Consider the following 51,625-nt stretch of genomic DNA (forward strand, 5'->3'; position numbering starts at 1 on the left):
ATTTCTTTTTCTATTATCCATAGTATATCTCCTTATTATAAATTATTGGGGTCTTAGGGTTCTCCCTAACAAGGTAAAATTGATAAAAAAAGAAGCAGTCCATAAAGGTTCTGCTTCATCAATTTTTCGTAAGTGGGTACTCACTTACTGTGCTTGCTATTAAAGTTATAAGCGTCAAGCGTGTATTAAGTTTTATTAATTATACCGCATTTAAAGAAATTAATAAAGAAGTATAAAGGGCGTTCAAGCAAATATCTTAAATAAGATTACTAAATTTTAAAATACTTCATGTATTGAAATTAATTATCAAATGAGTTACAATAAAACTGACGGTAGCGTCGGAATTATTTATTGACAGGAGATAAAGTTTTGAATGATAAAAAATTGAAAGTAGGAGAAAAAAGGAAGTTAGAAATTCTGGAAGCGGCAAAGACATGTTTTTTAGAAAAGGGTTTCCAAAATACAACTATGGAAGATGTTATAGAAAAAGTAAGTTTAAGTAAAGGTGGTGTTTACTATCATTATGGATCAACCTACGAAATGATTTATGATTTTATGAAATTAGGTATCAAATATAGAGGAGAAAAAAGCAAAACTATCGGCACATCTAAGTTAACGAGTTTAGACGCAATTACTGAGATGATGATGGAAAGAATTTATGATGAAAATGAATTTAAAAGCATCTATGCAATTTTTTTGAAACTACAAAATGAAGATAAAAGATTGTGTGAAATGTTTAAAAATTTAAAAGAAACAAACACAGAAATTTTATCGTCTGCATTTCCTCCAAACGATAAGCTCTCATCTATTTTTGAAGATGAGTTTTTAGTGACCTTTGTAAATACTTTGATTTTAGGATATGAAAGTTTAAATCAAAAAGAAATTTTTATTGAAAATAAAGAAACAATCAAAAAGATGTTAGAAGAATATTTGAAAAATAAATTTCCTGAATTATTAGGCTGATCTTAAATTGTGGTATAAAAATGAATACAAAAAAGACATTTTTAAAAAAATTTTATGAGCTAATAATGACATTATTAATTGTTAGTATTTTATCATTTGTTTTAATGAAATTATCTCCCGTAGATCCAGCCACTGCATATGCTAAAAGACATATAGGAAGTCCATCACCTGAGCAAATTGAAGAAGTAAGAATAAGATTTGGTTTTGACAAACCTGTATATAAGCAATATTTTAACTGGATTAAAAATCTTTTTTCTCTAGACTTAGGACAGTCTTTAAGTAATGGTAAACCAGTCTGGGATAATATAATGTTGGCTTTGCCAAAAACTTTATCTGTTGTTTTCTTTTCCGCAATATTGCAGGTAATTTTAGTATTGTCTTTGGGATGTATTACTTTCTTATGGAAGAACAAGATAATCAATAAGCTTATAAATCTTTTATGCCTTATTGGTGTTTCAATTCCTAGCTTTTATATTGCTATTATCTTACTTGATATATTTGCAGTAAAGTGGGATTTGCTATCAGTAGCAGGTAATATTGGCATTACAAACTATCTACTTCCTGCAATAACTTTAGGGATATTTGGGGCTTCTTTTTATTATCCACTATTTAAAGATGCTTTAGACAAAGAGAATGGTGAATATTATATTATGTTTTTTAGAGCAAATGGTCTAAAGGAATTTACTTTGTTCGTGAAACATATATTGCCAAACTCGATAGTAAAGTTAATTCCAAATTTCTTTCAGAGTATTGGACTTATGATTGCAAACGTGGCAATAGTTGAGGGAGTTTTTTCTATTCCAGGATTTGGATATTTGATTGTAAATTCTGTAATAAATCGTGATGCAACGATGATTCATGGGTTGGTTTTCTTTTTAGCATTATTTATTGCACTTGCTAATATAATATCAGATTTGATAAACGATCTTTTGATAAAGGAAAGGGGAGATTAATGAAAATAAACAAAAGGATATTATTTCCTTTCCTAGTGATTTTATTTATATTTTTTGGAAGTTTTTTTGCCCCTAATGATCCCTTAGAAGTTAATCTTCCCCTTAGATTTGCAAATCCAAGTTCTAAGTATCTTTTGGGAAATGATAGCATGGGCAGGTGCGTTTTATCGAGAATACTGTACGGGGGAAAAACTACATTATTTATGGTTATGACGGCATCAATTATTGTTTTTACTTTAGGTTTGCTTTTAGGAACACTAACGTCAAAAGTTACCATGAAAAAGAATGTAATAGTAGATTCGATTATTAATGCTGTAACGGCTATACCACCAATTGCTTATTTAATCATATTTATAGCATCTTGGGGAAATGGAATAAAAACTACATTAATCGCTTTGGTTGTTTCATATATATTGAGATTTTTAAGACTTGTTAGAACTCAAATAAATATTGAATATGATAAAGCTTATTGCACTTGTATGATTTCACTTGGTGCTTCAAAGACTAGGTTGGTTCTAGTTCATATACTACCAAATATATTATTAGATTTAGTTCATTATATTTGTTTGTCCTGTGCGGATATGATTTTAGCAATTACTGGTTTTTCATTTATAGGAATTGGACTTGGAGAAAATGTTGTGGAGTGGGGTTCTATGATTTTAGAAGCGAGAGATTCAATATTTATTAAGCCAGAACTCATAATTTACCCTATTTTTGCAGTTTTTATTACTACAATGTCTTTTAATATTATTGCAAAAGAAGCGAATAGTAAGGTGAAGATATGATTTTGGTTAATCAATTACAAGTTAAAGATAAAAAAGGAAACAATCTTTTAAATAATATTTCTCTTAGAATCCCTATGGGAAAAATTATTGGTCTCACTGGACCCAGTGGTGCTGGGAAGACTACATTAGTAAACACAATACTTGGGATTTTATCAGAGGATTTAAAAGTAAGTTCTGGAACTATTACTATAGATGATTTCGATATATTGGAAAAAGATAATATCAATAACAACAATAGAAACATCGCTTTTATTCCTCAACTTCCCATGATTTCTTTTGACAAAAGAAAAAAGATAAAAAGTCAAATGGTTGAAACATATATTGCTAATCTTAATATAAATAAATCAGAAGCATTAAGTATAGCAAAAGATAAGCTCAAAAGCGTCAATCTTGAATATGAAAGAGTTTTAGATTCATATCCAACTGAACTCTCTGGTGGCATGATTCAGCGTGTGATTTTAGCGATATCTATGGGACTAAATACTGATTATATAATTGCTGATGAACCAACATCAGCCTTAGACAATTATAACTCATCATTATTTTTTGAATTGATTAAAGCAAATTTCAAAGGCAAAGGAATTTTGTTAATAACACACGAGGCTGATATTCTTAAAAAATATAGCGATTGCATCTATGTGATAGAAAATGGATGCCTTATAGAAAAGGGGAGTAGTGAAGATATATTTGAAAGCCCTAAAGAAGAATGGACAAGAAAATTTGTTATCTGTAGTCAGAAAATATTAGATTCTGGAGGTGAATGGAAATGGACGAAATAGCTATGAGTAATGTTAGCCTTTCTTTTGAAACAGTAAAAGGGACATTTAAAGCTCTAGATCAAATTTCCTTTTCACTAAAAAGGGGAGATAACTTAAGTTTAATTGGTGAAAGTGGATCTGGTAAAAGCACCATTGCAAAAGCATTAATAGGATTAGAAAGAATAGATGAAGGATCTATACTCTATGATTCTGTAGATATCTCAAAATTAAAATTAAAAAAAATAAGGAAATATAGAAAAAATATCCAGTCTGTTTTCCAGGATACATCTGGTACTTTAAATCCTGGTATAAGCACTTTTAAAAATTTGGAAGAAGGGCTTATTAATTTAACAAACTTGTCGAAAAAGGAAAGAAAGGAAAAGGTATTATTATTTTGCGAGGATTTACATTTAAAAAAGGAAATATTAGATGTGCCCGTTCACCAACTATCTGGAGGTGAGCAAAGAAGATTGTCGCTAATAAGAGCCCTTATGGTTAATCCTGATTTTTTAATACTAGATGAGGTTACAGCTGGGCTTGACTTACTGACGATTGAAAAAGTATTAAACTTACTTTTTTATTATCAATCTAAGCATAGTATTTCTTATATTTTTATCACTCATGATATAAATCAAGCAAAACAGATTTCAGATTATATCATAGAGATAAAGAAAGGAAAAATATTGAGAGAAGGAAAATTGCAAAGGAGATAGAAATGATCAAACTTAGAAAAAATATGATGGTTTTATTGGCACTTGTATTTAGTTTTTCAATTTTACTAGGAGGTTGCCAAAAGAATCAAGAAAAAGCACAAGAAAATTCAAATGTAGCAAGTGAAAACACAAAAGATGAAAGCAAGAAGGTTTTAACCTTATGTACTGCTAAAGAACTGACAAACCTTACGACTTTAACAATGAATAAGGAAAATAATATGGCTTGTGGTTTAATTTACGAAACCCTAGTAGCTTATGAAAATGGTGAAATTGTACCAAAACTTGCTGAAAGCTTTGAATATAAAGATGATGGCAAAACTTTAGTCTTTAAATTAAAGGATGGGGTAAAGTTTTCAGATGGTGAAGATTTTAATGCTGATGCAGTAAAAAAGATATTAGATTTTGATAAGTCAAACCCTAATTTTGCAGGCATTAGAGCTGTTGCAGAGATAAAATCAACAGAAGTTATTGATGATAATACAATTGCTATTCACTATGAAAATCCGTCTAAATTTTATATAAATGGCTTTTGTTTCCAAAATGTATTGGGGATGCCATCTCCAAAATCATTTACTGAGGGAAACTTTGAGACATTTAACGAAAATATAGGAACAGGTCCTTATGTATATGAAGAATTTAAATCTGGAGAATATACAAAATTTGTTAGAAATGAAAAATATCATGGGGAAAAACCTTATTACGATGAAGTTATTGTCAAATATATTCCCGATGCTTCCTCAAGACTTCAAGCCTTAAATAAGGGGGAAATAGATTTAATTTATGGAGCAGATTTAATAAATTATGATGACTTCAAAAAAGGTTCTGAAATTAAGGATGTTACTGGAGAAGTAAATAAAAATAGGACTTTGACTAAAAATCTAATTTTAAATCCAAGTAAAAAAGAATTAGAAGATTTAAAAGTTCGTCAAGCAATTAATTATGCAATTAACAAAAAAGACATTGTCGACAGTTTAACATACTCATACGAAGATGTAGCTGAAACTTTATTCCCTAAAGATGTAGCTTATTGTGATGCAAATTATCCAACTAATTATAGTTATGCTCCTGAAAAAGCAAATAGCTTGCTAGATGAAGCGGGTTGGAAACTCAATAAAGATACAGGAATTAGAGAAAAGGACGGAAGTCCATTAAAGCTTCAATATGTTTACTGGTCAGATTTAGTACTTGCTAAGGAAACTGCACTTGCAATAAAGACGCAATTAAAAGAAGTAGGTATAGATGTTGACCTAGTTGAAAAAGATCAAATGTCATGGTGGACAGATGGTATAAAGGGAGAATTCCATTTGACAACCTGGAATACAGAGGGTTCTTATACTGAACCTCATAAGTTCTTACAAGAATCAATCACTGAAATGGATCCACATTTGATGCCGTTAAAAGCACTTTCTGATTCAAACATATATATTGATGCAATAAAGAAAGCTTCCACTTCTACAAACGAAGGGGAGATTAAAGATAATATACAAAAAGCTATAGTATATTCAAACGAAAACGCTATGGATTTGCCTCTTTCTTATTCAAAAGAAATGATTTTGTATAGAAATGACAAAATTGGTGGATATGAATTTACAAGTACACCACAATTTTTCAATATTTATAGTGTAAAAGCTAAATGAGAATAGGTTAATAAATTGAATTTAAGGCAGGTCTATCTATAAAGTAGTGAATGGATAGACCTATCTTATTATTACGAAGTTTTATTAAGGAGGGGATTTGATGGATCTAATAAAACAATATGTAAAAAAGAGAAAAGGCTCATATTTTATATCAATCTTACTGGCAATAATTGGAGTAGTGGCTGGGCTTTTTTCTTATATATACATGGCAAAAATCATTGTAAATTTGATTAATGGTGCAAATGATATGAGTTTATATACTCCACTATGCATAAATATTTTAATAACATTTGTTATTAAAGAAGTGGCAGCAGGAATATCAACAAGTATTTCCCATACCGCAACTTTTAACTCATTAGGAGAAATCAGAAATGATATTTCTAAGAAACTTTTTAAGATGCCACTGGGAGATGTTCTTTCAAGATCTTCAGGGGAATTTAAAAATATAATTGTTGAGCAAGTTGATTCTATGGAAACTTCTCTTGCCCACCTTGTGCCAGAATTTACGGCAAACTTAGTAGGACCTATTCTATTGTTTATTTACATGTTTACATTAGATTGGCGATTGACCTTGCTATCACTAATTCCATTTGTGGTGGGAATGGCTACTATGATGTCTGTTATGAATGCTCATTATAAGGAAATGTTTGGAAAGTCAGTTGCCATTGGTCAACACATGAATAATTCTATTGTTGAGTATATAAATGGGATAGAAGTAATAAAGACATTTAATCAAAGCGAATCATCTTATAAAAAATATGCTGATGCAGTTTATGACAATGCAAGCTTTTATTATAACTGGATGGGTGAATCTATGAATAGGGTTGCCATAGGTAGATTACTTTCTCCTATGGGGATTATTACAATCATACCCTTTGGGATTTTATTTTATACAAATGGAAGTATTGATTTAGGAAATTTAATTACCTTAATCGTCTTATCCTTTGCTACAGTTTCTAGCATTTTAAAAATCATGAACTATATGGATGATATGTCAAGAATATCAACTATAACTTCTGAAATAGGAAAGATTTTAGATTCAAGAGAGTTAGAAAATATTGACAAGGGAGAAAAAATAGAATCCTATAATATAGAACTTCAAGACGTAGACTTTTCTTATGATGGAAAAAATAAGGTTATAGATAATCTTTCTATGGAAATAAAAGAATCTAATGTTTCAGCACTCGTTGGTCCTTCTGGGTCAGGCAAGTCCACAATAGCAAAACTTATTGCTGGATTTTGGAATGTAGATAAGGGATCTATTAAAATTGGCGGAGTAGAAACAAAAGATGTGTCGCTCGAAAACTTGTCTTCACTTATTTCTTTTGTATCCCAAGACAATTTCCTTTTTGATATGACTATAAAGGAAAATATTAGGCTTGGAAATAAGAATGCCTCTGACGAAGAAATCATAGAGGTATGTAAAAAATCTGCCTGCCATGATTTTATTATGAATCTATCTAATGGTTATGATACAAGAGTTGGAGAAGGTGGAGGTCATCTGTCTGGCGGAGAAAGACAAAGGATATCTATTGCTCGTGCCATGCTAAAAAATGCACCAATCGTAATTTTAGATGAAGCAACTTCTTATATAGATCCCGAAAATGAAGCTCTGATACAAAATGCCTTGGCAAATCTAGTTAAGGGTAAAACTTTAATCATAATCGCTCATAGGTTAAAGACAATTGTTGATGCCGATAGGATATTTGTTATTAAAGATGGTAAATTAAACTCCTATGGAACTCATGAGGACTTATTAAAGTCATCAGAGCTTTATAAGGAAATGTATGCTGCAAATTTAAGGGGTGATGAAAATGCTTAATGTGTTTAAAAAGATATGGAATTTTTCAAAAGAAGAACAGATATATATTAAGAAATCTATTCTCGCTGGATTTTTGCATGCAGTATTTAATGCCCTTGAGTTTGGAGCAATTTACTATATGCTAGCAAATATATTTTCTAAAACTTTAGGCTATAAGGCTATCTTTGTTTGTCTTGGAATATTAGTTATATCCCTTGTTGGAAAGATAATGACACAAAAATCATCACAAATGGCACAAACACACGCTGGATATTTTATGGCAGCCCATAAGAGGATAGAAATAGGAGAAAAAATAAAAAGAGTTCCTATGGGTTTCTTTTCAAGCTTTTCACTAGGAAGATTAACTACTATTGCTACATCTTCACTTTCCCAAGCAGAAATGTGGGTGCCTATGCTTTTGGTTCTTGTACTTGGTGGGATTTTAAATACTTTAGTTTTTGTCCTTGGAACTTTAATTTTTAACGTAAAGGTAGGACTGGTTGCTGTAGCAGGTGTGGTAGTATTTTTCATCGTTACATCAATGATGGAGAAAAAATCATCAGCTAATGCAGACAAAATGACAGAAACACAAACAAGACTTACAAAAGAAGTATTAGCAAGTTTACAAGGTATGCAGGCTATAAAATCCTATAATCTTGGTGGAGAAAATAACAGAGCTTTGAGAAAGTCTATAAAAGATACATCAAATATACTTTTAGATTTAGAAATATCTGTAGCACCTTACACAGTTATCCAAAGAATTGTAATGGGAATAACAACAGTAGCTATGGTCTATGTATCATTAAAATTAAATTTATCTGGTGAACTTCCGCTTGCTGAAACAATTCTTATGATTATGGCATCCTTTATTATCTTTGAAGGATTAATCGGGGCAGGATCAAACATGGCAATCCTAAGAGCTTGCGAAAATGCCATAGATTCTGTGGGTTTTATCGACTCTATGCCTGATATGAGAGAAGGAAGTATTACAGAGCCTATAAAAAATCATGATATTGTCTTTAAAAATGTCAGCTTTTCTTATGATGACAGACCAATTTTAAAAAATGTATCAGCAGAGATAAAAGAAAATACTATGACTGCCATAGTTGGTCCATCTGGATCTGGTAAAACAACATTTTGTAATCTAATAGCGAGATTTTGGGATGTAAATTCTGGTGAAATATTAATAGGTGGAAAAAATATAAAAGACTATAAGATAGAAAACTTAATGAATTCTATTTCCATGGTATTTCAAGATGTATATCTATTTGAGGATACAATTGAAAACAATATAAAATTTGGAAAACAAAACGCAAGCCATGAAGAAGTAGTTCAAGCTGCAAAAAAAGCAAGATGTCATGAATTTATAGAAGCTTTACCAGAAGGATATGAAACTATTATTGGGGAAGGTGGAGCAAGCCTATCTGGTGGAGAAAAACAAAGAATCTCCATAGCCAGAGCCATGCTAAAAGATGCGGACATCATAATCTTTGATGAAGCCACAGCAAGTATAGATCCAGAAAATGAAGATAAACTTAAAGAAGCAATAGAATCATTAACAAAAAACAAAACAGTAATTATGATTGCCCACAGATTAAAAACCATAAGAAATGCAGATCAAATCTTAGTCTTAAAAGATGGAGAAATAGTAGAACGTGGAAATCACGAAGAACTGATTAAAAATAATGGACTTTATTCTGACCTTATAAATGCAAAAGCTAAGGCGGAATCATGGAAATTAAATAATTAATAGAAGAAATATTAAAGTTTTTGAACAGGAAAATTTAGAAAAGAGGATTTATGCCTAATAGCATAAGTCCTCATTTTTTATTTATGCTCAAATTAATCATTAAAACTCAAAAATACTATAAAAAATAAAAATTCAGGTTACCGAAGAGGGCAAATTTCACTTTATAAAGTGAGGGGTGTTTTATCATCTTTCTATAAAAATCAAAATACTTTGAAGTGTGAATATTCTTGAAATTGATTATGTGAGATTAGCATATTTCAAATTTAATCCACTTATCAAGGTAAAAAAATAATTTACATAGGAGGTAAAATGCAAGCAATAAAGATTTATAGCATGAGAGTTGCTATGTTATGTAGACTTTATGATCTTAAATTAATTAATGATAAGGAATATACAAAAATAAAAAATAGAATAGAAAATGATTATAAGAAGAGAGATAGAAAGTAGTTAATTTTGTGATATAATAACACTGTAGAAAGATACAAAATGGGAAGGAGGTAAAATGAATACTAGAGTAAAATTAATAAAAGCTTCAAATACAGGAGCAAGAAATAGAAATGCACTAGATTTAGAATTAAAACGTGTTGCAGTCTATTGTAGAGTAAGCACTGATAGTAAAGACCAACTTGAATCATATAAATCGCAAGTTGATTATTACACAAATCTAATAAAAAATAATATGAACTGGACTCTGGCTGGTATATACGCAGATGAAGCAACCACAGGAACAACTGCAACTAAAAGAGCTGATTTCATGAGACTAATAAGCGATTGTCAAAATGGAGATATAGACATGATAATTACTAAATCTATATCAAGATTTGCTAGAAATACATTAGATACCTTAAAGTATGTAAGACTATTAAAGGAAAACAATGTTGGTGTAGTATTTGAAGAAGAAAATATAGATACTTTGACAATGGATGGAGAGCTATTATTAACAATATTAAGTTCAGTAGCTCAACAAGAAGTAGAAAATACCTCAGCCCATGTGAAAAAAGGACTAAAAATGAAAATGGAAAAGGGGGAGCTTATTGGTTTTCAAGGTTGTCTTGGATACGACTATGACCCTATAACAAAAAGTATCTCTATAAATGAAGAAGAAGCCACAATTGTCAGATACATCTTTAAAAGATATTTAGAGGGCAATGGTGGCTCAGTCATTGGCAGGGAACTAGAAGAACAAGGATATCTCACCCCTAGAGGTAAAGCAAAATGGTCTGATACTACAGTGTTAGGAATAATTAAAAATGAAAAGTATATTGGAGATATACTAATGGGAAAGACCTTCACAGTTGATCCCATAACAAAAAGAAGACTAGCTAATTTTGGTGAATCTGATAAATATCACATTGAAAATCATCACGAGCCAATTATATCAAGAGAAGACTTTGAAAAGGCACAAGAGATTAGACTCAGGAGAGCACAAAACAGAAACACTATTGCTAACAAGGATAGAAAAAGAGAAAAACTATCAAGACAATACGCTTTTTCAAGTATGCTGGAATGTGGATTTTGTGGTGAAATACTTTCAAGAAGAACATGGCACACAAGTTCAATTTACAAAAAAATTAACTGGCAATGTGTAAGGTCAACAAAAAAAGGTAAAAAATATTGCCCTCATTCAAAAGGAATACAAGAAGCGGCAATAGAAAAAGCTTTTGTTGAAAGCTATAGGCAATTATGCCATGCAGATTCAACAGTAATAGATGACTTTTTAAAAATTGTAGAAGAAGAAATAAATGATAATACTTTAGTCAAAGATTTGAAAAAGTTAGAAAACCAATTAAACAGAATCATTAGTCAAGAAAGAAAGTTAGTTGATCTTCATTTAGAAGATAGTATAGACGAAGAAGTTTATGCTAAAAAGTATAAAAAACTGACAAAACAAAAAGAAGAATTACTTGATGAAAAGAAAACACTGGAACTAACAATAAAAGATGAAAATTCTATTAAAGAAAGACTAAAGCAATTTAAAAAGGTCTTAGAAAATAGAGAAATTATAGAGGAATTTAACAGAACAGTATTTGAAAGCATAGTTGATAAAGTTGTGGTGGGAAGAATTGATAAAGACGGAACGGTTCATCCATATGACCTGACATTATATTTCAAAACAGGAATTGAAGATAGTCAAAATTCTAATAATTTCAAAGATAAAAGAAAAAATGCCAAAGACAATGACAGTGATAAATTGTGCTCCCACAAGAATGACGAGGATAAAAAATTATGTTCCCAAGCAAAAGACAATGAATGTGGAGACTGTAGTATTGATGTCAAGAAAATAAGATGACAGGCTATAAAAGTGTTGAAATCAATGGCTTTTAGGATTTTAAAAGAAATTCTAAAAGCCATTTTTCTTTTTGTAAAATACCTTGTGGGAACATATCATTATCAAGAATTATAGAGGCATGTAGACAGTATAGATGTTTTTAGGGAGAGTGGACAGAATAGATGAGATATTCTAACTTACCCAGGATATTTAATTTTTAGTATCACCAAAGCTAATTTATCAAAACTAAATTTAAGATAATGGCTAGATCAATCTCACTAAGACATATCTTGCTATGCAAACTTTAATATAATACAAGAATGAGGACTATATAAGAAGGTTTACATATAGAAAATTATTAGATGTATATATACCTACAACTATTTTCTAGTAGATTGCTAAAAATAATTTTATATTGGAAAATATATGAGATAATTTTGTATACTTATTCTCATAGATTCAGAATGACAAAGATATAGAGTGCTGAATGGAAATTCTAATAATTTGTTAATAAGGGATGAATTGTCTAAATAATATCCAAGAATATCTTTAAGATATAAATACCGATATATGTTTTATGGAATTAGTGGTCTATGTCAAGCTTAATTTTACAAATAAAAAGATCTATTGCCGCAATAAGAAATAATGTAAGTGGGGAAAAAAAGGAGGTGTTTAAGAAGTACATTCATGAAGTAAATGTTATTACTGACTCATTAAAAGATAAGCAGGTGGATTAGTTTGATTGAACACTTGAATAAACCTAGCTTATCAAGTAGCTGGATGTTCTTGTTTCAATACCACTATCATCTTTTAAGTCTAATAGGTCAAAGAGGTTTAAATCCTTGATTAAAGTAAGACCAAGGATGAAAAGAATAGTTGGTCTTACTGGAACTCAATCATCAAATGGTCTAATGGATTTATGGGCTGAGTTTAGACTGCTTGATATGGGAGAGAGACTTGGAAGATTCATTGGCCAGTACAGGGAAATCTACTTCAAAACAGATAAGAGAAATGGATCAATATTTTATTCTTATAAACCACTGCCTTTTGCTGAAGATGCCATCTATGAAAAAATATCAGATATAACAGTTTCTATGAAAGCTGAAGATTATCTAAAAATGCTAAAGAATATAAATAATGAAGTCTTGTAAATCTATCAGATAAAGAAAGAGATATCTTAGAGACCTTAAAAAAGACTTGGTTGTTAGTATTAAGGAAAAAGATATAGATGCAGTTAATTCTGCAGCCCTTTCTAATAAGTTACTGCAAATGGCATCAGGCTCAGTTTATGATGAAGATAAAAATATGATCCGTATTCATGATAGAAAAATTGATGCTTTAGAAAATTTAATAGAGGGTGCAAATGGAAAACCTGTTCCGATAGCCTATTGGTATAAGTCAGACTTAAAAAGAATAAAGATAGGTTTGATGTAAGGGATCTTAAAACAAGTAAGGACTTTAAAGAATGGAATCAGTATATAGTCCCATTATCTATTATTAATCCAGCATCAGTAGGTCATAGACTTAACCTTCAAGTAGGTGTATAAATATTAATTTGGTTTTCTTTTATTTTGTCCTTAGAATTATATGAGCAAACCAATGTTAGACATTATATGCAGGGGCAGAAAGAAACAGTTGTAATTCATCACATCTTAGAAAAGGATACAATTGATGAAAACGTGAAGAAAGCATTAGAAAGAAAAAATAAAACGCAAGCTACATTAATCGATTCAGTAAAAGAAAATCTAAAATGAGTAGAAGTTATATGGATAACTTACCTCAAAACTTATGGAGGTAAGAAATGAATATAAAAGAATATTTAAAGCAAGCTTTTTATTTAGACAAGATGATAAATTCAATGTTGGAACTTGCAGAAACCTTAGATACACTATTGATAAAAGCAACGGTGGTATTTTCATATATACCAAGTAATACTAGTATAATATCTAAACATGAAGAATTGATATGTAAAATATTAGATTTAGAAAAAGACATTAATAATGATATCAATAAACTTATGTAGTTAAAATCTAATATTTACAGTTTAATAAATGATATTAATGATGAAGAGTTAAAATTGCTACTTGAGAAAAGATATCTAAACTATAATACATAAGAAAAAATTGCACAGAATATGAATTATAATGTTAGACATATATAGGCTATACAAAATCGATTTAGACAAATTAGAAAAGATATATAATTAAATATTCTTTTTGAAAACGTTGACATTAGTGATTGAATATGTTACATTTAAATAAAGATTATAACGTTATAACATTATTATATTTAGGAGGTATCTATGAATTCTCTAGGTAAAAAAATACTTGATTTAATGGGCGGAGAAAATAACATAATCAAATTAACATACTGCGCAACAAGGCTTAGGCCTACTTTTAAATCATATGATTTGGTTAAAGTTGATGAAATAAAGAAATTAGATGGTGTAGTTGGAGTCGTTGATGATAAGAATAGATTTCAAATAATAATTGGAACCAATGTAGAAAGTATATATAATCAAATTATAGACAACTCAAATATTAATTCAGAGAAGAAAGTTGATATATTGATAGAGGATGATTTGAAATTAGAGGAATCAAAACAAGGTATATTAGATAGATTCATATCGTTTGTTGTGAGTGTTTTTCGTCCTTTATTACCATTATTTGCTGGTTCTGGTTTGATAAGAGGTTTTACTATTTTAGCTATTGAATTAGGAATATTAGAAAGAGGAAGTACTACTGATATTATTTTGACATCAGCAGCAACATCAGTTTTTAGTATTTTATCAATTTTAGTAGCTATGTCAACTGCTAAACAACTTAAATGTAGTATGCCAATTGCAGCAGCAATTATGGCTGCAGTATCAATGCCAGGATTTCTGAATTTAATGAATGGCAATCCAGGTACAGTTGTTTCACTATTTGGTTTACCGGTGACAGTATTTGAATATTCTGGTCAAGTGATCCCACCAATACTATTAGTATTTGTTCAGAGTAAAATTGAGAATAAGTTGAAAAAGGTTTTACCAAGTAGTTTACATCTTGTAGCAATCCCAACTATATTAATAATCACAATGATTCCTTTATTAACAGTAGTTATAGGACCTGTTGGAAATTATATAAGTATTGGAATTGCAAAATTTGTAGAAGTAATTACATCTTGGAATAACATAATTACAGGCGCAATTGTTGGTGGTATATGGAATATTTTAATAATGTTTGGTGTACATTGGGCACCTAATACAACAGTTATAATACCACAAATTTCAACTACTGGATCTTCTTCATTGATAGCATATGGGGCTACAGCTAATTTTGGTATGGCAGGGGCAGCTTTTGCAATCTTTCTAAAAAGTAAAGACAAAAAATTAAAGAATTTCTCAGTTTCATCAATAATGTCGGTATTCTTATCTGGAATTGTAGAGCCAGCAATCTATGGATTAGGAGTACCTTTTAAAACACCATTAATTGCTGGTTGTTTAGGAGCAGCGATGGGTGGAGCTTTTATGGGAGCATTCAATGTAGTAGGATATGCCTTTGTTTTCGGAGGTTTAACTACAATACCTGCATTTGCTGGACCAACTTTGTGGGCTTATTGTGTTGGATTAGCTATAGCTTTCTTTGGTGGCATGATATTGACATTATTATTAGGTTGGAAAGAAGAAAATAAAGTTAAAGGAGAAATAGATGAGTAAAATATTAAATAGCTTAGCATATGGGGCAATAGGCGATGCGATGGGTGCTGCAACTGAAAATTTATCTTTTAATCAAATAAGAAAAAAATTTAATGGCAAAGTTCAAGAATTTTTAAAACCAGATGAAGCAAATTTTGCGCTAGGAAATGAAGCTGGACAAGTTACAGATGATTTTTCTCAAACTTATTTATTGTGCAGAAAAATCTTAGAAAATAACGGTGTTATAAATGAAAAAATTGTAAAATTAGCAATTTTGGAATGGTCAGATATGCCTCAATATTTTGATAGGTTTGCAGGCCCAACAACTAGAAGTGCAGTAAAAATGTTTAAAACAGGTGCTAAGGAATTAGAGAAAGCACCTGGAGCTGTAACTGTAGATTATGCTTCTAAAGCTACAAATGGATCAGCAATGAAAATTTCACCAGCTGGGCTTTTTAATCCGGGAAATCCAAATAAAGCTATTGAAGATGCCATAAAAATAACTAGAGTTACGCATGATAATCATTTAGCGATTTCTGGAGCGTGTGCTGTAGCGTCTGCTATTAGCACTGGGCTTAAAGAAAATTCTAACATTAATGATATAATAAAGTCAGGTATAGAAGGCTCTATAATAGGAGAAGAGAAAGGAATACTATTATCAAGAGAAGTTGGTGGCGCTAGTGTGACTGAAAGAATAAAGTTAGCAATAAAAATTGCATCACAATCTAAAGATAAAGATTCAATTATGAAGGATTTATATGATATAATAGGAAGTGGCTTGCATGTTTCAGAAGCAGTACCTATTTCCTTTGGCATATTAAAGGCTAATGAAAATAATCCTTTTGAAGCAGTTATTGATGCTGTAAATATTGGTTATGATACTGATACTGTGGCTATAATAACAGGGACTATGGCTGGTTCAATATGTTATGAAATCAATGACAAAATTGAGAATATGATTGATATTTTAGAAGAAAAAAATAAAATGAGAATTAGAGAACTAGCGAGAGAAATAGAAAAAATAAATCTATAAAAATAGGAGTATTATGTCTTTATACAATAATATTTTCAAAGATCTTCGTGAAATGATACTATCTAAAAAGTTTTACGAAGGTGACGTATTTTATTCAGAAAAAGAAATAATGGAGAATTATGGAGTTAGTAGAATAACTGCACGAAAAGCCATGGATAGACTTGAAAATGAAGGATTAATAAAAAAGTCCTCGGGAAAGCCAACAATTGTGAAATCAAATAAGGAAATACTTCAGATTAAAGTTTATGGAGGCTTTAGTAGGGATAATTTTTATCATAATGTAACCTCTAAGTTAATAGATTTAAGTATAATTATACCAAATGAAAAGATAAAATCAGAATTGAATTTAAATAATGATGATAAAGTTTATAAGTTAGTTAGACAGAGATTTATAAAGGGGGAGATTTATGGGCTAAACATAGCTTATATACCTTTAAAATTTATCAGACTAAAGAAAGATGATTTTTATGACCGATATTCCTCTTTATATAAGATTTTTGAAAAAAATGGGATTATCGTAAACAATGCAAAAGAAAGTATAGAGGCAATAAAATCAGACAAAGATACAGCTCTAATATTGAGTATTGAAGAAGATTCTCCTTTATTGTATATTGAAAGAATAACAAGGGATAGAAAAAATAATATTGTAGAATATGTTGAAATATTCTATAAATCTGACAAATATAAATACGAAGTTAATTTAAGCGAGATTAATTAACAATCTAATAGAATATATCATTGAAAGTCAGTATAAAAATGTAGTATGTTTATAGTAGAAAATAATTCCAAGCCTTGGAGATTCTATCTCCAGGGCTTTTTCTATGGAGTGATAGATTGTCAAGAAAACCTAAGAGACCATGTTCCCATAGGTTGTCCTGAATTAGTTTATAGAAGATACTGTAAAGAACATGATAAAGAATTTAACAGGAACTACGAACGATATAAAAGAAACCCAGAGACGCATAAGCGTTATGATAAAGAATTTAGAATTATACATAAAATATATATAAGCAAACATCTTATTTGTGAAAGATGTTGAAAAGAAAATAGAAGACAAAAGCTGAACACATCCATCATATTAAACCTTTTTCAGTTGGTGGAAGTCATGAGAAAATTAATTTGATGAGTGTTTGTAAGTCTTGTCACTCTAAAATTCATGCAGAGATAGAGACAGATTTTATAATGAAAAGTATTGAGGGGAGGTGGAGTCAACTTCTATATAGCAAAATTTAACACCAATGGTTCCGCCCTCTCACTCACAAAAAAACGGGTTCAAAGGGGGTATTAAAGAATATCATCAGAAAAGTAAAATATTTATTCTAACCTATTGACAATAAAACTTGTCATGATATAATATAAATACCAAGTAAACTTGTCAAAAGAATAAAGGAGAATGAATATGAAGAGAGATGAAGTTTTAGCAAGAAGCCGTCAGGAGTATAAACATCACGATGAGATGATGGTTGATATTTTTAAAAAAGCAGGTGAGGTTTCCAGCCAAATCGGATTGGCAGTTGCTGCAACCTTATTTGGAATTGAAGCTTTTTTCTTCAATTCTTTTAATTATGGAATACTAAGTATTTATTTTAGTATTGAAGCAACAAAAGAACTTGTAAAGTATGCAAAATTAAAAGAAAGAAAGCAATTGTTAATGGGGACGCTTATGGCAATTATAGGAATCGCCTTATTTGTAGCTAACCTTATAACATTGAAGTAGTGATTGATTATGGATGATAAACTAGTTTTCAAAAATCATTTAAAAGAAGTCAGAAAAGAAAAAGGTTATTCACAACAACAGTTAGCTGATGAGGTGGGTGTTTCAAGAAATACAATCAGCTCAATTGAAACTGGTCAATTTAACCCCACTGCTAAATTAGCTTTGATACTTTGCATTGCTTTAGAAAAGAAATTTGAGGATCTTTTCTATTTTTAGGCGAACATAGTTAAACTAAAATCTCCCTACAGTAAACAATATTGTTTATTGAAGGGAGATTTTATATTTAAGTATTAGGAGGTGATACTATCGATAAAGACGGAACATACAGAGGTGGAAGACGAGTAAAAGCAGGAGGGAAACCACAGCCTGCTGCTGAAAAAATAGAAAAAGGTAAAAAATTTGAAATACTAATGAATGATATTCCAACATTTACTCCAGAAGAAATAGATGCAGTTGACTTACCAGACGGAGCAGTTCTTGATGGAACAGATATGCCTACACCTAGTGATTATCTATCTGCAAAACAAAAAAATTGTATACCACTTGGTGCTGATGAAATATATAAAGAGACATGGTCCTGGTTAAAACAGAGAAACTGTGAAAACTTAGTAAATCCAAGATTATTAGAATCCTACTCCCAGGCTTTTGCAAGATACATTCAATGTGAAGAAGCAATAAGTCAATTTGGACTATTGGGAAAGCATCCTACTACTGGAGGAGTTATTGCATCACCATTTGTACAGATGTCTAGTCAGTTTCAAAAAACAGCTAATCTTCTATGGTATGAGATTTATGACATAGTCAAAGAAAACTGCACAGAAGTTTATGAAGACTATGGAGAAGATATGATGGAGAAATTACTAAGGCAAAGGAGGTAATTATATTGCACCCTTCCGATGAAACAAGACGAAATCATAGATTTCTTTGTTTCTATCGTTGGGCACGAGTGCATTTTCATTGTTTAAAGAAAGAGAGAAAGAAAATGTTTGAAAAAGTAAATCCAAATCATCCAGATAAAATAGCAGATTGCATTTCTGTGCAATTGTAGATTTAGCGTATAAAAATAAGCGGAGAATACTACAGACGCATCACTTGGAACAATATATGCAAGAAATCTAATGTATGTAGATGCTGCACCGGAGTAGATAATGGGCTTGAAGCTTGCAATGCACCTACTGTAAAGGAAACGGAACTTCAGGAGGCAAAGATTAAAGCGCTCAATCTTTTGATTAGATGCTCATTAATGAATGAGATTTTTATTGAGAACATTTCCAGAGCTCTAGCATATGACAATTCTGGAGAGTTCGAAGAAATTAATATTACACTTAATGTAAAGCAGAAGGAACTGGTGAAACTTTTTCATGCGAAAAAAGACTATAACATCCTTGCTGACGAGATAGATGAGCTGATCGAATTTGCAATGAATCAGATATGAAACTAGCCGAATACGATGAGAAGCTAGTAAGAAAATGCGTCAAGGAAATCCTAGTATATGATGATCCAGTTTAGGTAATTTTTAAAGCAGGAATTGATATTGATATTGCAAGAGAATAAATGAAATTTGGAAGCAGGGCATAAACGCTCTACTTTTTTTCCTTTAACGATGTGCAAACATTGCATGTTGCACATTGAAAATATCAACCTTTTGGTTTATAATATGATTTAACGTTATTATGTTCTCAGAGAGTAAGTTTAGATAGATAAGATGGAATTATGATTACGTCTAATTTAATTAAAAATCTATCTAAAGAAAAAGGAAAAAGTGTTGAAGATTTGGCACGTATAATCGGTTATACTACAAAGAATTTAAATAAAAATTTGAAACGATAAACAGTAAGCACAAAGGAGCTAATGTTAATTACAAATGAGATAGATGTAGTTTTTGAACAGTCACATATCCTGGGGAAATGGTAAAAGTTGGCTGTTTTGAGTGAGTTAAAAAAAAACGGATAGCAGACTTTTTAATATTAGTAAGAGAAATAAGGGGTTTGATGTGGATGGTCTAAAGTAAAAAAGAACGCTTCAAAGAGGCGATTAAAAAGTTCATAGAGGAAAATCAAGAACAGCTGGAACCACGTTCATATTATCTGATCTATGAAGGGGAGAAATTTTTGTCTATTTATATTCGAGCTATGGCTTACTCAATTGTTACCGGAGAAGAGTTTTATCTTTGCGGATTTGGCGGAGGAACATATACCATTATTTTTTTAAGAAATATTGATATACAGTTAAACAGGTAACTAATGATGACACCGAGGATAAATACAGTGTTAATGATGTGGTCTTGATTGCTGCAGCGTTATTAGCTGCAGAACAGTATACTATAAATCAGAATTCAATATGTGAAGACATGTTCCTTAAGCAGTCAGATATAGTGAAAAAAGCTCAATCGTTGATAACATGTGAAGTTGATTCTACCAGAGTTTCGCGGTGGGTTAATGCTGATAACGAAAAGCATACAAAAAATTATTTGAGAGCTGATTCGGCGGTTGATCCTACTGTAATACGACTCTCAATCATGGATGAGTTTTCTGACAAATCATATCCTATAGGATGAAGCATTTTAGATGAATTTGATATAAACGGTCTCCAGATGACAATGAAAGAATTATTCTTCTTTGTTAAGGACAATACCCAGAGGTGATAAAGAAAATGACAACTATTAATATCGATTACAAAGGAGTATTAGATTACTTGGATAATAACCAGGAAATTCCATACTCTAATCCAGAGGAAGCCGGTGTAGATCAAGTAGAAAAGGATAGACTTCTAAAGGTTAAAGAAAAGGGACAAGCAGCAGTTGCTGAAATGAAGAAGATGGCAGCGCGTTGCGAGCAATTGTTTGGCTTGGATAAATGCTTGCCTATTTCATGGCTCGATGGCTCAAATACGAAGACCAGAAAGTATCTCTGGGCGCAGATAAAATATAAGGATTACACAGCTAATCCTGCTAGTATTTCTTTGTTTGTTGAGAAAAACAATGGCATGACAAGATACCGCATCAGTTTAGAAATAAAGAATGATGGTGCCAATAAGAAAACGATGGCATCATACCATTCTCATTTAGATATTCCTAAAGAAGATGGAATGGTTTACGTGTCTGGAAGTAACGAGTGGGGAAATCCAGCAATCATCACAGATTCAGTTGACCAGATTAAAGCAAAGATTGATTCAGGCGAAATTCGAAAGGTGCAGCTTTGTGTATATGTTGAGTCTGTAGAGGATAAAACAAACGAACAGTACGATGCTGATGTAATGGCCGCAGTAAAAAAGATCATTCCATATTACGAACATGTTATTGGAAAAGCCTCAACACCATCAACTGGGCGTGCATGGCTGTTAACCTGGAATCATGCAAACTGGGATTGGGCAAACTACAAAGCATGGTGTAAAGATACAAAGCTTGGAAATAAATTTATTGAGCCTTGGGCTTGTGCAAGTAAGCAACCTGTTGTTGGTGATGAAATTTTCTTAATAAAGACAGGTTCCAAACCTAGAGGAATTCTTGCTCATGGATATGTGGCAAAGGGAGCTTATGAAGCAGATCACTACGATCCTGAAAAAGCTGCAGCAGGAGTTAAAGCTAATCATATAGATGCAGAATACGACTGGATTCAAGATTATGATACAGAACCATTGTTGATGCAGGATGACCTTAAAATAAAATTTCCTGACCAGCAGTGGAGTCCAATGGGATCTGGTATTGAGATCAAATCAAGTGTTCTACCAGAGTTGAAAAAGATGTGGCTAGAACTAATTGGTAAGAAAGCCGAAGACGTTATATACTGGCCAAGCTTAGAAGAATATGATCCGGGAATCACAAAAGAAAAATGGATGGAATTGCTTAAGGATCCAAATGTTACAAATGAAGATAACCTAAGAATGTTTAAGATGATAATTGAACTAGGCGGTGAATCTACATGTATTAATCTATCTGAAATCTATGGTGGCTCAGATGTTTCATATAATAACTGGGGCCGTAACTTTGGCGAGAGAGTACATAGAAAGACGAATTGCCCACTTTTGTCTGATGGCGATCGTCACCACTATTATGCGATTCCGTATGTCGGAAGATATATAATTGAAAAGGATAAGACTAGATATTCTTGGAAATTAAGAAGTGAGTTGGAGGAGGCGTTAAAGGAAATGGATTTATCTCACATTGATCTTACATCGGAGGAAGAATCAGTAATTGCATATGATAAAAATATGATCCTGTATGGCCCTCCAGGAACAGGTAAAACATACAGCGCTGCAATTTACGCTGTGGCTATCTGTGATCAGCTTGCTCTGGATATTGTAAAAGCTATGGATTATGGCGAAGTGATGCTTCGTTATCGCGAGTTGTTAGCAACGGGTCGAGTTGCGTTTACTACATTCCATCAGTCTTATGGATATGAAGAATTCATAGAAGGTATCAAACCGGTATTAGATGACGGTTCTGATATTGGGTACACCATTGAAGATGGTGTGTTTAAAAAGTTCTGTGATGATGCTCGTATACCAGAGAATAATGATATTCAGTGTTTTGGAGATTTGTGGATAATTAGAAATAGAGCTGGAGATTCAGACGTGTCTTTTGATTATGAAGATTATCTACTAAAGAATGGTGTAATCATGGTAGAAACAAACGATGAATACGATAAGAGTCATTGCAACATGATTTCAAAAATGAAAAAGGGAGATTGGGTTGTACTGGGAAGAGGCTATAAGATCGCAGCACTGGGTGTGATTGATGATGAAGAAGTATCAGAGATCGACTGTGAACCGTTCCATTGGAAACGTGAGGTCAACTGGTTAGTAACCGGGTTATCAGCTACTTTCTCTGATATTGGCATTGTTGGTGGATGTTTCTCCAATTATGCAATCGCAAAATCAAAATATAAAGTTCAGAACTTCTACAAACTGATTAATGCTGAAAATAAAAAAGCCAAACCCCATGTATTTGTTATTGATGAAATCAACAGAGGTAATATTTCTAAGATACTTGGTGAACTTATTACCTTAATAGAGGATACAAAACGTGAAAGTATGGATGAGCAGGTAGCGGCGGTTCTTCCTTATTCTGGTGAGTCATTTAGTGTTCCATCTAATGTGTATATACTCGGAACAATGAATACCGCAGACCGTTCTATCGCATTGATGGATACTGCCCTTCGTAGAAGATTTCAGTTTGTGGAAATGATGCCTGATGCAGATGTCCTTAGAGATATCGGTGCAGATAAGGTAGACGATCTTGATGTTGCAGCTATGCTTGAAAAGATAAATGAACGTATTACCTTCCTTTATGATAGAGAGCACACAATTGGTCATGCATTCTTTACGAAGCTTGCAAAAGCTCCAACAATTGAAACCTTAAAGGTAATCTTTGAAAAATCTGTTATTCCACTCCTTCAGGAATACTTCTATGAGGATTATCAGAAGATTCAATTGGTTCTTGGAGATAACGGAAAGACAGATCCTTCAATAAAGTTCATTCTTGATGAAGAGGTTAAAGTAAAAAATATATTCAAGGGCAATGCAGATGATGTTATTGATCTTCCTGACAAGAAATACACCATCAACACTGAGGCATTTGAAAACCTTGAAAGTTACAAACAGATTATTTAAATCGTGGTGAAATAAATGGATAAATTGCTAGAGGTGCGAGAGTTCGATACAATTACTGGAAATGCTGATTTTGAAAATAATGAAAAATATAAATATCTTGATGTAGTGATATTCCATGACCTTGTGGAATTTATCCATGAATTCTCTGGAGATGAAGAAGATGCTGATGCATTGGATTTCATGCGCATTTCCTATAAACGTAATGTTGGTGATGTCATAACTATCAAGAATTACGTAGGCCTGATTCAGATGAATAATGGTTACCAGGTACATGTGCTTCCTAAGATTAGTTTTGATTCTGGCGAAGACGCCGGTAATAAGGAAACAAAAAGAATCTTCATGAAGATGCTAAAAAGTATGAAGGATTTTCCTAGTAAGGTATTTAACTACGGCAACTTAAAAGTGGATCGCATGAATCTCTACGAGATTTTTATAAACATGTATCTACAGGAAGTACGACAGCTAGTTAAGCGTGGCATTAAATTTGCATATGTTGTACAAGAAGATAACCTCAAATTCTATAAAGGGAAGCTTCTTACATGTCAGCATATAAAAACAAACATTGCGCATAAGGAAAGATTCTATGTAGCCTATGATGAATTCCATCCTAATAGATCAGAGAACAAACTAGTGAAAGCGACATTGCTTAAATTACAGAAGTTGACAACGAGTGCTGAAAACTCAAAAGAGATTAGACAGTTGTTAACAGCGTTTGAAATGGTGGAACCCTCAACGAATCATATGAAGGATTTTTCACAGGTGAAAATTGATAGAAATACGAAAGACTATGAAATGCTTTTGCAATGGTCTAAGGTATTTCTGATGAATAAATCATTTACAACATTTTCCGGCAAGAATACATCAAGAGCTCTGTTATTCCCAATGGAGAGTGTATACGAAAGCTATGTTGCGCAGCAGATGAAGAATGTGTTAAGACCGGCAGGGTGGGATGTGTCAAGCCAGGACAAAGGATACTATTTGTTTATGGAGCCAAGACGTCAGTTTGCACTTAGGCCAGATATAGTTTGTAAGAGAGGTGATAGAACAGTAATCATGGATACAAAATGGAAAAGTCTCATTAATAGTGAGCGTGCCAATTATGGTATTTCTCATAGTGACATGTATCAGATGTACGCGTACTCTAAGAAATATGAAACATCAGAGATATGGCTTCTATATCCATTGAATGATGAGATGCGTGATCATTATGATATAGTATTTGAATCTGGTGATGGAACGACAGTTAGACTGTATTTTGTTGATCTGACACGTATGCCAGAAACGTTGGAAGAGTTGAGAGATAAGTTGGAGGTGACTGAGTTATTACAATCGAGGAAAAAGTAACAGAGGTAATTAATGACTATGTCAGCTCAAACGTAACTGTATCGAAAATGATGCCTGATCAATTGTATAGTCTTGTAACTGCTACATATCCTATGATCAGAAATGGTTTTTCCAGCAGATTATTGCTACAACAGAACTAATGAAGGCATAGATTTTGAAAAGCACTCACATCTTTTTGAAAAAGATGATGATGGAAGCTATGTCGTTTTATCAATATTCTGGTCCTGTATATTGCAGATGTAGATGTGAAACAGAAGGCAGTATAAGTGGATTATGGACAAATGGTTTATATGAATAAGGGGCTGCAGTTGTAGATATTACAGCACTTCGTCATAGTGATTTATTTGAGGGCATTAAAAGTGCGCTTAAGATAACACCAGTAAACGTATCGATAGAGAAGAATGAGGTTACGATACGTTTACAAGAGTTGTTATTTTGCAGAATTAGTGTCGAGGAAAAAGTATATAAAATATCCAATGCGACGACAGAGTGGTCTCAAAAGACTTCGTATCATTGTAAACCAGCATCAGATGATACGTGGTTCTACCATTTGGAGACAATTGAATAGAGTATTTGTGAAGTTAAACGTCTTTGTATCATTTAAAATTCAAAAACTTGGCAAGTCTGCAAAAGCTACTAACCATACAAGTGAATTGAGTCAGGTGGTTTCTGCTAAGGCTTTTGAAAATGCATATACACATTTTATTGAGCAGGCAGATAGAAATACAGAATCAAAGAAGGCACAAGGATCGAAGGTCCCATACGGTTTTAAAGAGAGACCAAATTGCGATGGACCATATTTTAAAGCTCAGTATGGTCAAGGTACTCCAAGTGCAGCACCTCATATGAATTAGTGGGTTGTATCGATATACTACCTTCCTGAGAATGGAAATATTATCTTGGGTATTCAGGAGGGTAGATATACTCATTTAAAGGATATTAAAATCAAACCATTCCGATATGACCAGGTTGGAAATAATAAGGTGAGCACTGCGGTATTCTATGCAGCACATAAAAATTATGTGAATTATGGGGAGCTATATGAGATATTTCTCCAGGTTTGCGAAGAGATAATGCTGCTAGGCTTAAAGTAGAGGAGATTCACGTCTATGATGATTAGCCCGGAAATGTATGTGAAATATTTTAAATACACATCTTATCAAGAAATGATAAAAGAGCGTGATAGTATGATTCGATACATTCGCAAACATGAAAAACTTAAAAAAGCAGGAGATCGTTCAAGTGAATAGTGGATGATTCATCCGCAGCCGGATGTGAGATATTAGACGTATATGGATTATTTGGACGCACTACTTTTATTTATTATAAAGAAATATAACGAAGAATATGACTGGGTAGATAAGAAACTTTCAGAGTCAGAGTAAGAAAGCTATATGTTTAATCCTGGATTAAGTATTGGAGAGATATTAAAAAACTCAGATATTATAGACACCTTCAAATGTGGCAATATGGGTGGGATGCGTCGTTCAAAAACGACTAATACACTGGTTTTGATATCTGATATACTAAGAGTATTTATTATGATAAATGAATAGGTGGTGTCCTCTTCACTATACAGGTATGTGTATGAATGGTGATCAGGATATTCATTGGTCCCAGAACACGACACTTACTGGTTATGGTTGTAATGGCGTTGATATTCATCTGTTTGAGGTTATGGATGCCGGTGAATACATTTATTGTGGAAGAATTGAATTGGTATCGAAATCGTAAATGGATATTTATCCAGATGAAGATGGTAATGACTGTAAGGTTTGGATGTTTTATATCCGTCCGATTCCCGATAATGATGTAAAAGACCTACCATGCTTGTCTTTAAGGATATATAAGATTATAAGGCGCACGGAAAGAATGTAGATGCTGAGTATACAAAAATGATGGCGGAAGAAAAAAGAAAGGTATTAAGAACTTAGTCTTTGTAGTTCACATAGTTAAAAAACCGGAAACAAAGCCTCAAGTTGTGATTCCAGCAGATATTGTTGAAAATCAGGTGAAACATAAAACATTCGATATTGGAGTTATCTCTGCCATCGAAGGAACTTCAATTGCGGTACAGTTTGATAAGGTAGGTATAAAGAAGATGGGATATGAATTCCGCATGTAAAAGAAACTGTTGGAGTTTATTTAATTTACGGGTATCACAATGAATAAAAAAAGCAAACTATTCTTAGATTATGTTTGTATAAATGAATACACCATCTTAGAGATGCCTTGGAGACAACGACGATGGATTTTCTGTAGCTATTTATTCCGATGGAAGGCTAGTCTATAAAACATATATTTTTGATGAAATAGAGAAAACAAACAGAAAATTCAAAATAGATTCAAATTCTGCAGAGAGCATATTAGAAGTTTTCTCTACTATTAATTAGACATTAATGCGTTTGATGAACACATAGATAATGGTTCTTGTGATGGGGATAAAAACCTTTTTTATCTTTAATGGAAAGAGAATAATTATATAGAATATTGACTATTCGAATAAAGATGAAATAAATAAAGTAAAACTTGAATGTTTCTAAGCATATCTTCCAGTAATAAAGCAATAGAACTTAATGATTGAGATTTTTGCTAAGGTGTCTGAGATTCTTGAAACACAGGTGATTTATTTTCTAATTTACGAGGCTAACTTTAGTGAAGATAATTAGAGTTGTTTCTGCGGTTATCTGCAGTAAAGATAAGATATTTTCAACGGATAAAGACTATAATGAGAACTATGATAATTTGATTTGTGAAATAGATTTTGTACTAGAATTTGAAAAAAGAACAATTAATAAATTTACACTCGATCTTGCACAAATTAGAAGAGCCTTATAAAGAAGTGTTTACGCTAGGAAATTTTGCAGAATTATCTTTTAAAAAAATTGGAGAAATATTTGGAAAATCAGATGAGTAGCAAGAGTAGTATTTTATGGGTCTATAATAAATCGTGTTGGTGAAAGTAAATGATACTTTTACTAATACGATTTTTTTTGTAAAAATAAAAGACATATTTAATCATTTACCTTACAATTAAATTAAGTAAAATCTAGAAAGGAGATTAAATATGTCTATAAACTATTTTATTACAAATTTACTAAATATTAAAGATGATAACTTAACTTTTTTGGATGGTATACATCATAAACTTATTAAGGGCGTTAATTATTCTGTTGTTAATGCTAAACTCAAGTATTCAAATGAGCCTTGTCCTCATTGTGGTTGTAAGGATGAGTCTTTGATTATTAAATATGGTTTTAAGTTATCTCATGTTAGATTCTCTAAGGTAGGTGATTATCCTCTTATCATTGATTTAAAGAAACAAAAGATGTTTTGCAAGAAGTGTGGGCATTATTTTCTTGTATTTCTAATCAACTTAAAAAATCTATTTTTAGTGATCTTACTAGGAAACTTTCTATGAAAGACATTGCTTTTGATAATTTTGTTTCTTCTAATACTGTTGCTAGAATACTTGCTAAGTTTGATAATTCTTTTAATGTTGATTTTAATCTTTTACCTAAGCATTTGTGTTTTGATGAGTTTAAATCTACTCGTGATGCTAAGGGGGCTATGAGTTTCATTTTTTGTGATGCTGATAATCATAAGATTATTGATATTGTTGAAAACAGGCAGCTTCTTTTTTTAAAGAGATATTTTTATTCTTTTAATAAGTCGGTTAGGGATAAGGTTGAATCTATTTGTATTGATATCTACAGCCCTTATATTTCTTTGATTAAAGACTTATTTGTTAATTAAGATTATTATTGATAGGTTTCATATTGTTAATCTCTTTACTAGGTCTTTTAATCATACTAGGATTAATACTATGAACAGTTTTTCTACTTATTCTTTTGAATACAAAAGACTTAAGAGATATTGGAAATGCTTTTTAAAACCTTTTAGGTTACTTGATCCTATTCATTTTTTAAAACAGGTTCATTTTCCTGATAGGATGGTTTCTAGTGTGGATATTGTTGAAGAAAGTATTGGGTGTAATGAGATTTTAAAGTGTTCTTATGATTGTTATCAGTTAATTAGGGAAGATATTGAAAAGAGAGATTTTGATTTTTTTAAAAATCATTTGGAGTATTTCAAGGATATGGTTAGTGACATAATGAAAGTTTCTATTGATACTTGTTTTAAATATATTGATTTAATCGAAAATTCTTTCAAATATGAGTATTCTAATGGAGTTATTGAGGGTATTAACAACTTCATAAAGGCTTTAAAGCGAATTTCTTTTGGTTTTAAGAGATTTGTGAATTTTAGGACTAGAATTTTTATTACTAGGAATTTATTGAGTAGATAATTTAGAAAAATTTATCAGGGGTAGAAATTTCTACCCCTGATAAATGAATTTGTTAATTATTGTTTACCAACACGATTTGACAAAGAGCATATTTTATAGGGAAAAAAAAGTTAATGGAGGAATATCATGAAAATTTCTTTTAAAATTATTGAAGATCTTCTTCCCCTATATATAGATGATGTATGTAGCTAAGAAAGTAAGGCAATGATAGAAGAACATTTGTCTGAATGTATCAATGTGTACTGAAAAATTCAATTAAATTAAATCTGTCTATATCCCTAATGAAAATATATAGATGAATTTAAAAGAAGCAGAGCCATTAGAAATCTATCTAGAGAATGAAATAAATAACTACTTGGCTCATCAATGCTTAAAGAGCTATATTCACATTTTAAATTACGTCTGCAATACTTTTAATAGATTATATATTTGTGGGATTTAAAATAAGTTAATAATATTGGGTATTCATATAAAATTTAAAAGTAAGAATGAAATATTCTATTATTTATATTATTCATATTTGTAGTAAGTTTTGTTGCGATCAAAACTATGTAGGAAGAAAGAGGTGTACTCATGTATAGAATGATGGTTAAGAATGTTACAAAAAAATATATGAATAATTAGATTTTAGAAAACGTACCTTTTTGTATGGAAACCTGCTAGGAAAAAGAGTATGTGTAAAATTATGTGTATATAACCTCCTGGTTAGGGTAAAGAAAAACTAATCAGGAGGAATTTTTATGCCAAGAAAAAGACCAGAAACAAGAAGAAGCAAAATAGCAAAAATATTAATTGAAGAATATCAGCCTCAAAATGCACAAGATATACAAGAAGCTTTAAAAGACCTTTTAGGCGATACAATGGAAGAACTTTTAAAAGCAGAATTAGATGAGCATTTAGACTATGAATACGGTGAAAAGCCACTATCCCTAAATACAAGAAATGGCTCAAGCAAGAAAACTGTAAGATCATCATATGGCAACATAGATTTAAACATACCAAGAGATAGAGAAGCAACATTTGAACCACAATCATTAAAGAAATATGAAAAAGACATATCAAAAATAGAAAACCAAATAATATCAATGTATGGCAAAGGAATGACAACAAGAGACATATCAAGTCACATCAAAGATATTTATGGCTTTGGCATATCAGAAACAATGGTAAGTAAAATAACCAATAAAATCCTACCAACAATAGAAGAGTGGCAAAATAGACCTCTAGAAAAAATCTATCCTATGGTCTTCCTACGCCATACACTATCACGTAAGAGAAAACAACATAGTAGTAAAAAAAGCAGTATACATTGCCCTAGGCTACAACTTAGAAGGTTTTAAAGAAATCCTAGGCATGTGGGTAGGCGAAAATGAATCAAGCAAATATTGGCTCTTAGTATTAAACGGTCTAAAAGAAAGAGGATTAGAAGATGTATTAATATTCTCAACAGACAATCTACCAGGATTTAGTGAGGCTATAGAAGCAGTATATCCAAGAGCAGAAATCCACCCAAAAAGCGTTGGCAAAATCATGCATAATCCACCAAATAAGAAACTCAACAAAATTTGTATCCTACAAAGACATAAAGAATTAATGAAAGACCTAAAAGCAGTATACAAAGCATCAACAGAAGACTTAGCCTTAACAAATCTAGGAATCTTTGAAGAAAAATGGAGTGAAAAATATCCAATGTGTGTAAGCTCATGGAAAAACAACTGGACAGAACTATCCACATATTTTAAATATCCAGAAGGAATAAGAAAACTAATATATACAACAAATGCAATGGAAAACTTCAATAGGCAACTAAGAAAAGTTACTAAAAACAAGACAATATTTCCAAATGACTATGCCCTACAAAAAAGCTTGTACCTTGCAATGGTAGATGCCTCAAGTAAATGGACAAGTAGAATACGTGGTTGGGATCAAATCCTATCCCAATTATTAATATTTTTTGAAGGGAGGTTCTAAAAATTAAAACAGAAAAATCATGTAAAATCAGCTGCAAATTTTCATAAAAATTTGACAGTTTATTAAGCCAAAGTAAAATTAAGACAAGGTCTATTCCTTAGGAATGGACAAACATTGATACATAAAAAACGTATCAACCCTTACCCTTTTATCAGGATTTAGGTTGATACACAAAATTATTTACAGACCCAAATTCCCAAACACTGAAAAAAACTCAGTGTTTGGGAATTTTTTTGTACCTATACATATCATTTCAACACTTACCTTGAGTTCTGATTTTAACTCAATAGTACAGTAGTCATGGTAAATTATAATATGTTTAAACCATCACCTTACTAGTATTTTATCAAATTCTTTAAGATAAGTATCCTTTTTTTAATAAAGTATTGCGGTTCAGTTATGAGGTTTAGCTGTTTATTACCTTGTACCGTATTCATTGAAGCTTGCTGGAGTTTTTATCTGAGTGCAAAAATCTGGTTTGCAATGTCATCGTAAGATTACTTATCGTTATCCTTTTTTAATAAGCTCGCGCTGAAATTACATAAGCTTCTTATAAATATCATCAGTGAATATGGTAGCAGAAATTTTGATGACTGATGCAATGTTTTGCTGTAACTGTTTTTGATATTTTGTTTTATCACTAAGAAGTTCACTCAAATATATAAGTATAATTAATTTCAGGTCAAGCTCATTGATAATTCTAGCATTGTATTTAGGGCTGTAGGATTCTAGACTGCTGATTCAGTTCCAAACGATGTGGTAGCTAGTATTAATATCTGATCTAAACAGTTTAATATCTTGCCAAGGGAATGCTATATTCTTCATTGAATCAGTAATAAAAAAATATTTTGCATTCGTAAATAATTTATAAGCGTTAACTTGTAAAATATTGAAAAACGCGAAAAAGTGTGTTATACTTTAAAAAATCTATTTTAACTCTTTTAAGTATGATTCAATTATGGAAAATCTGATATTTTTAAGTTTGACTGTGAGTAACTGTTGTTTGACAAAAAATGTTAAAGGGGGTGGACAGTATATTTTCATTAGATAGCTGGAAAATTAAAGACTTATATATCACTGTCAGAACGCGGTGGGATTTTTGTTTTGCAGCTTGTTGGAGACACATTATATGACCTGATGACTGACGGAGAAGAAAAAATGTATGTGAGTGATAAGTTCAATCAAGTAACTAAATTGTTCTTAAATATGCAATACCAAATTTTTAAAGGCAAAAAGTATATTTTAAAGAACAGGGATGGATTGATTTGTAGTAGGTACGATGAGGCTGATTTTGCTGAAGAAATATAGGATATTTACAATTTAGATAAAGATCATTTACAAAGCTTTCTAGCTTGAAGATATATTACAGTTGAAATAGAGATGACCATGCAAGATATTATTAATCAGATTTTTCGTCGCTTATCCAAAGGTATATATGATGTCGATATTCAGATTAATATTTATGAGACGAATCCTAGTCTAAATAACCTTGCTGAAATAGAATATACTTTGAAGATGGAAAACTTATCATTGATTGGGAAACTATTGAGTTTTATATAAATTTAAGGCTATTTAAGGTATGTCTAATACGGGTAAAACTTTGACGCTAAGATATGTTTATTATTTATTTAGCTTTGATAAGAATAAGTTTTTATTTTTGACAAGTTATCGTGAAGAGGATCGAATTAAAGAGGATACATTGAAGAATGGATTATATTAATAATTTATCATTCATAAAGGTTGACTACATATTATGGTGAGTATAGGCACGTTTAAGTATTTAATTCAATTTGGAGGAAATACCTCCCGAAGGAGATGGAATGAAACTATCATATAAAAAATTATGGGTAAAACTTGTAGAAGAAGACATGAAGAAAACTGAGTTCGCAAAGAATGCAGGCATTAGTTCGGCTTCGTTGGCAAAACTAGGTAAAGGAGCTAATATAACAACGGATTTGCTCCTTAAAATATGCGAGTATTTAAAATGTGATATAGGAGATATTGTCGAAGTTGTTCCAGATGATACAACAGATGAATCAAAAGAGCCCAAATAAATGGATGTCTGAACGACTATAACAGAATGCGTGGCTGTGTAGACAGTCGAAAATATAAATTAGCCTGATTATTCATACTATTTAAAGAGGATGAAATCTATGGAAGTAAAAGTATTTGATAACATTACGGAAATAGTACGTTGCACGAAATGAACAGAAGCAGGCGATTCAAAAGAAGATAGCAACACTTCAAAATAAAATTCGTAAAGAAAAACAGCTTAATAAAAAGATAGACTTAAATGCTAAAATTAAGAAATTAAAAGAATTGGAGGGGGATTGATGTATAGACCGTCAATGTATGACAAGCATGATGAAACGATGCTAAAATTTGTAGAAAAATTTAATGGAAGTTTGGTTTGCAAAAATATAGAAATGCGCCCAAACAAAGTTGAAACTTACGATAACGATGGAATATTCATAGATATTTATACGAATCAATCAATAGGTTACGATTGGGAGTATCGAGACAGGTATTTCGAGCATTGTAAACTGGAATTCGATAGTTTAGGTCAATATGAAAGAAAACTCGAAAAAGAATCGATCCAGATATCACTACAGTGTGACTCGACTGAGACAGGAATTGCTGTTGGATGGCATGAAGATTGGCTTCAGGAAGAAAGAGAAAGAAGAGCATTAAGGACAGATTCTTCATGGAAGGAAAATGCTTCAATAAGGTATACTAATAAATTTAAAATATATAGTTTTTCTAAGATAGATTTATTCAAGAATATGGTTGCAAGTGCAATGAGAATTCAAGAATATTCATCTAAAATATTTAAAATAATGACTGAAACAGTAAATAGTGGGATAGTTGTTTCCACAACTAATATGCCTCAAACAAAACAGTTATCATCACCCGAAGCAAAATCAAAGGGTAATGCGAAGACACTTGTTGATTTTTTTAAGAGTAAAGGTCTTGAAATTATTGATAAAAGACCAAATGGAGGCTGTCTTTGGGTGATAGGCAATGAAAATGAGATAGGTTTAGTGGTAAGAGAAGCTTGCAGAAAGTTTCATGTGGGTGGAAATTATGGAACTGAAAAAGAAATATGTCAAAAACAAGGTTGGTTTACTAGAGCAAGAAAATAGGGGGGATCATGGAAAAAATGAATTTTGAAACCGTTTCAGGCGAAGAAAAAAATATAGCATTGCTTGCCAGATTATTTCCAAATTGTGTAACTGAAGGAATGGACCAAAGTGGAAATCTTGTAAAAAAAGTTAATTTCGAATTGCTTAAACAAATGTTATCTGCAGATATGGAAGATTTTTCAGAGAGTTATGAATTTACATGGCCTGGAAAAAGAGGAGCCATTGTCGAAGCAAACAAACCAATAAGAATGACCTTGCGACCTTGTATAGAAGATAGTAAAAATTGGAATGATACAGAAAATCTTTATATTGAAGGAGACAATCTATCGGTATTAAAACTTCTACAAGAAAGTTATCTTGGTAAAATCAAAATGATATATATAGATCCTCCATATAATACAGGAAGTGATTTGATATATATAGATGACTTTGTTGTCGATATTGAAGAATATAATGCATCTATTGGTTTACATGATGATGAAGGACTAAAATTATATAGAAACACTGAATCAAATGGAAGATTTCATTCATACTGGTGTTCAATGATATATTCTCGTCTTATGATAGCTAGGAATCTTCTAGCTTCGGATGGTGTAATTTTTATTTCTATTGATGATAACGAACAGGCTAATCTTAAGAAAATATGCGATGAAGTTTTTGGCGAGTCTAATAATGTGGGAGAAATCATTAGAAAAACAAAGTCAATGACAGCTGATAATGGTAGTGGTTTTAATTTGCAACATGAAGTTTTATTAGTATATGCTAAGGATAAAAATCAGATTGTTCTTCAAGGTGAACCCAAGGCATTTGATAATTATTCTAATCCAGATAATGATCCGAATGGAGAATGGTGTGCGGGCGACCCAAGTGCTAAAAGCGGTGGATCATCTACTTATTTTGAGATTGAGAATCCATATACTCATAGAAAGGATTTTCCGCCTATGGGTAGATATTGGGCTTTCTCAAAAGAAACATTACAGCGATATATAAGTGATGGAAAAATCAAATTTAAGAAGAATTATCGAGAAAAAGAAAGAGGATTCATATTTAAGCGTTATAAGAAAGATGCCACTAGCTTATTTGAACCAGTTAATAGCTTGTTTGGCATTGAAAATGAGTATATGAATCAAGCGGCAACAGTTGAAGTAAAAAAGCTTTTCGGAAATGATGTATTTAGCTATCCTAAACCAGTTGTTTTTATACAAAAATTGATAAAGTATGCAACAGACAAGGAATCTATTATATTGGATTTCTTCTCAGGAAGTGCTACAACTGCTCAAGCTGTTATGGAGCAAAATGCTGCGGACGGAGGAAATAGAAAATTTATTATGGTGCAATTACAGGAACAAGTTGATGAGAAAAAAGGAGCTTATAAGGCTGGTTACGAAACGTTGTGTGATGTGGGGAGAAATAGAATAAGTTTAGTCGCTGAAACCATTAATAAAGATATTGATGATGGATACAGAACATTTATCCTCGATTCTACCAATATGAATGATGTTTACTACAGACCATCAGAATACAGCCAAGAAATACTCTCAATGCTTGAATCTAATGTTAAATCTGACCGTAATGACCTTGATTTATTGTTTGGATGTCTTCTTGAGTGGGGACTTCCTTTATCGCTTCCATACAGCTCTGAGCATATTGATGGATGTACAGTTCATAACTATAACGACGGCGACCTTATTGCTTGTTTTGATAAGAATGTTCCGGATAGTGTGATTAAGGAAATTGCAAGGAGACAGCCTCTTCGTGCAGTATTCCGTGACAGCAGTTTTGAAAACAGTCCTTCAAAGATTAATGTTGGAGAAATCTTTAAATTGATGGCACCTGACACAAGAGTAAAGGTTATTTAAGGAGATTCAGCTATGAAACTACAATTTAGGCGTCAGAAATTCCAAGCAGATGCTGCAAAAGCTGTAGTTGATGTATTTGCTGGTCAGCCTTATTTGACTCCTTCTTATATGATGGATAGAGGTTTAGGACATATCCAGCAATCATTAACAGATGAAGATGATTTCACTGGTTGGAGCAATCAAAAGATTGTACCAGAATTAAATGATAGATTGATTCTGGAACATATAAATACAATTCAGAGAGCAAATCAGATTAAGCCTTCAGAGAAACTAGAAGGTAGATATAATCTGACAATTGAAATGGAAACTGGTGTTGGTAAGACCTATACTTACATTAAGACTATGTATGAGCTTAATCGTGCTTATGGCTGGAGTAAGTTTATAGTTGTTGTACCAAGCATCGCTATCCGTGAAGGTGTATATAAGTCATTTCAAGTGACACAAAATCATTTTGCTGAAGAGTATGGAAAAAAGATTCGTTTCTTTATATATAACTCTGCACAACTCACCGAAATAGACCGCTTTGCATCAGATAGTTCTATTAACGTAATGATTATCAACTCACAGGCATTCAATGCAAGAGGAAAAGATGCAAGAAGAATTTATATGAAATTGGATGAGTTTCGTTCTCGTCGTCCAATTGATGTTATTGCAAAAACAAATCCTATCATAATCATTGATGAGCCGCAATCTGTAGAGGGTAAGAAAACAAAAGAAAATTTAAAACAGTTTAATCCTTTAATGACTCTTCGTTATTCTGCAACTCACAAGTCAGATAGTATTTATAATATGATTTACCGTTTGGATGCTATGGAAGCCTACAACAAGCGTCTTGTTAAAAAAATTGCTGTTAAGGGGATTACAGAATCTGGTAGTAATGCAACTGAAAGTTATATTTACTTGGAAAGTATAAATCTTTCAAAGGCTGCACCTACAGCGACAATACAGTTTGATTTTAAAGGTGCAACTAGCATTAGAAAGATTACTCGTATTGTTTCGGAGGGTTATAACCTTTATGATAATTCTGGTCAGATGGAAGAGTACAAGCATGGATTTGTTGTTTCAAGAATTGATGGGCGTGATGATTCTGTAGAATTTATTAATGGTATTAAACTTTATGCAGGTGACGTAATTGGTAAGGTATCAGAAGACCAGCTTCGCCGCATTCAAATTAGAGAAACAATCCTTTCTCATATTCAAAGGGAAAGAGAATTGTTCTATAAAGGCATTAAAGTGCTTTCACTGTTCTTTATTGATGAGGTTGCTAAGTATAAGCAGTATGATTCAACTGGTCAGCCGATAAATGGTATTTATGCAGAGATGTTCGAAGAAGAATACAAGGATGTTATCAGTAATCTTCAAATTGGCATGGGAGAAGACGACTACATGAAGTATCTTTCTGCTATCTCTGAAGATAAGACACATGCTGGATATTTTTCTATCGATAAAAAAGGAAAGATGATTGATAGTAAGGCAAATGAAAAGCGAGAAAACTCTAAGGAAAAAATGTCGAATGACGTTGATGCTTACGACCTTATTATGAAAAACAAAGAGCTTCTTCTTGATAGAAATCCGAAGAAGTCTCCAGTGCGTTTTATCTTCTCCCATTCTGCACTTAGAGAAGGATGGGATAACCCTAATGTATTCCAGATTTGTACTTTGAAGCAGAGCAGTAGTGATGTTCGCAAACGTCAGGAAGTAGGACGTGGTCTCCGTCTTTGTGTTAATCAAGATGGTGAACGTATGGATACAAATGTGCTCGGCAATGATGTACATAGCGTAAATGTGCTTACTGTAATTGCCAGTGAAAGCTATGATAGCTTTGCTAAAGGTCTTCAGAATGAAATCGCAGAAGCAATTTCTGACAGACCAAAGGCAGTTACTACAGAATTGTTCATTGGTAAGGTAATCAAGGACGACAAGGGTAATGAACGGGTTATTGATGGTGATATAGGTAGAGCAATCCATTTTGATCTTATTGTTAATGGCTACATTGATAGGAAGGGTGTTCTTACTGATAAATATTATGAGGATAAGGCTAATGGTGAATTGAAGGTTGCTGAAGAAGTAGCTGATTCTGCAGGATCTGTTATTGAAATTATTGATTCCATTTATGACAGCAGAGCTATAAAGCCTGAAAATGCTCGTAGTAATAATATTGAACTTGAGGTTGATGAAAGTAAACTAGCTATGCCTGAGTTCAAGGCTTTGTGGGCAAAGATTAATTCTAAGTCTGTATATGTTGTTGATTTTGATACAGATGAATTGGTCAGAAAATCTATTGATTCATTAGATAGAAAACTTCGCGTTTCAAAGATTTATTTCAAGGTTGAAACCGGAGCTATGGAACAGATTAAATCAAAAGAAGACCTTGTGAGTGGTGAATCCTTTGTTAAGGAAAAATCTGCAAGCTACGGTAATGTTGTTGCTGCAAATTCTAATGTTAAATATGACTTGATTGGAAAGCTTGTAGATGAGACTGGACTTACAAGAAAAGCTGTAATCCAGATTCTTCAGGGTATTCAGCTAGCAACCTTTAATCAGTTTAAGAACAATCCAGAAGAATTCATCATTAAGGCAGCAGCACTTATTAATGATGAAAAAGCAACTGCTATAATTGAACATATTACTTACGATGTTATGGATGATAAATATGGAACTGACGTATTTACTGATCCTACAATCAAAGGTCGCTTAGGTGTAAATGCAATGAAAGCAAAAAAGCATTTGTATGACCATATCGTTTATGATTCATCAAATGAGCAGGTGTTTGCTACTGAACTGGATACAAACACAAATGTAGCAGTATATGTTAAATTGCCAGACGGATTTTATATTTCAACTCCAGTTGGACATTATAATCCTGACTGGGCAATTGCATTTTATGAAGGAACCGTTAAGCACATTTATTTTGTTGCAGAGACAAAAGGTTCCATGGATTCAATGCAGCTTCGTTTAATCGAAGAATCAAAGATTCACTGTGCAAGAGAACACTTTAAGGCAATTAGCAATGGTGAGGTTATTTACGATGTTGTTGATAGCTACAAGACACTCCTTGATATGGTAACGAAGTGAGGAAGACTATTTATTCCAACAAAAATAGAAGTTAACAAACAAAGTGTGGAGGCATTACTTGGTAGTGGAAGAGTAAAACCCTTTGTTATTCCAGAATATCAACGCTCTTATGCTTGGACTGATGAACAGGTAGAAATGCTGTTTGAAGATTTATGAGAATTCATGGCTGCTAGTAGAGAAACTGAACGTGAACGTTCGTATTTCTTGGTAATATCGTTGCATATGAAAATAAAGATTGTGAGCAAGAAATAATTGATGGTCAGCAGCGTATTACGTCTTTATTACTGTTGTTAAGAGCTACTTACACAAAATTAGTTGTTAGTCCTGTAGCGGAACGTAATTAATCAGCAAGTATTGAGCTATGTCTAGACAGTAGCATTGGCTACTGTGATTTATATATTATTGTAACTGATTATGCTAATTATTAATATCATCTTAATGTTATTATAATAGCTTCGTATAAAGTTATTATTTAAAAATCTAATTGTATTAGGAGGCGTATATATGGGGCAAATTATTGAGTTTCCAAATGATAAAAAATCAAAGGATAAAATTCGAAAGCTTAAAAAAACTTTGGAAAATCTTGTTTTTGAAAGGGACAATCTTAAATATATAATTTGTGAAAATATAAAAACTGAATATATGCTTATTTTTGGAAGTCTTGAGTACAAAATCTATAAAGCTTATTGTAAATATCTTCGTTTGAAAAGAAAAAAAGATATGATTCAAGCGAAAAAGAATCGTCAAGAAAAAATAAATATGGAAGTTATCGATAGAAAGTTAGACTTAGAATTTACAGAATATAAGAAAAAATTAAATGAAAAAATTGAAGAAATTAATACTGCATTAAGGCGTTCAAAATCTGAAATATTATCTGATGATGATGAAAAACGCCTAAAAAAATTATATAAATATATTGTAAAGAAATTACACCCAGACATAAATTTATCGATAACAAATTCTGAAAAAGAGTTATTTTATAATGCTACTGAATTTTATAAAAATGGGGATCTCAAATCTTTACAAATTATTTTTGATATAGTTTGCAGTGAAGATATGAAAGATGATATAGGTTTGGCTGGTAAATCTTTGGAAGAAGAGGTAATAAGACTAACTGATTTAGTAAATCTAATTAAAAATGACATTGAGTTGATTAAATCTATGCCTCCTTATACTTGGAGTATTTACGTGGAAGATGAGAAGAAAAAGTTAGAGAGGTTAAGTCAGTTAGAAAAAGATTTAAAGAGTTTTGATGACGCATTACGAACGCAAGAAGAATATATAAATAATTTAATTAAGGATGAGATATGAATAATTTAGAAAAAAAAGATCAGAGAGGAATAATTGAGTATCTTTTGAATAAGGAAGTAGGAATTGATTTACCAAAACCTTTTGAGCGTGATATTTATCTTTTTGATACTTATGTTGCTGGGACAACACACATTAAAGGAATTGAAAATATTTTATCTTATATCAAAGATGGTGATAAACTAGTTTTTTATCGTGAGCCAGAAAATGAACATGATCCTCAAGCTATTAGAGTAGAAACATTGAAAAAAGATAAAATCGGCTATGTCCCTCGTCAAGATAATATTATTTTCTCTAGACTTATGGATGCTGGAAAAATTCTTTTTGCTAAAGTTATTGATAAAGAAATACGAGGTAAATGGCTTAAGATAAAAATCAAAATTTATCTTCATGAAAGTTAGGCTAATAAAGTATGCACTATAAAAATAAATGGATTTGCAATAATATATGTATAAGTGATATCAATGATATGAATTTTGAAATTTGCTCAGGAGAACACTGTTTTATTATTGGACATCATATAAAAGAAAAATATATATTAAAAGAGGCTATCAATAGACTTGTAACAGCAGGCTTTGATTATTTTAATATTTTTGGAGAACAAGCTGATTTATGGTCAGAAGTTATAATTACGAAAGAAAACCAAAAAAGACAAATACAAGTAGAGGCAAGCAAAATTGATAGAATGAGTATGTCTTATAACCTTGCTATGTTGGCGACTTTGAAACCGGAATCTACAAATTTTGTTATTTCTGATGATGAATATTTTACAGAGTATCTTATAGAAGATCTACATGATATATTCAGTGAAAAGTCTAAATTTACACCATTTGATTGGAAAAAATTTAAAGATGGATATGAATTTATTTATCATAAAAAAGATGCTATTGTTAGTATATCAGGGGATATAGCAATTGGATTTCTAAAAAAAGAAAAAGTATTTAATAGCATAGATAAAGCGTTTAGATATAAACTTTTTGATGGTAAAAGTTTTAATGAGATTTGGGATGAGATTTCAAAAACATTATATTAAAAAATAATACAAATTAATGGGATTTTATTACTATTTTCAATAATAAATCATAAACTATTTAAAACTAGAATATCTGATATTTAAAACTTAGCTTTATCATCTGAGAATGCTAAATAAGAAAATTATGAAAGGAAATTTATATTTTAATTATAAACGAGAAAAAAACTATTTATAAATTTCTACTTATAATATGATTAAAAATCAAATTATAAGTAGAAATTGAATAAAGAAATTATTTAAATATCTATAGAAAAAGATTTACATTTACTTACAAAATTAATCAGCAATATTTCCTTTAAGCTCAGGAGTATAGTCTCTATCATCTTTATTTTCTATAAATTTTTGGTAAGAATCTTCATCAATGATACATTCTATATTTCCAATCCATTTTATTATATTATTATTTGTAAATTTTCTTTTGAACCTATATAGACCATCGTTTATGTCTAATGATTTAACACCACCTAAATCATAATATCTTATATTGTTCTCACAACAATATCTTATTTCTTCAGCATCTAGAAAGTAAGATTGACCTAAATCAATACTGAGATTATCTGCACCATATAGAGCCATTGCATAATCTTTGAATGTTATCAAAAAAGAACAAGATAAAAATTCATTTTTATACTTTACAAAAGTCATCCTTGCCTTATCTTTAAAATTATCATAAAGTCGATAATAATAATCTATAGGTCTATAAGTAATACCTTTTCTTTTGCACATATCAGCAGTTATTTCATGAAAAATTTTAATATCATCTCTATTTCCAACATATAGCTCCAAGTCTTGTTTATAAGATTTCCTTACTTGTTTTCTTCCGTTTTTAGAAAAAGATTGGATAACATCTTCGAATTTTCTTCCATTAATATCTAACATCATTGAAAAAGGGAATTGAACATAAGAATACATTTTGTGGCAAAATTCTATGCCATGTTTTTTATATTCATTTACAAGTTTTTCATCATATTCATAATTGGGATCAAATTTAACAAGAAATCCATTATTTTTCTTTGCAAAATTCTTGATTTCATTAATTAATTCTATATTTGTTTCTATATCATAAAGATCTGATACTGGTCCACGAGGACAATAGAATAGATTTTTTTTTGCTTCTGAATTGTATATAGATAAAACTTGTGCGACAGCAATTATTTCATTATTTTTTTCTATATAAAAATAGTCACTATTCCATCCGTTTTTTATTAATGCCCAAATTTTATCTTGGTAAAAACTTGAAGATGGGTGATTATAAAAAAAATCCCAATATTTTTTTACTTTTTCTTTATCATTTACATTAAGGCGCATATATCCTCCGTATATTAACTCATTATATATAATAATAGCAGACATAATGTTGTTTTGCAATTGTAATTTATATTAATAATAAAAATTAACACATAATTAATATAATAATTATCTTATATTTATATCTATAAATAATTTACTATATTAAGATTTATATGTAAAACTTACGTAATGAAATAATATTTGACAATATATATATATATAATTTTAATAGAATTATTATAGTCGAATAAGGGTGAAGTAAATGTTGAAAGATTTAGAAAAGATCGAATTTAAATATAATCCTCACAGAGGGATAAATATTGACATAGATGGATTAGAGGATAAAAAAATTTACCAGTTAATAGATTTGAAAGACTCGCTTACAACTAACCGCTTTTCTACAGATTTTTTTAAATATTTAGCTCTTTTGGATCAGAGTATTATTTTTAATAAAATTGAGTATGTTAAGAACAATAATTTTGAAAAAATTATTTCAATGCCAATTGGTTTAAAAGATAAGCAAGTTAAAAGTTATATTGAATTAATCTCGACTATAGCAAATCTTAAACAACAAAATAAGGATTTAATATATTTATTATCTACTATAAGAATAAATGAAAATTCTGATTATAATAAAGCTTGTGTTTTTGGTTCTTCATTCACTTATACTGATGATAAACTTTTAAAGACAACTTTCTACTTTAAACTTAGGAAATCTTCATTAATGGATGATAACTATGTATATGATAATCAGTATTTTTTAGATAAACTTTATAGTTTTAACATTCAAAATTTAAATTGTATTTTAGATGATTTAAAAGAAGTTTTAGTTAATAACTATGTACCCGTGTTTTATGCTTAAAGAGTTTTATGGATTTTATAATGATAATAGAGAAATGACGACACATAGTGAGAGTCACAGCTGTTATTATCAGAGATCAAGCATTGCTTACATACAAAGTAGAAAATCAAAATATCTAGTTGGTGGAGCATTAAATGTTGAGTAATCAAGCAAATGTGAAATAATTTGTGAAGTGAAAAATAATTAGGGTGGAATTTATATTAAAAGATTTGATGTTTGTTGTCTAGAATCGACTTTACTATAAAGGGGAGCTACATTATATGATAGAATTTCATTATAGTATAGACGTGTTTGAAAAATTCCTAATTATATTTTAGATGGTATACCATATGAGTATAAATGGATTTAGATTTATAAAATAAGTCAATTTGATATAATATCTAAATTTTTAAAGAATAAATTAGCAAAACGGCACGTATGTATTAAGTATATCGATATTGGATAATAAAAGCAATCCTAGAAAATCTACAATCTGTGGATAAAATCGTGGAAATTTATGTAAAAAATAAAAACATCGATTTAGTATAAAAAAATAATTTGTAGATAAAATCTCAGATTTGTCATTTATAATAAGCCATAAATAATGCTTCTCCTAAGTAAATCAATACGACACAATCAGAGCTGGAGTCGCAAAAGATGCAGTAAAATATGTCATCGAAAACAAAAAACTAGACAACTTTGAAAGCGTTCATTTTATTATAGAAGAATCAAAAAACATCATAGGAAACTAACAAAAGAATACTTAGGATTCATACTATTTTGTACACAACGAAAAGGAATGATTCTAAAGTCGTCTATGGAATAATAAAATCAATCACACAAAAATTCGTCTAAATATCCTGTGACATATCAACACTAGCATGATATTTGAAGATACAAACTAAAAACGATATCGAGATTGGATATATTAAATTGATAAATATGTTTGTTAAGATAACGAATACAGAATCAATAGATTTGCTCGAAAGAATTTAATAAATAATTTATAAGACTTTTAAGGTTTTAAAAGGAACTTTAGAAGTCTTTTTATGTGAAAATTATTTTTTTTCGATAATTAATTTAAATTTATAACATAAGGGATATTATTCTGATAAGTTGTATAAGCTATTGCTATTTGTAATAATGCTTTGATAAAATGATATAATAAAAAATTAAAAGATTTTATGTATTATATTTAAGTGATTTATTAAATGTGTTTTAAAAATGATTTTTTATTTGAAGGAGTAAAATAAATGGTTAAGATTTATATTCCAAAATATGAAGACTTATGGTTTAGAGAAAGGCTACTATCTGATCCAGACACTATGTCTTATAATAATGCATGGGGAGGAACTATCGATTTTCCAGAATCCAAGTGGCAAAGATGGTATAATTATTGGATTGAAAAGCCAGATGGAAAAAGGCTTTATAGATATTTAATTGATGAAAATAATAATTTTGTTGGGGAGATAGCTTATCATTTAGATGAAATAGAGAATAAATATTTAGCAAATATAATTATATATTCAAAATATCGTGGAAATGGTTATGGACGTGAAGGTTTGAAACTGTTATGCTGTTTGGCAAAAAATAATGGATTAAGAAGTTTGTATGATAGTATAGCTTTGGATAATAGTGCTATAAAAATTTTTTTAGATTGTGGATTTACTGAAGATTACAGAACTAAAGATATAGTTATGCTTAAAAAAGATTTAGAGTAAATATATAGGAAGTTTTTGGGATTTATGTACAATTTTAATAAAATTCTACTCATTCTTAACTCTCAAGTCACTTATAAGATATACCATAACAAGATAGTAGATTATAAAAGTAATGAAAAATGATAATGATTATTCAAACAATGGTTTCTAGTATAAATTCTAAACTGATGATATAATATAAAAAAGAGAAATATGACTATTGCTTATGCTAGATATTTAAATTTGCTTTTAGCAAAAAATTTATATATATAAGGAAAACCTTTCTTATAAAAATATCTTGCAAATGATGGAAATTTTTGTATACATAAAACAAATGAGGATTTCCAAATCAAATACAATTAAGATAGGTATAAGATAGATGTTATCGAAGATATAATAAAATATTTATTCTGTCATAGTATTATTAAGTACAAAAAGGAGTTTTTATGAAAAGAAAAATACTAATAGTGCTAATTATATTATTAATTTTTTCTGCGTGTAATAAAAAAGACACAAAGGAAAATACAAAAGTTGATAATTCGAAAGTAGAAAGCAGCCAAAAATCAGAAGAAACAAAGAAAGTAAAAAATATAAAAAAGGATGAGTATAAGAAAATATATGATGAGCTTGAGGGCAAAGAATTTTTCTATGCCTATCAAAGTCAAGAAGAAGCCATATATTTTTATAAAGATGGATATTTTGATGGAACATTTAGAAGTGGAGATTATAACCAAGGTAAAGTTTCACTTTATAATGGGAAATTTGACATAAAAGAAAAACTTGATGAGACATCCTATCTTATAAGTTTAAGGAGGATAGATTATGAACTTCCTCTAGGAGAAAGTGAGATGAGAAATATTGAGGGTATGGACTTTACCCTAGAATATATAGAATCTAAAATGTATGAAAAAGATGACAAGGATAATTTATATATTCTTTATCTACCGCATAGAAAGCTTAATGACATAAAAGATCATGAAAGAAGTATTGCAAAAATTGATGATAAACATATAAAAGATGGAGAACTTAAAGTTTTTGCCATAGGAAAAAAAGATGCGAGCGAAGAAAATTTTATGGTTGAATATGTAAGATAGGAGTGACTTATGACAAAGAAAAAACTTATAATATTATTTATTTTATGCCTTATATTTTTACCTATAAAAACTTATGGACAAGAAGATTTAATTTCTATAAAAGAAATAAGAGGCGAAAAAAATTATTTTTATGATAGAGTTTTTAAATCAAGATCTTCTATTGTAAGAGATTTTTCTAAAAGAAATAATAAGCCTACAGAAACTTATAGCAAAAATTTGGAAAATCAAGATCTTCTTAAAGATTTAATAGGTAAAGAACTTATTTTACAAGAAGAAGGGGGTAATTGGTTTACAAAAATACACTTTAGAGAAGAAGCGGGAACCTTTGATTTATCTTATAAATACGAAGATGAAAGCACTATTTATTTGACAAATGGTTTGGGTAAATTTGAAGTTAGTCAAAAAATAGATGATTTAACTTATAGTTTAAAGCTTGTAGACTATCTGCATATAGGCAATGTACCATTTAGCGACAAAGATGAGAAGAAATATGAATCTGTTGAAGTTCCTTATGGCTTTCAAACAAATGATCCAACTGAAAATGAAATTTGTAGAGATTACACTCTTTATCTTCCTTTTAAGAAAAGAAATCAAATGGAAAATGCTGTAAATGAATGGATAGGATTTCCAAGCAGGACAAAATATATTGATGAAGATGAATCTAGAGTATATATTCTTGTAAATGATCAGTTGAAATTTCCTTTCATAGAAAATGTGGAATAAAATTAATTCATTTTTAAGATAATAGTAATATTTACTTTATTTATGTAAACGATTGACAAAAATAAAATTTGTATTATAATAAAAGTGTAAATAAAATAACACAATTCTTCAGGGCGGGGTGTGATTCCCCACCGGCGGTAAAGTCCGCGAGCTTTTTGCTGAATAGGTGAAATTCCTATACCGACAGTATAGTCTGGATGAGAGAAGATATTTTGATTTTTCTTTTTGAAATAATTATAGTCCCTGAAATGGGACTTTTTCTTTTGCCTAGAATTGTGGAGGAGGCAAGATGAATGATAAAGAATATATGAGAAAATGTTTTGAGCTTGCAAAAAAAGCGAGAGGAAAAACTTTAACTAATCCTCTTGTTGGTGCTGTGCTTGTAAAAGATAATAAAATTATTTCTACAGGTTTTCATCATGAGTATGGAAAAACTCATGCGGAAGTTGATTGTTTTAATAATTTAAAAAGTGATTGTGATGGAGCGATTTTGTATGTAAATTTGGAACCTTGTTCTCATTGGGGCAAACAAGGTCCTTGTACTTTGGAAATTATTAAAAGAAATATTAAAAAAGTTATAATTTCAAATATTGATACTAATCCAAAGGTCGATGGTCTTAAAGTTTTAAAAGATAACAATATTGAAGTTGTTACGGGTTTGCTTGAAGATGAAGGAAAAAAATTAAATGAAAAATTTTTCTTCAATGTAAAATATAACAGACCTCTTATTGCATTAAAATTTGCTCAAACTTTGGATGGGAAGATTTCTTCTAATATTAATGATTCTAAGTGGATTTCTAATGAATCATCAAGAGCTTATGTTCATGAACTAAGAAGTGATTATGATGCAATAATTGTTGGAAAAAATACTTTGATTAAGGACAATCCATCTTTAAATTCAAGGATTGAAAACGGAGTTGATCCTGTAAGAATTATTGTGGACACTAATCTTGAAATTGAAAAAGATTATATGTCCTACAAGATTTTTAATTTAAAAAGTGATAAAAAAACTTATATAGCAACTTGCAAGGACACTAATAATCCTAATTTAAATATAATTAAATGTAAAATGAAAAATAATCATGTAGACTTAAATGATTTGGCAAATAAACTTTACAAAATGAAAATCGGTTCAATTTTGGTTGAGGGTGGCTCAAGTCTTAATTATGGATTTTTGCAAGAAGGCTTGGTTGATAAAATTTATGAATTTATTTCGCCTAAAATAATTAGTGGTTTTGATTCTAAATCTTCTTTTTATGGAAGGGGAGTAGATAAAATTAAGGATGCTTATGAGTTTGAGATTGAAGATGTGAAAAGATTTGATGATGATATTATGATTGAGGCTAAAAATGTTCACTGGAATATCTGAGGAAATGGGCAAGGTTATTTCTTTTAAAAAAATTAATGACCATGTTCAAATTGAAGTTCAAGCTAGTATTGTTTTGGAAGATACAAAACTTGGAGATTCTATTATGACTGATGGGGTTTGCCTTACAGTGACAGAAATTACTGACAAAACTTACAAGGCAGATCTTATGAATGAAAGTTTAAAAATGACTAAGTTTGATAGGTCAATTGTAAATAAAAATGTAAATCTTGAAAGAGCTTTGAGACTTTCTGATAGGCTTGATGGCCATATTGTTCAAGGTCATGTCGATGGAGTTGGTAAAATAAAAAACATAAATAAAAATGTTTATACAATTTCAGCAAGTCCAGAAATTTGCTCTTTGATTGTGAAAAAAGGCTCAGTTGCTCTTGATGGAATTTCTCTTACTGTTTCTGATGATAAAATTACAAGTTTTGAGGTATCACTTATTCCAGAAACAATAGAAGGAACAAATTTTAAATACAAAAAAATTGGCGATGAAATAAATATTGAAACTGATATTATAAATAGATTTATCCAAAAATCTATGGCAAATAAAAAAGAAGAAAGGTTGGATAAAAACTTTTTATTGGAAAATGGTTTTTAAAAAAGTATGGAAGAGATAATAAAAGCATTACAAAATAATGAAATAATAATAGTAACTGATGACGAAGATAGGGAAAATGAAGCTGACATGATCTGTGCTGGAGAAAAAGTTACAGGCGAGATGATTAATATTATGGCAAAATATGCCAGAGGTTTGATTTGCACACCGATTGGCAAAAATATTGCTAGACAATTTGACCTAGAAATGATGGTTAAAAATAATACTGACAATCACGAAACAGCCTTTACAGTTTCAATTGACCATGTTGATACAGAAACAGGAATTTCAGCATTTGAAAGAGCACAAACTATAAGGGCCCTTGCTGATAATAATACAAAAGCAAGTGATTTTAGAAGACCTGGCCATGTTTTTCCGCTTATTGCAAAAGATAGGGGAGTTTTGGTAAGAGAAGGCCACACAGAAGCTACAATTGATTTGATGAAAATTGCAAAATTAAAAGAAATTGGTTTATGCTGTGAAATTATGGCAGATGATGGTCACATGCTAAGAGGAAAAGCAGTAGTTGAGCTTGCAGAAAAACTTGGAATGAAAATGACTAGTGTGTCTGAGATAAAAAAATATATAAAAGAAAATAAGTTGGATTTTTCAAAAAATGAAGAAAATTTTTTGGAAAAAACAAATATTATCAATCTTCCAACTGATCATGGAAAATTTAAAGCCATAAGTTTTTATGACAAAGTTGAAAAAAAAGAACACTTGGCTTTAATCAAAGGCAAGATTGATGGAGAAAATATTTTAACTAGAATTCACTCTGAATGTTTAACTGGAGATGTGTTTTCATCAAACAGGTGTGATTGTGGAAATCAACTTCACAAGGCAATGGAGATGATTGATGAAAAAGGAGAAGGAATTATTTTATATTTAAGACAAGAAGGAAGAGGAATTGGATTATTTAATAAAATAAAAGCCTATCATCTTCAAGAAGAAGGTTACGATACGGTAGATGCAAATATAAAACTTGGTTTTGCACCAGACTTGAGAAATTATAAAATAGCTTGTCTAATGTTAAAAGAATTGGGTGTAAAATCAATTGACTTGCTCACAAATAATCCTGATAAAATCGAACAAGTGGAAAAATACGATATTAAAGTTAATAAAAGAGTTCCAATAGAAATTCATTCAAATCATATAGATAGGATTTATTTAAAAACAAAAGCTGACAGAATGGGTCACGATTTAAGAGAATTTAAGGAGAATTAAATGAAAGAATATAGTGCAAATTTAGTTTCAAATGGCAAAAAATATGCAATTGTTGTTGCAAGATTTAATCATTTTATAACAGATAGGCTTGTAGAAGGTTGTCTTGATACACTAAAAAGACATGAAGTAAAAGATGAAGAAATTGAGCTTGTAAGAGTTCCAGGAGCTTTTGAAATCCCTCTTGCAGCAAAAAAATTAGCTCACAAAGATTACGATGCTGTAATTTGTTTGGGAGCTGTTATAAGAGGAGATACTTCTCATTATGATTATGTTTGCTCAGAAGTTTCAAAAGGAATTGCAAATGTATCACTTGAAAGCGGAAAGCCAATTATTTTTGGAGTTGTTACAACTGATACAATCGAGCAAGCTGTTCAAAGAGCAGGAACAAAAGCTGGAAATAAAGGAAGTGATGCAGCAATATCTGCAATTGAAATGGCAAATCTAATGGATCTTATATGAAAATAATTTTTGACTTTGATGGAACTATCCATAAAAGTGACGAAATTTATGAAAAAGCATTTTATGATACTTTAAAAAAATATAAAATAAAAAAACCAAATCTTGATCCAAAATCATATCTTGGAGATCCACCAAGAAAAATTTGGGGTGATTTTCTTGACGATTCCTATGATAAAGAAAAATTAATAGAATCAACAGGGGATTTGATGATAGAAAATATGAAAGATTTTGGTAGTTTATATGAAGAAACAGAAAAAGTATTAAATTTCCTAAAAGAAAAACACGAACTTATAATTTTATCTTCTTGTACAAAAAAATATATAGAAAATGCAAGAAAAATCTATGATCTTGATTTATATTTTAGTAAATATTTAGTAGGAGAAGATTACAATTACAAATCAAAAGCAGAAATAATAAGAATAAATAAAATTAATAATTTTATAATGGTGGGAGATAGGCTATCCGATATAAAAGCTGGTTTTCTAAATAATAATATATCCATTTTTGCAAAATACGGCTACGGTAAAGAAAGTGAGGGAGACCTATCAGATTATAAAATTGAAAAAATCAGTGATTTATTAAAAATAAAGGGATTGTTGTAAAAATAGATCAGAGCG

At 30.7% G+C, this 51,625-nt stretch carries 51 protein-coding genes, 2 pseudogenes and 1 riboswitch; of the genes and pseudogenes, 52 read left to right on the forward strand and 1 reads right to left on the reverse strand.

Translation table 11 applies throughout. The features are described from left to right. The first annotated feature begins 369 nt into the window (after positions 1–369). From HMPREF0078_RS03080 to HMPREF0078_RS03260, 43 genes and pseudogenes are all read left to right on the forward strand, one after another. Entirely contained in the window at positions 370–963 is a 594-nt protein-coding gene (locus HMPREF0078_RS03080) for a TetR/AcrR family transcriptional regulator (protein ID WP_039920453.1), read from the forward strand. A gap of 20 nt (positions 964–983) precedes the next feature. Beyond that, a complete protein-coding gene (locus tag HMPREF0078_RS03085; RefSeq protein WP_004838633.1) occupies positions 984–1,916 on the forward strand; it encodes an ABC transporter permease in 933 nt (310 codons plus the stop codon). Continuing rightward, a complete protein-coding gene (locus HMPREF0078_RS03090) occupies positions 1,916–2,701 on the forward strand; it encodes an ABC transporter permease (protein ID WP_004838634.1) in 786 nt (261 codons plus the stop codon). Before HMPREF0078_RS03085 ends, HMPREF0078_RS03090 begins: the two co-directional genes overlap by 1 nt. Continuing rightward, the gene (locus tag HMPREF0078_RS03095) at positions 2,698–3,480 is read left to right on the forward strand and encodes an ATP-binding cassette domain-containing protein (protein ID WP_004838635.1); all 783 of its coding nucleotides are present in this window, start codon (positions 2,698–2,700) and stop codon (positions 3,478–3,480) included. The genes HMPREF0078_RS03090 and HMPREF0078_RS03095 overlap by 4 nt, the downstream gene beginning before the upstream one ends. Continuing rightward, complete coding sequence (locus tag HMPREF0078_RS03100; RefSeq protein ID WP_050756660.1) at positions 3,468–4,172, forward strand: ATP-binding cassette domain-containing protein; 705 nt, start codon at positions 3,468–3,470, stop codon at positions 4,170–4,172. Before HMPREF0078_RS03095 ends, HMPREF0078_RS03100 begins: the two co-directional genes overlap by 13 nt. A 2-nt stretch (positions 4,173–4,174) precedes the next feature. Continuing rightward, positions 4,175–5,809 (forward strand): ABC transporter substrate-binding protein, encoded by a 1,635-nt coding sequence (locus tag HMPREF0078_RS03105; RefSeq protein ID WP_004838637.1) that lies wholly within the window; start codon positions 4,175–4,177, stop codon positions 5,807–5,809. Positions 5,810–5,909: 100 nt separating this feature from the next. After that, positions 5,910–7,631, forward strand: a complete 1,722-nt coding sequence (locus HMPREF0078_RS03110; protein WP_004838638.1) for an ABC transporter ATP-binding protein — start codon at positions 5,910–5,912, stop codon at positions 7,629–7,631. Then, complete coding sequence (locus HMPREF0078_RS03115) at positions 7,624–9,360, forward strand: ABC transporter ATP-binding protein (protein ID WP_039920456.1); 1,737 nt, start codon at positions 7,624–7,626, stop codon at positions 9,358–9,360. The genes HMPREF0078_RS03110 and HMPREF0078_RS03115 overlap by 8 nt, the downstream gene beginning before the upstream one ends. A gap of 309 nt (positions 9,361–9,669) precedes the next feature. Continuing rightward, on the forward strand, positions 9,670–9,807 hold the full coding sequence (locus HMPREF0078_RS09180) for a hypothetical protein (protein WP_004838640.1): 138 nt from the start codon (positions 9,670–9,672) through the stop codon (positions 9,805–9,807). Between the two features lie 55 nt (positions 9,808–9,862). Further along, positions 9,863–11,650: a recombinase family protein gene (locus HMPREF0078_RS03120; protein WP_004838641.1), complete on the forward strand. Its 1,788-nt coding sequence runs from the start codon at positions 9,863–9,865 to the stop codon at positions 11,648–11,650. An 842-nt stretch (positions 11,651–12,492) separates the two neighbouring features. Further along, the gene (locus tag HMPREF0078_RS09210) at positions 12,493–12,780 is read left to right on the forward strand and encodes a DEAD/DEAH box helicase family protein (protein ID WP_004838643.1); all 288 of its coding nucleotides are present in this window, start codon (positions 12,493–12,495) and stop codon (positions 12,778–12,780) included. Between the two features lie 46 nt (positions 12,781–12,826). Further along, the gene (locus HMPREF0078_RS08865) at positions 12,827–13,063 is read left to right on the forward strand and encodes a hypothetical protein (RefSeq protein ID WP_004838644.1); all 237 of its coding nucleotides are present in this window, start codon (positions 12,827–12,829) and stop codon (positions 13,061–13,063) included. Between the two features lie 179 nt (positions 13,064–13,242). Next, positions 13,243–13,383, forward strand: coding sequence for a hypothetical protein (locus HMPREF0078_RS09105; protein ID WP_004838645.1), 141 nt, complete (start codon positions 13,243–13,245; stop codon positions 13,381–13,383). A gap of 47 nt (positions 13,384–13,430) precedes the next feature. Beyond that, on the forward strand, positions 13,431–13,652 hold the full coding sequence (locus HMPREF0078_RS08870; RefSeq protein WP_004838646.1) for a hypothetical protein: 222 nt from the start codon (positions 13,431–13,433) through the stop codon (positions 13,650–13,652). 279 nt (positions 13,653–13,931) lie between these two features. After that, entirely contained in the window at positions 13,932–15,326 is a 1,395-nt protein-coding gene (locus tag HMPREF0078_RS03135; protein ID WP_004838647.1) for a PTS transporter subunit EIIC, read from the forward strand. Next, positions 15,319–16,338 carry an ADP-ribosylglycohydrolase family protein gene (locus HMPREF0078_RS03140; RefSeq protein WP_004838648.1) on the forward strand — a complete coding sequence of 340 codons (1,020 nt, stop codon included), beginning with the start codon at positions 15,319–15,321 and terminating at the stop codon, positions 16,336–16,338. Before HMPREF0078_RS03135 ends, HMPREF0078_RS03140 begins: the two co-directional genes overlap by 8 nt. A gap of 13 nt (positions 16,339–16,351) precedes the next feature. After that, positions 16,352–17,056 (forward strand): GntR family transcriptional regulator, encoded by a 705-nt coding sequence (locus tag HMPREF0078_RS03145; protein WP_004838649.1) that lies wholly within the window; start codon positions 16,352–16,354, stop codon positions 17,054–17,056. Between the two features lie 350 nt (positions 17,057–17,406). After that, entirely contained in the window at positions 17,407–17,571 is a 165-nt protein-coding gene (locus HMPREF0078_RS09265) for an HNH endonuclease (protein ID WP_279625040.1), read from the forward strand. Positions 17,572–17,737: 166 nt separating this feature from the next. Then, a complete protein-coding gene (locus tag HMPREF0078_RS03150) occupies positions 17,738–18,055 on the forward strand; it encodes a DUF6442 family protein (RefSeq protein ID WP_039920458.1) in 318 nt (105 codons plus the stop codon). A gap of 9 nt (positions 18,056–18,064) precedes the next feature. Beyond that, positions 18,065–18,271, forward strand: coding sequence for a helix-turn-helix transcriptional regulator (locus HMPREF0078_RS03155; RefSeq protein ID WP_004838652.1), 207 nt, complete (start codon positions 18,065–18,067; stop codon positions 18,269–18,271). Positions 18,272–18,465: 194 nt separating this feature from the next. Beyond that, entirely contained in the window at positions 18,466–18,933 is a 468-nt protein-coding gene (locus HMPREF0078_RS03160) for a P27 family phage terminase small subunit (protein ID WP_004838653.1), read from the forward strand. Between the two features lie 365 nt (positions 18,934–19,298). Next, positions 19,299–19,490, forward strand: a complete 192-nt coding sequence (locus HMPREF0078_RS03165; protein WP_004838654.1) for a hypothetical protein — start codon at positions 19,299–19,301, stop codon at positions 19,488–19,490. A gap of 939 nt (positions 19,491–20,429) precedes the next feature. Further along, a complete protein-coding gene (locus tag HMPREF0078_RS03175) occupies positions 20,430–20,612 on the forward strand; it encodes a hypothetical protein (RefSeq protein WP_155811434.1) in 183 nt (60 codons plus the stop codon). Positions 20,613–20,707: 95 nt separating this feature from the next. Next, complete coding sequence (locus tag HMPREF0078_RS03180; RefSeq protein WP_004838657.1) at positions 20,708–23,665, forward strand: McrB family protein; 2,958 nt, start codon at positions 20,708–20,710, stop codon at positions 23,663–23,665. A gap of 15 nt (positions 23,666–23,680) precedes the next feature. Continuing rightward, entirely contained in the window at positions 23,681–25,009 is a 1,329-nt protein-coding gene (locus HMPREF0078_RS03185; protein ID WP_004838658.1) for an McrC family protein, read from the forward strand. 102 nt (positions 25,010–25,111) lie between these two features. Beyond that, positions 25,112–25,252: a DUF7225 domain-containing protein gene (locus tag HMPREF0078_RS09415; RefSeq protein WP_456061945.1), complete on the forward strand. Its 141-nt coding sequence runs from the start codon at positions 25,112–25,114 to the stop codon at positions 25,250–25,252. Between the two features lie 332 nt (positions 25,253–25,584). Then, positions 25,585–25,863, forward strand: coding sequence for a hypothetical protein (locus HMPREF0078_RS03190; RefSeq protein WP_232618486.1), 279 nt, complete (start codon positions 25,585–25,587; stop codon positions 25,861–25,863). A gap of 255 nt (positions 25,864–26,118) precedes the next feature. Further along, positions 26,119–26,259, forward strand: coding sequence for a hypothetical protein (locus HMPREF0078_RS03200; RefSeq protein ID WP_004838661.1), 141 nt, complete (start codon positions 26,119–26,121; stop codon positions 26,257–26,259). A gap of 1,405 nt (positions 26,260–27,664) precedes the next feature. Further along, positions 27,665–27,847 carry a hypothetical protein gene (locus HMPREF0078_RS03210; RefSeq protein ID WP_019117788.1) on the forward strand — a complete coding sequence of 61 codons (183 nt, stop codon included), beginning with the start codon at positions 27,665–27,667 and terminating at the stop codon, positions 27,845–27,847. 229 nt (positions 27,848–28,076) lie between these two features. Then, positions 28,077–28,430 (forward strand): transposase family protein, encoded by a 354-nt coding sequence (locus HMPREF0078_RS09380; RefSeq protein WP_004838667.1) that lies wholly within the window; start codon positions 28,077–28,079, stop codon positions 28,428–28,430. Next, entirely contained in the window at positions 28,427–28,765 is a 339-nt protein-coding gene (locus HMPREF0078_RS09325) for a transposase (protein WP_004838668.1), read from the forward strand. Before HMPREF0078_RS09380 ends, HMPREF0078_RS09325 begins: the two co-directional genes overlap by 4 nt. Continuing rightward, the gene (locus tag HMPREF0078_RS08885) at positions 28,755–29,318 is read left to right on the forward strand and encodes an ISL3 family transposase (protein WP_004838669.1); all 564 of its coding nucleotides are present in this window, start codon (positions 28,755–28,757) and stop codon (positions 29,316–29,318) included. Before HMPREF0078_RS09325 ends, HMPREF0078_RS08885 begins: the two co-directional genes overlap by 11 nt. Positions 29,319–30,058: 740 nt before the next feature. Next, positions 30,059–31,289: pseudogene (locus tag HMPREF0078_RS03220) on the forward strand (IS256 family transposase). A gap of 1,137 nt (positions 31,290–32,426) precedes the next feature. Continuing rightward, complete coding sequence (locus HMPREF0078_RS03225; RefSeq protein WP_004838672.1) at positions 32,427–32,597, forward strand: hypothetical protein; 171 nt, start codon at positions 32,427–32,429, stop codon at positions 32,595–32,597. Between the two features lie 512 nt (positions 32,598–33,109). Next, the gene (locus tag HMPREF0078_RS03230; protein WP_019117782.1) at positions 33,110–33,343 is read left to right on the forward strand and encodes a helix-turn-helix domain-containing protein; all 234 of its coding nucleotides are present in this window, start codon (positions 33,110–33,112) and stop codon (positions 33,341–33,343) included. 279 nt (positions 33,344–33,622) lie between these two features. After that, positions 33,623–34,432 (forward strand): hypothetical protein, encoded by an 810-nt coding sequence (locus HMPREF0078_RS03235; protein ID WP_039920464.1) that lies wholly within the window; start codon positions 33,623–33,625, stop codon positions 34,430–34,432. Between the two features lie 8 nt (positions 34,433–34,440). Then, the gene (locus HMPREF0078_RS03240) at positions 34,441–36,291 is read left to right on the forward strand and encodes a site-specific DNA-methyltransferase (RefSeq protein WP_004838676.1); all 1,851 of its coding nucleotides are present in this window, start codon (positions 34,441–34,443) and stop codon (positions 36,289–36,291) included. 12 nt (positions 36,292–36,303) lie between these two features. Next, positions 36,304–39,366, forward strand: coding sequence for a type III restriction-modification system endonuclease (locus tag HMPREF0078_RS03245; protein WP_004838677.1), 3,063 nt, complete (start codon positions 36,304–36,306; stop codon positions 39,364–39,366). Positions 39,367–39,411: 45 nt separating this feature from the next. Then, positions 39,412–39,522, forward strand: a complete 111-nt coding sequence (locus HMPREF0078_RS09385; RefSeq protein ID WP_019117778.1) for a GmrSD restriction endonuclease domain-containing protein — start codon at positions 39,412–39,414, stop codon at positions 39,520–39,522. 53 nt (positions 39,523–39,575) lie between these two features. Then, positions 39,576–39,710 (forward strand): annotated as a pseudogene (locus HMPREF0078_RS09390) (DUF262 domain-containing protein); the annotation flags it as partial. A gap of 160 nt (positions 39,711–39,870) precedes the next feature. Further along, positions 39,871–40,677: a hypothetical protein gene (locus HMPREF0078_RS03250; RefSeq protein ID WP_004838678.1), complete on the forward strand. Its 807-nt coding sequence runs from the start codon at positions 39,871–39,873 to the stop codon at positions 40,675–40,677. After that, positions 40,674–41,075 (forward strand): HIRAN domain-containing protein, encoded by a 402-nt coding sequence (locus HMPREF0078_RS03255; RefSeq protein ID WP_004838679.1) that lies wholly within the window; start codon positions 40,674–40,676, stop codon positions 41,073–41,075. The genes HMPREF0078_RS03250 and HMPREF0078_RS03255 overlap by 4 nt, the downstream gene beginning before the upstream one ends. A 68-nt stretch (positions 41,076–41,143) precedes the next feature. Next, on the forward strand, positions 41,144–41,707 hold the full coding sequence (locus HMPREF0078_RS03260; RefSeq protein WP_232618487.1) for a hypothetical protein: 564 nt from the start codon (positions 41,144–41,146) through the stop codon (positions 41,705–41,707). Positions 41,708–41,983: 276 nt separating this feature from the next. Here the strand turns inward: HMPREF0078_RS03260 and HMPREF0078_RS03265 are convergent, their stop codons facing one another. Next, entirely contained in the window at positions 41,984–43,015 is a 1,032-nt protein-coding gene (locus HMPREF0078_RS03265) for a lipid II:glycine glycyltransferase FemX (protein WP_039920466.1), read from the reverse strand. Positions 43,016–43,259: 244 nt separating this feature from the next. On the opposite strand from HMPREF0078_RS03265, the gene HMPREF0078_RS03270 reads away from it, so the two are divergent. The 9 genes from HMPREF0078_RS03270 (at position 43,260) to HMPREF0078_RS03310 (ending at position 51,610) form a co-directional block, all read left to right on the forward strand. After that, positions 43,260–43,859 carry a hypothetical protein gene (locus HMPREF0078_RS03270; protein WP_004838682.1) on the forward strand — a complete coding sequence of 200 codons (600 nt, stop codon included), beginning with the start codon at positions 43,260–43,262 and terminating at the stop codon, positions 43,857–43,859. A gap of 1,232 nt (positions 43,860–45,091) precedes the next feature. Beyond that, entirely contained in the window at positions 45,092–45,559 is a 468-nt protein-coding gene (locus tag HMPREF0078_RS03275) for a GNAT family N-acetyltransferase (RefSeq protein WP_004838684.1), read from the forward strand. Positions 45,560–45,984: 425 nt separating this feature from the next. Next, on the forward strand, positions 45,985–46,632 hold the full coding sequence (locus HMPREF0078_RS03280; RefSeq protein ID WP_004838685.1) for a hypothetical protein: 648 nt from the start codon (positions 45,985–45,987) through the stop codon (positions 46,630–46,632). 9 nt (positions 46,633–46,641) lie between these two features. Continuing rightward, on the forward strand, positions 46,642–47,355 hold the full coding sequence (locus tag HMPREF0078_RS03285; protein WP_004838686.1) for a hypothetical protein: 714 nt from the start codon (positions 46,642–46,644) through the stop codon (positions 47,353–47,355). A 100-nt stretch (positions 47,356–47,455) separates the two neighbouring features. Continuing rightward, positions 47,456–47,568, forward strand: a riboswitch (FMN riboswitch). A gap of 76 nt (positions 47,569–47,644) precedes the next feature. Then, positions 47,645–48,724 carry a bifunctional diaminohydroxyphosphoribosylaminopyrimidine deaminase/5-amino-6-(5-phosphoribosylamino)uracil reductase RibD gene (ribD, locus tag HMPREF0078_RS03290; protein WP_004838687.1) on the forward strand — a complete coding sequence of 360 codons (1,080 nt, stop codon included), beginning with the start codon at positions 47,645–47,647 and terminating at the stop codon, positions 48,722–48,724. Next, positions 48,705–49,328, forward strand: a complete 624-nt coding sequence (locus tag HMPREF0078_RS03295) for a riboflavin synthase (RefSeq protein ID WP_004838688.1) — start codon at positions 48,705–48,707, stop codon at positions 49,326–49,328. Before ribD ends, HMPREF0078_RS03295 begins: the two co-directional genes overlap by 20 nt. A 6-nt stretch (positions 49,329–49,334) precedes the next feature. Beyond that, positions 49,335–50,549: a GTP cyclohydrolase II gene (gene ribA, locus HMPREF0078_RS03300; RefSeq protein WP_004838689.1), complete on the forward strand. Its 1,215-nt coding sequence runs from the start codon at positions 49,335–49,337 to the stop codon at positions 50,547–50,549. Beyond that, positions 50,550–51,008 (forward strand): 6,7-dimethyl-8-ribityllumazine synthase, encoded by a 459-nt coding sequence (ribH, locus tag HMPREF0078_RS03305; RefSeq protein WP_004838691.1) that lies wholly within the window; start codon positions 50,550–50,552, stop codon positions 51,006–51,008. It begins immediately after the preceding gene. Next, the gene (locus HMPREF0078_RS03310) at positions 51,005–51,610 is read left to right on the forward strand and encodes an HAD family hydrolase (protein WP_004838692.1); all 606 of its coding nucleotides are present in this window, start codon (positions 51,005–51,007) and stop codon (positions 51,608–51,610) included. Before ribH ends, HMPREF0078_RS03310 begins: the two co-directional genes overlap by 4 nt. Positions 51,611–51,625: the final 15 nt, after the last annotated feature.

The sequence above is a fragment of the Anaerococcus vaginalis ATCC 51170 genome (assembly GCF_000163295.1).
Classification (GTDB): Bacteria; Bacillota; Clostridia; order Tissierellales; family Peptoniphilaceae; genus Anaerococcus; species Anaerococcus vaginalis.

Coding starts and splice junctions, on each gene's coding strand:
- HMPREF0078_RS03085 (WP_004838633.1), top strand. CDS start 984: ATGAATACAAAAAAGACATTTTTAAAAAAATTTTATGAGCTAATAATG.
- HMPREF0078_RS03090 (WP_004838634.1), top strand. CDS start 1,916: ATGAAAATAAACAAAAGGATATTATTTCCTTTCCTAGTGATTTTATTT.
- HMPREF0078_RS03095 (WP_004838635.1), top strand. CDS start 2,698: ATGATTTTGGTTAATCAATTACAAGTTAAAGATAAAAAAGGAAACAAT.
- HMPREF0078_RS03100 (WP_050756660.1), top strand. CDS start 3,468: ATGGACGAAATAGCTATGAGTAATGTTAGCCTTTCTTTTGAAACAGTA.
- HMPREF0078_RS03105 (WP_004838637.1), top strand. CDS start 4,175: ATGATCAAACTTAGAAAAAATATGATGGTTTTATTGGCACTTGTATTT.
- HMPREF0078_RS03110 (WP_004838638.1), top strand. CDS start 5,910: ATGGATCTAATAAAACAATATGTAAAAAAGAGAAAAGGCTCATATTTT.
- HMPREF0078_RS03115 (WP_039920456.1), top strand. CDS start 7,624: ATGCTTAATGTGTTTAAAAAGATATGGAATTTTTCAAAAGAAGAACAG.
- HMPREF0078_RS09180 (WP_004838640.1), top strand. CDS start 9,670: ATGCAAGCAATAAAGATTTATAGCATGAGAGTTGCTATGTTATGTAGA.
- HMPREF0078_RS03120 (WP_004838641.1), top strand. CDS start 9,863: ATGAATACTAGAGTAAAATTAATAAAAGCTTCAAATACAGGAGCAAGA.
- HMPREF0078_RS09210 (WP_004838643.1), top strand. CDS start 12,493: ATGAAAAGAATAGTTGGTCTTACTGGAACTCAATCATCAAATGGTCTA.
- HMPREF0078_RS09105 (WP_004838645.1), top strand. CDS start 13,243: ATGCAGGGGCAGAAAGAAACAGTTGTAATTCATCACATCTTAGAAAAG.
- HMPREF0078_RS08870 (WP_004838646.1), top strand. CDS start 13,431: ATGAATATAAAAGAATATTTAAAGCAAGCTTTTTATTTAGACAAGATG.
- HMPREF0078_RS03135 (WP_004838647.1), top strand. CDS start 13,932: ATGAATTCTCTAGGTAAAAAAATACTTGATTTAATGGGCGGAGAAAAT.
- HMPREF0078_RS03140 (WP_004838648.1), top strand. CDS start 15,319: ATGAGTAAAATATTAAATAGCTTAGCATATGGGGCAATAGGCGATGCG.
- HMPREF0078_RS03145 (WP_004838649.1), top strand. CDS start 16,352: ATGTCTTTATACAATAATATTTTCAAAGATCTTCGTGAAATGATACTA.
- HMPREF0078_RS03150 (WP_039920458.1), top strand. CDS start 17,738: ATGAAGAGAGATGAAGTTTTAGCAAGAAGCCGTCAGGAGTATAAACAT.
- HMPREF0078_RS03155 (WP_004838652.1), top strand. CDS start 18,065: ATGGATGATAAACTAGTTTTCAAAAATCATTTAAAAGAAGTCAGAAAA.
- HMPREF0078_RS03160 (WP_004838653.1), top strand. CDS start 18,466: ATGAATGATATTCCAACATTTACTCCAGAAGAAATAGATGCAGTTGAC.
- HMPREF0078_RS03165 (WP_004838654.1), top strand. CDS start 19,299: ATGAATGAGATTTTTATTGAGAACATTTCCAGAGCTCTAGCATATGAC.
- HMPREF0078_RS03180 (WP_004838657.1), top strand. CDS start 20,708: ATGACAACTATTAATATCGATTACAAAGGAGTATTAGATTACTTGGAT.
- HMPREF0078_RS03185 (WP_004838658.1), top strand. CDS start 23,681: ATGGATAAATTGCTAGAGGTGCGAGAGTTCGATACAATTACTGGAAAT.
- HMPREF0078_RS09415 (WP_456061945.1), top strand. CDS start 25,112: ATGGTTTTTCCAGCAGATTATTGCTACAACAGAACTAATGAAGGCATA.
- HMPREF0078_RS03200 (WP_004838661.1), top strand. CDS start 26,119: ATGATGATTAGCCCGGAAATGTATGTGAAATATTTTAAATACACATCT.
- HMPREF0078_RS09380 (WP_004838667.1), top strand. CDS start 28,077: ATGTCTATAAACTATTTTATTACAAATTTACTAAATATTAAAGATGAT.
- HMPREF0078_RS09325 (WP_004838668.1), top strand. CDS start 28,427: ATGAAAGACATTGCTTTTGATAATTTTGTTTCTTCTAATACTGTTGCT.
- HMPREF0078_RS03225 (WP_004838672.1), top strand. CDS start 32,427: ATGACTGACGGAGAAGAAAAAATGTATGTGAGTGATAAGTTCAATCAA.
- HMPREF0078_RS03230 (WP_019117782.1), top strand. CDS start 33,110: ATGAAACTATCATATAAAAAATTATGGGTAAAACTTGTAGAAGAAGAC.
- HMPREF0078_RS03235 (WP_039920464.1), top strand. CDS start 33,623: ATGTATAGACCGTCAATGTATGACAAGCATGATGAAACGATGCTAAAA.
- HMPREF0078_RS03240 (WP_004838676.1), top strand. CDS start 34,441: ATGGAAAAAATGAATTTTGAAACCGTTTCAGGCGAAGAAAAAAATATA.
- HMPREF0078_RS03245 (WP_004838677.1), top strand. CDS start 36,304: ATGAAACTACAATTTAGGCGTCAGAAATTCCAAGCAGATGCTGCAAAA.
- HMPREF0078_RS03250 (WP_004838678.1), top strand. CDS start 39,871: ATGGGGCAAATTATTGAGTTTCCAAATGATAAAAAATCAAAGGATAAA.
- HMPREF0078_RS03255 (WP_004838679.1), top strand. CDS start 40,674: ATGAATAATTTAGAAAAAAAAGATCAGAGAGGAATAATTGAGTATCTT.
- HMPREF0078_RS03260 (WP_232618487.1), top strand. CDS start 41,144: ATGAATTTTGAAATTTGCTCAGGAGAACACTGTTTTATTATTGGACAT.
- HMPREF0078_RS03265 (WP_039920466.1), bottom strand. CDS start 43,015: ATGCGCCTTAATGTAAATGATAAAGAAAAAGTAAAAAAATATTGGGAT.
- HMPREF0078_RS03270 (WP_004838682.1), top strand. CDS start 43,260: ATGTTGAAAGATTTAGAAAAGATCGAATTTAAATATAATCCTCACAGA.
- HMPREF0078_RS03275 (WP_004838684.1), top strand. CDS start 45,092: ATGGTTAAGATTTATATTCCAAAATATGAAGACTTATGGTTTAGAGAA.
- HMPREF0078_RS03280 (WP_004838685.1), top strand. CDS start 45,985: ATGAAAAGAAAAATACTAATAGTGCTAATTATATTATTAATTTTTTCT.
- HMPREF0078_RS03285 (WP_004838686.1), top strand. CDS start 46,642: ATGACAAAGAAAAAACTTATAATATTATTTATTTTATGCCTTATATTT.
- ribD (WP_004838687.1), top strand. CDS start 47,645: ATGAATGATAAAGAATATATGAGAAAATGTTTTGAGCTTGCAAAAAAA.
- HMPREF0078_RS03295 (WP_004838688.1), top strand. CDS start 48,705: ATGTTCACTGGAATATCTGAGGAAATGGGCAAGGTTATTTCTTTTAAA.
- ribA (WP_004838689.1), top strand. CDS start 49,335: ATGGAAGAGATAATAAAAGCATTACAAAATAATGAAATAATAATAGTA.
- ribH (WP_004838691.1), top strand. CDS start 50,550: ATGAAAGAATATAGTGCAAATTTAGTTTCAAATGGCAAAAAATATGCA.
- HMPREF0078_RS03310 (WP_004838692.1), top strand. CDS start 51,005: ATGAAAATAATTTTTGACTTTGATGGAACTATCCATAAAAGTGACGAA.